The organism is Ignavibacterium sp. (genome assembly GCA_032027145.1).
Classification (GTDB): Bacteria; Bacteroidota; Ignavibacteria; order Ignavibacteriales; family Ignavibacteriaceae; genus IGN3.
Window position 1 is genome coordinate 288,358 of record JAVSMP010000001.1, and the last position, 57,671, is coordinate 346,028.

Annotated in this window: 39 protein-coding genes and 1 tRNA gene (2 of these 40 only partly in view); 23 read left to right on the forward strand and 17 right to left on the reverse strand. The window is 34.3% G+C overall.

Annotation, left to right across the window (positions count from 1 at the left end; all coding sequences use genetic code 11):
* Positions 1-884 carry the start of a S8 family serine peptidase gene (locus ROY99_01115; protein MDT3694958.1) on the reverse strand. 1,348 nt of this gene lie to the left of the window's left edge, so only the first 884 of its 2,232 coding nucleotides appear in the window; it begins with the start codon at positions 882-884; its stop codon lies beyond the left edge, outside the window.
* A gap of 544 nt (positions 885-1,428) precedes the next feature.
* Here ROY99_01115 and ROY99_01120 point away from each other — a divergent pair.
* The 13 genes from ROY99_01120 (at position 1,429) to ROY99_01180 (ending at position 18,374) form a co-directional block, all read left to right on the forward strand.
* The gene (locus tag ROY99_01120) at positions 1,429-2,952 is read left to right on the forward strand and encodes a T9SS type A sorting domain-containing protein (protein ID MDT3694959.1); all 1,524 of its coding nucleotides are present in this window, start codon (positions 1,429-1,431) and stop codon (positions 2,950-2,952) included.
* 519 nt (positions 2,953-3,471) lie between these two features.
* On the forward strand, positions 3,472-4,173 hold the full coding sequence (locus ROY99_01125; protein MDT3694960.1) for a YggS family pyridoxal phosphate-dependent enzyme: 702 nt from the start codon (positions 3,472-3,474) through the stop codon (positions 4,171-4,173).
* Positions 4,170-4,706: a DivIVA domain-containing protein gene (locus tag ROY99_01130; protein MDT3694961.1), complete on the forward strand. Its 537-nt coding sequence runs from the start codon at positions 4,170-4,172 to the stop codon at positions 4,704-4,706. Before ROY99_01125 ends, ROY99_01130 begins: the two co-directional genes overlap by 4 nt.
* The gene (locus ROY99_01135) at positions 4,703-5,524 is read left to right on the forward strand and encodes a purine-nucleoside phosphorylase (protein ID MDT3694962.1); all 822 of its coding nucleotides are present in this window, start codon (positions 4,703-4,705) and stop codon (positions 5,522-5,524) included. The genes ROY99_01130 and ROY99_01135 overlap by 4 nt, the downstream gene beginning before the upstream one ends.
* Positions 5,524-6,144, forward strand: coding sequence for a hypothetical protein (locus ROY99_01140; GenBank protein MDT3694963.1), 621 nt, complete (start codon positions 5,524-5,526; stop codon positions 6,142-6,144). The genes ROY99_01135 and ROY99_01140 overlap by 1 nt, the downstream gene beginning before the upstream one ends.
* Positions 6,145-6,169: 25 nt before the next feature.
* Positions 6,170-9,322, forward strand: a complete 3,153-nt coding sequence (gene ileS, locus ROY99_01145) for an isoleucine--tRNA ligase (GenBank protein MDT3694964.1) — start codon at positions 6,170-6,172, stop codon at positions 9,320-9,322.
* A gap of 17 nt (positions 9,323-9,339) precedes the next feature.
* The gene (locus ROY99_01150; protein MDT3694965.1) at positions 9,340-10,113 is read left to right on the forward strand and encodes a conjugal transfer protein TraR; all 774 of its coding nucleotides are present in this window, start codon (positions 9,340-9,342) and stop codon (positions 10,111-10,113) included.
* A 42-nt stretch (positions 10,114-10,155) separates the two neighbouring features.
* Positions 10,156-10,851 (forward strand): signal peptidase II, encoded by a 696-nt coding sequence (gene lspA / locus ROY99_01155; protein MDT3694966.1) that lies wholly within the window; start codon positions 10,156-10,158, stop codon positions 10,849-10,851.
* Positions 10,814-11,794: an RluA family pseudouridine synthase gene (locus ROY99_01160; GenBank protein ID MDT3694967.1), complete on the forward strand. Its 981-nt coding sequence runs from the start codon at positions 10,814-10,816 to the stop codon at positions 11,792-11,794. The genes lspA and ROY99_01160 overlap by 38 nt, the downstream gene beginning before the upstream one ends.
* Positions 11,795-12,007: 213 nt before the next feature.
* Positions 12,008-13,417: a cysteine--tRNA ligase gene (gene cysS / locus ROY99_01165; protein MDT3694968.1), complete on the forward strand. Its 1,410-nt coding sequence runs from the start codon at positions 12,008-12,010 to the stop codon at positions 13,415-13,417.
* 361 nt (positions 13,418-13,778) lie between these two features.
* Positions 13,779-14,756, forward strand: a complete 978-nt coding sequence (gene pta, locus ROY99_01170) for a phosphate acetyltransferase (protein MDT3694969.1) — start codon at positions 13,779-13,781, stop codon at positions 14,754-14,756.
* Between the two features lie 397 nt (positions 14,757-15,153).
* Positions 15,154-17,379: an NADP-dependent isocitrate dehydrogenase gene (locus ROY99_01175; protein ID MDT3694970.1), complete on the forward strand. Its 2,226-nt coding sequence runs from the start codon at positions 15,154-15,156 to the stop codon at positions 17,377-17,379.
* Between the two features lie 110 nt (positions 17,380-17,489).
* Positions 17,490-18,374: an urea transporter gene (locus tag ROY99_01180; GenBank protein ID MDT3694971.1), complete on the forward strand. Its 885-nt coding sequence runs from the start codon at positions 17,490-17,492 to the stop codon at positions 18,372-18,374.
* A 53-nt stretch (positions 18,375-18,427) separates the two neighbouring features.
* Here the strand turns inward: ROY99_01180 and ROY99_01185 are convergent, their stop codons facing one another.
* Together ROY99_01185 and mgtA are read right to left on the reverse strand one after the other, a co-directional pair.
* Complete coding sequence (locus tag ROY99_01185) at positions 18,428-19,651, reverse strand: MFS transporter (protein ID MDT3694972.1); 1,224 nt, start codon at positions 19,649-19,651, stop codon at positions 18,428-18,430.
* Between the two features lie 172 nt (positions 19,652-19,823).
* On the reverse strand, positions 19,824-22,340 hold the full coding sequence (gene mgtA, locus ROY99_01190; protein MDT3694973.1) for a magnesium-translocating P-type ATPase: 2,517 nt from the start codon (positions 22,338-22,340) through the stop codon (positions 19,824-19,826).
* Between the two features lie 188 nt (positions 22,341-22,528).
* Between mgtA and ROY99_01195 the strand changes: the two genes are divergently transcribed.
* From ROY99_01195 to ROY99_01210, 4 genes are all read left to right on the forward strand, one after another.
* Positions 22,529-23,224 (forward strand): VIT1/CCC1 transporter family protein, encoded by a 696-nt coding sequence (locus ROY99_01195; GenBank protein ID MDT3694974.1) that lies wholly within the window; start codon positions 22,529-22,531, stop codon positions 23,222-23,224.
* 616 nt (positions 23,225-23,840) lie between these two features.
* Positions 23,841-25,166 carry a TolC family protein gene (locus ROY99_01200; protein ID MDT3694975.1) on the forward strand — a complete coding sequence of 442 codons (1,326 nt, stop codon included), beginning with the start codon at positions 23,841-23,843 and terminating at the stop codon, positions 25,164-25,166.
* 1 nt (position 25,167) lies between these two features.
* A complete protein-coding gene (locus tag ROY99_01205; protein MDT3694976.1) occupies positions 25,168-26,283 on the forward strand; it encodes an efflux RND transporter periplasmic adaptor subunit in 1,116 nt (371 codons plus the stop codon).
* A 13-nt stretch (positions 26,284-26,296) separates the two neighbouring features.
* Positions 26,297-29,404: an efflux RND transporter permease subunit gene (locus ROY99_01210; protein MDT3694977.1), complete on the forward strand. Its 3,108-nt coding sequence runs from the start codon at positions 26,297-26,299 to the stop codon at positions 29,402-29,404.
* Positions 29,405-29,781: 377 nt separating this feature from the next.
* On the opposite strand, the gene ROY99_01215 is transcribed toward ROY99_01210, so the two are convergent.
* The 5 genes from ROY99_01215 to ROY99_01235 form a co-directional block, all read right to left on the reverse strand.
* Positions 29,782-33,477 carry an HsdR family type I site-specific deoxyribonuclease gene (locus ROY99_01215; GenBank protein ID MDT3694978.1) on the reverse strand — a complete coding sequence of 1,232 codons (3,696 nt, stop codon included), beginning with the start codon at positions 33,475-33,477 and terminating at the stop codon, positions 29,782-29,784.
* A 21-nt stretch (positions 33,478-33,498) separates the two neighbouring features.
* Positions 33,499-33,903 (reverse strand): GxxExxY protein, encoded by a 405-nt coding sequence (locus ROY99_01220; protein ID MDT3694979.1) that lies wholly within the window; start codon positions 33,901-33,903, stop codon positions 33,499-33,501.
* Between the two features lie 40 nt (positions 33,904-33,943).
* Positions 33,944-35,203: a restriction endonuclease subunit S gene (locus ROY99_01225; protein MDT3694980.1), complete on the reverse strand. Its 1,260-nt coding sequence runs from the start codon at positions 35,201-35,203 to the stop codon at positions 33,944-33,946.
* Between the two features lie 198 nt (positions 35,204-35,401).
* Positions 35,402-37,054, reverse strand: coding sequence for a PDDEXK nuclease domain-containing protein (locus ROY99_01230; protein MDT3694981.1), 1,653 nt, complete (start codon positions 37,052-37,054; stop codon positions 35,402-35,404).
* The gene (locus ROY99_01235) at positions 37,051-38,673 is read right to left on the reverse strand and encodes a class I SAM-dependent DNA methyltransferase (protein ID MDT3694982.1); all 1,623 of its coding nucleotides are present in this window, start codon (positions 38,671-38,673) and stop codon (positions 37,051-37,053) included. Before ROY99_01235 ends, ROY99_01230 begins: the two co-directional genes overlap by 4 nt.
* 273 nt (positions 38,674-38,946) lie before the next feature.
* Between ROY99_01235 and ROY99_01240 the strand changes: the two genes are divergently transcribed.
* Positions 38,947-39,216 (forward strand): hypothetical protein, encoded by a 270-nt coding sequence (locus ROY99_01240; GenBank protein MDT3694983.1) that lies wholly within the window; start codon positions 38,947-38,949, stop codon positions 39,214-39,216.
* Positions 39,217-39,342: 126 nt separating this feature from the next.
* Here ROY99_01240 and ROY99_01245 read toward each other — a convergent pair whose 3' ends face one another.
* The 3 genes from ROY99_01245 to ROY99_01255 all read right to left on the reverse strand — a co-directional run bounded on the left by ROY99_01245 (position 39,343) and on the right by ROY99_01255 (position 43,956).
* Positions 39,343-40,257 (reverse strand): DUF6569 family protein, encoded by a 915-nt coding sequence (locus ROY99_01245; protein MDT3694984.1) that lies wholly within the window; start codon positions 40,255-40,257, stop codon positions 39,343-39,345.
* Between the two features lie 644 nt (positions 40,258-40,901).
* Positions 40,902-40,973, reverse strand: a tRNA-Asn gene (locus ROY99_01250).
* 823 nt (positions 40,974-41,796) lie between these two features.
* Entirely contained in the window at positions 41,797-43,956 is a 2,160-nt protein-coding gene (locus ROY99_01255; protein MDT3694985.1) for a S46 family peptidase, read from the reverse strand.
* 485 nt (positions 43,957-44,441) lie between these two features.
* Between ROY99_01255 and ROY99_01260 the strand changes: the two genes are divergently transcribed.
* From ROY99_01260 to ROY99_01280, 5 genes are all read left to right on the forward strand, one after another.
* Positions 44,442-46,535 (forward strand): T9SS type A sorting domain-containing protein, encoded by a 2,094-nt coding sequence (locus ROY99_01260; GenBank protein ID MDT3694986.1) that lies wholly within the window; start codon positions 44,442-44,444, stop codon positions 46,533-46,535.
* A gap of 52 nt (positions 46,536-46,587) precedes the next feature.
* On the forward strand, positions 46,588-48,333 hold the full coding sequence (locus ROY99_01265) for a T9SS type A sorting domain-containing protein (GenBank protein MDT3694987.1): 1,746 nt from the start codon (positions 46,588-46,590) through the stop codon (positions 48,331-48,333).
* Between the two features lie 381 nt (positions 48,334-48,714).
* Positions 48,715-49,989: a T9SS type A sorting domain-containing protein gene (locus ROY99_01270; GenBank protein ID MDT3694988.1), complete on the forward strand. Its 1,275-nt coding sequence runs from the start codon at positions 48,715-48,717 to the stop codon at positions 49,987-49,989.
* 140 nt (positions 49,990-50,129) lie between these two features.
* On the forward strand, positions 50,130-50,429 hold the full coding sequence (locus tag ROY99_01275) for a hypothetical protein (GenBank protein ID MDT3694989.1): 300 nt from the start codon (positions 50,130-50,132) through the stop codon (positions 50,427-50,429).
* Positions 50,430-50,552: 123 nt separating this feature from the next.
* Complete coding sequence (locus ROY99_01280) at positions 50,553-51,041, forward strand: glutathione peroxidase (GenBank protein MDT3694990.1); 489 nt, start codon at positions 50,553-50,555, stop codon at positions 51,039-51,041.
* A 99-nt stretch (positions 51,042-51,140) separates the two neighbouring features.
* Here ROY99_01280 and ROY99_01285 read toward each other — a convergent pair whose 3' ends face one another.
* The 6 genes from ROY99_01285 to ppdK all read right to left on the reverse strand — a co-directional run.
* A complete protein-coding gene (locus tag ROY99_01285; protein MDT3694991.1) occupies positions 51,141-51,614 on the reverse strand; it encodes a TerB family tellurite resistance protein in 474 nt (157 codons plus the stop codon).
* 4 nt (positions 51,615-51,618) lie between these two features.
* The gene (locus ROY99_01290; GenBank protein ID MDT3694992.1) at positions 51,619-52,110 is read right to left on the reverse strand and encodes a VOC family protein; all 492 of its coding nucleotides are present in this window, start codon (positions 52,108-52,110) and stop codon (positions 51,619-51,621) included.
* Positions 52,111-52,124: 14 nt separating this feature from the next.
* Positions 52,125-54,614 (reverse strand): glycogen/starch/alpha-glucan phosphorylase, encoded by a 2,490-nt coding sequence (locus ROY99_01295; protein MDT3694993.1) that lies wholly within the window; start codon positions 54,612-54,614, stop codon positions 52,125-52,127.
* Positions 54,615-54,961: 347 nt separating this feature from the next.
* Entirely contained in the window at positions 54,962-55,642 is a 681-nt protein-coding gene (ispD, locus tag ROY99_01300) for a 2-C-methyl-D-erythritol 4-phosphate cytidylyltransferase (protein MDT3694994.1), read from the reverse strand.
* Entirely contained in the window at positions 55,639-56,673 is a 1,035-nt protein-coding gene (gene queA / locus ROY99_01305) for a tRNA preQ1(34) S-adenosylmethionine ribosyltransferase-isomerase QueA (protein ID MDT3694995.1), read from the reverse strand. Before queA ends, ispD begins: the two co-directional genes overlap by 4 nt.
* A 118-nt stretch (positions 56,674-56,791) precedes the next feature.
* Positions 56,792-57,671, reverse strand: the end of a protein-coding gene (ppdK, locus tag ROY99_01310) for a pyruvate, phosphate dikinase (protein MDT3694996.1). The gene runs 1,952 nt beyond the window's last position; the window shows 880 of its 2,832 coding nt (coding positions 1,953-2,832); its start codon lies off the right edge, out of view; the stop codon is at positions 56,792-56,794.

A 57,671-nucleotide genomic window follows, 5' to 3' on the forward strand; every position in this document is an offset into this window, starting at 1 on the left:
GGAGCAACACCAGTTTGTGTCCCATTTGTACCATCACCACAAACAATTCCGGATGTTGATGTACCGTGTGAACTGCTTGAGTAATACACATTGTTATCATTGTTCCAAAAATCCCATCCGATTACATCATCTATATAACCATTACCGTCATCATCAATTCCATTTAGATCACCGGGATCAAATACCCAGGAAGAGCCATTCCAAACTATAGTAACTCCGTTACCATTTGCATCCTCTCCTAAATTATTCCAGATATTATGCACCAGGTCCGGATGGCGCCAATCACAGCCGTCATCAAGATTTCCTACAAGAACACCCTGCCCGCTATCACCAGCAGCCCAAACAGCTGGTGCATTAATCAATGTCAGTCCTGGCTGAAGTGCAAGCACATCATCAGAAGACGATTCCTGCTGCTCATCAATTGGATCAATTAACTGATTTCCATCATAAATCGGATCAAATCTGATTTCAGCAATTTCATTGTAGTTTTTAGCAAGATTATAAATTACTGAAGGAACTGCTGAAAATACTATAGTGTTTGCTGCCCAAAGAATATCAATTTTACTAACCAGATTCTGCTGTTTAGCATTTTCAAGATAATCACGAACAGCTTGCTGGCGCTGATAAGAGAAATTTTTAAGAATCCTTACAACTTCTTTTTGTCTTTCTTTTTTAGAAAGAAATACTGTTTCTCGCTGTAATTCTTTTAATGAGTATTGATCCTTTAATGTAGCATAAACATTAATCATCTCGTTATCTGATGCACTGAGCAAAACCACCTGTAGATAAGGATGAATAATTGCATCTGACGATTGAGCAATAATGTTTCTTTGCAGAATTGTACAGAAAATTAAAAGAAAGAAAATAGTAAGTAGTTTTTTCATTTGATCACCTGTTTTTTTTTAGTGAATATCGGATTCTTTTTTCTTGTTTAAACTGCAAATATTTTTTATAAATACCAACTATTGATGCATAACAAATGATAAAATTTTGCAAAACAGATAAATCTTTTTCTTAACAAATTCCATTTTTTAACACAATAATAAATTACAGAGTCGCTAATGCTTTTATTGTCTGCTCTTATTCTGGACAAATATAGCTTCTAATAGCACATCTAATTTTTCAAGATTTGTTTATTCGTGGAGTATTAAATTCCCAAATAAATTATAGTTGAGTTGATAATATTTTACACCGAAAGTAATAGCAATCAAATATAATCTTACTTGAACGGATATAACATTAACCGAAGATTGGGCAATTATAAATTCATCCTAATTAAATTTTAAAACTTGGTTTTATTGATACAATTTTCTAAGTTGAAATAACAATAATCCGAATTCAACAGAATATTTTTGGAAAAAATTACTTGTAAGTTCATTTACTTCTTATAAATCATTTAATTTATTTTAAAAAGAAAGGATTATACTTATGAAACGTCTTGTGTTCAATATATCTAAATTGAATATTGTTTCAATCTTGGCATTTCTTTTCTGTGCATCTCAAATTAACTATTCACAAACGTGGGTTAAAAAAGTTGATGGCTTTTCTATGTGGTCAATTGCAAAAGATTACGCAGGTAACATTTATGCAGGCACTTCAGGCTCAGCAAGAGGAATATTTAAATCCACAGATGGCGGAGATACCTGGACAAATGTTTTTTCAACCGGAACTTCTAATTATCTGTACATTGCCTGTGATTCTCTTAACAATGTTTATGTTGCAAATGTTTCTAATGGTTTGATTTACTCTACTGATGGCGGACAGAATTTTACAACAATTCCAGCAAGCGTTTTTGGAGGACATAACATCAATTCCGTTGCCTGTGGAAAGAACGGACATATCTTTGCTGGAGCTACCAGTGGTGGAATCTGGCGGAGTACTGATTATGGCGCTACTTTTACCAATACAGGTCTGTTCACTTATAGTATCGTCGAGATTAAAGTAGATAAATTTAATTCTGATATTATTTATGCTGGTTCATCCTCCACTACCGCAAACGGATTTTTTATTTCTACTGATGGCGGTGCAACATTTGGCAATGAAACACTTACCACAAATGTTTGGGAAATCTTACAGACTTCAACCGACATAATCTATGCTGTAACAACTTCATCACCATATCCATTCAACAAATCAACTGATGGAGGATTGACCTGGACTGCAACCGGTAATCAGCCAGGAGCAATGCGGGGAGGGACTTTGGATTTAACAGATAATATTTACCTTGCAGGTAACGGCGGTGTGTTTAAATCCACTGATGGGGGAGCTTCATTTTTAAATCATAATTTAACTTTCAGCTCTAATGAAATGTTAACTTTTAATAATAAAATTTTGGTTTGTGTTTCAGGTTCAGCAAACGGAGGTGTGTGGATCTATACAGATTCAACTATAATTCCCGTTGAGCTGTCAGGTTTTACTGCAGTTTCAAATAATGGAAAGATTGAATTAAATTGGACAACTGTTACTGAGCTTAATAACTCTGGTTTTGAAGTACAGAGAAGTAATGATGGAATCGATTTTGAAAAGATTGGTTTTGTACCCGGTTTCGGAACCTCAGCAGAAAAACACTTCTACAGTTTTATTGATGATAAAGCGGTTGATATCAGATATTTCTACAGACTAAAACAAATCGACTTTGATGGCAGTTATAAATACTCAGATGTAATCGAAACAAAGAATATTCAGAAACTAAGCTATTCATTGGAACAAAATTACCCGAATCCATTTAACCCATCTACCAGTATTCAGTACGCAATAGGCAATAGACAGTTTGTGCAAATAAAAATTTACGATGTTCTGGGAAATGAAATTACAACTCTTGTTAATGAAGTAAAGCCGCAAGGAAGATATGAAGTAAACTTCAATGCAGGCTCGTTAGCAAACGGAGTGTATATTTACAAAATTCAAACTGGTGATTTTATTTCATCAAAGAAGATGATTCTGATCAAGTAATCCCAGCTAACTATTAGGCGGATTATTTGATCCGCCGTTTTCTAACTCATTTAAAATAAAAAAGAGCTCCGAAGAGCTCTTTTTATCTGTTTCTGAAAAATTTCAGTTCTTGAGGCTTAAGAACTGAATCAGGATATTCCCCAGTTAATTCAATTATCGGAATTACTATAAAAAAGTTTAATTAGATAATTAACCTTGAGTAATTCAATTATAAAATATAATTAATAACAACTGACCGCAAATCTTAAATACACCTTAATTTTTTCAAGCACTTAACTTAGTTAAAGATTATATTTGAATTAGAATTATTTTTTCTTGCCACGATTTTAAATTGTGTGCTGAAAAGCAGCCAGGAATTTATAAGTTTTAGCCAAAATAATGATTGAATTTAGACTAAAACCTGTTCTGTTCATCTTGTTTTTCACAACCTAATAATTGTGACTATTTGTGGAATAAAAAATCCTTGCTAATTCTTTGTTTTTAACTTTTATCAGGATAAATTCACGTCCTATTTTTAAAATGATTGCTGAAAATCTTGCCGTATTAAGGCAGAAAATCGAGAAAACTTGTAATAAAGCAGATAGAGATTCCGCTGATATAAAAATTATTGCAGTTTCTAAATATTTTGGAGTTGATTCAATTCTTGAGGCTAAAAAATGCGGACTCTCAAATTTTGGTGAAAACCGCTCTCAAGAGTTAACTCTTAAATTTGAAAAACTTGGCAATGAAGTTACCTGGCATTTTATAGGAACTCTGCAAAGAAATAAAGTAAAGTACGTTGTTAATTCTGCCGAGCTTATCCATTCGGTCGATTCAGTGGAACTTGTTGAAGAGATAAATAAACGTGCTGAAAAAATTGGGAAAATTCAAAAGATTTTACTCGAAGTAAAAACCTCCGAAGAGGAGACAAAGTCTGGTTTAGAAACTGAAAATGAAATTGTTAATCTTGTGCAAAAATGCTCAGAGCTGAAAAATATTAAGTTAATTGGATTGATGACAATGGCTCCATTAACTGATGAAACAAATATTATTAGGAAAAGTTTTAGAGATTTGCGTAACTTAAAAGATAAAATTAACGATAAAGGTTTTAATCTTACTGAGTTGTCGATGGGAATGACCAGCGACTTTGAAATTGCAATTGAAGAAGGAGCAACAATGATAAGAATTGGAAGTGCAATTTTTGGAGATAGAGATTACTCAAAAGACTGGAGACAAATATGAAAATTTCTCCCTTAGAGATTCGTCAGCAGGAATTCACAAAGAAAATGCGCGGATTCGATCCTGATGAAGTGCAGAGTTTTCTAGAATCTCTCGCTGATGAGATTCAAAGATTGAATGAGGAAAACGAAACATTAAAAATTGATGTTGAAACTTTAACTGAACAAATTAATGAGTATAAAAAGATTGAAAAAAATCTTCAGGATACACTTTTAAAAGCACAGGAAAATTCTACAAAATCTTTAGAAGCTGCAAAAAAACAAGCAAGCCTTATGTTAAAAGAAGCAGAATTGAAAGCTTCGCAGATAATTGAAAAAGCGCGCGAAAATACAAATGATATCCGTAATGCTGTAGTTAATCTGAGAGAGGAAAAAGATCTTATTATTGCAAAGCTGAAAGCAATTGTTAATTCGCAGGCAAACTTGCTTGAACTTAAAGTTGAACGTGCAGGAGAAGAAAAATCATCCGCAAAAAAAACTGAGGATTCAAATAAAATGGATATAGATCTGAATGATATCCTTAATAAAATTTTATGAGTGAGTTGATAAACAAAATAAATGAAACTTTAACGGTTATCAGAAAATTTACTGCTGATAATTATTCTGTTGGAATTGTACTCGGTACCGGTCTCGGCGGGCTTGTTAAAGAAATTAATATTGCACATCAGATTAATTACGCTGAGCTTCCACATTTTCCGCTTTCAACTGTTGAATCGCATCACGGTAAACTTATTTTTGGCACAATAAACGGAAAAAAAGTTGTTGCAATGCAAGGCAGATTTCATTTCTACGAAGGCTACACTATGCAGCAGATAACTTATCCTGTTCGTGTTATGAAATTTCTTGGAGTAAAAACTCTGATCGTTTCAAATGCCTGCGGAGGGATGAATCCCGATTACCGTAAAGGTGATTTAATGCTGATGATTGATCATATAAATTTGCTTGGTGATAATCCACTTATTGGAAAAAATGAAGATGAGCTTGGTCCGAGATTCCCTGATATGAGTGAACCATACTCACTTGAATTGATTAAACTTGCTGATGAGGTTGCCAAAGAAAACAATATAAAGGTTCATAAAGGTGTTTATGTTGCTGTTCCCGGTCCAAACTTAGAAACAAAAGCTGAGTATAAATTTTTGCGTGCTGCCGGTGCAGATGTTGTTGGTATGTCAACAATTCCTGAAAATATTGTAGCAAATCATATGGGAATGAAAGTGTTTGGAATGAGTATCATTACCGATGAGTGTTTTCCTGAAAATCTTAAACCGGTAAATGTTGAAGAGATAATTGCCGCAGCAATGAAGGCAGAACCAAAAATGACTTTAATTATGAAAGAAATAATAAAGAGATTATAATGGCATTTTCACCCAAAAGAGTGTTGGTTAATTACAGTGCAGCAGTGCTGCTTGCGTTTTTTTTATTCTTCTCAAATTTTTTAAATACAAATCTTTTTGATTTTGGTCAGCTTAATTTTGCAGTGTGGTTTGTTCTTTCAATTTTCTGTTTTAGCTGCGGATGGTTTATTAACCGTGTTTTGGGATGGCAGCACGGTGGAAAAATTGTTTTCGCAATTATTATTGCTATTACAGCGCTTAGTTTGTTTATAGTAATTTTCTTTGACGAATATTTTTCAGCCTCACAATTGATTACTGAAAATATAATCCTTTACAGCCTAAGAAACATTATGCTCGGTGCAATGGGTTTTTTCGGAATGGCTATACAGGAGGTGCTGGGCTCTGAAAGAGAAAGTGTTTTGTTAAAGGAAAAAATCAAAGTCTATGAGCAGACAATGCTCGATGCAAAAAAAGAAGCAGAATTAACTCTTAAGGAAGCTAAAGTTAAAGCTGAAAAACTTATTAATGATACCGAACTTCACGCTAAGAATACTATTCTTAAAAAAGAAAGAATTGAACGTGAGTTAAAAGAGTTTATTCATACAGAAAGAGAATTAATTAAAAAGTACGAAGAATTATAGTATTACACATCTATAGCGATTTAAAATGTTTAAACAGAATCTAGAAAAAATTGGTTACCCTCAGTTAGAACAAATAATACTCCAGTTCTGGCAGGAAAATAAAGTATTTGAAAAGAGCATTTCTACACGGGACGAAAATAAATCCTGGACATTTTATGAAGGTCCGCCTACAGCAAACGGAAAGCCCGGCATTCATCACGTAATGGCAAGAACTTTAAAAGATCTTGTCTGCCGTTATAAAACCTTGCAAGGTTATCGTGTTAACAGAAAAGCCGGATGGGATACACATGGCTTACCGGTTGAGATTGAAGTTGAAAAATCTCTTGGGATAAAACATAAAAGCGAAGTTCTTGAATACGGAGTTGAAAAGTATAATCAAAAATGCCGCGAATCAGTTTTTACCTATCTTGACCTTTGGGAAAAGATGACAACCAGAATGGGATATTGGATTGATCTTAAATCAGCATATATAACTCTTGACAATAATTATATTGAATCGGTTTGGTGGGCATTAAAAACTTTATTTGATAAAGGACTTATTTATAAAGATTATAAAATTGTTCCGCAGGACCCAAAATCTGAAACTGTTTTGTCTTCGCACGAGCTTGCACTTGGTTACCGTGAAACAAAAGACCCATCGGTTTATACTCTGTTTAAACTTGCTGAAACTGACGAGCATTTTCTTGTATGGACAACTACTCCCTGGACTTTGATTTCCAATGTTGCTTTGGCTGTGGGTTCTGATATTGATTATGTTAAAATTAAAACAGAGCGCAATATCATTATTCTGGCAAAAGAAAGATTATCAGTTGTTGAAGAAGAATATGAAATTCTTGCAGAGATGAAAGGTAAAGACCTTGCGGGAATTGAATATGAACAGTTGATGGATTATTGTGAAGTTGATAAAAAAGCCTTTTACGTGATTGAAGGTGATTTTGTAAGTACGGGAGATGGCTCGGGTATAGTACATATTGCCCCGGCATTTGGTGCAGACGATTATGAAATTTCTAAGAAATATGATCTGCCGATGCTTCAGCCGGTTACCCGTGCAGGAATTTTTACTGATGAAGTTACAGATTTTGCTGGCAAGTTTGTTAAAGATGCTGATCAGGATATTATTCTGAAATTGAAGAAAGAAGGAAAACTTTATAAGAAAGAAACCATTCTTCATACTTATCCTTTCTGCTGGCGTCATCCTGAAGTACCGGTAATTTATTATGCCCGTGAAAGCTGGTTTATCCGAACAACTTCTGTTGCAGACAGGATGGTTGAACTTAATAAACAAATCAATTGGCAGCCGCCTGAAGTTGGAAGCGGCAGATTTGGAAATTGGCTTGAAGAAAATAAAGACTGGGCTTTATCGAGGGACAGATTCTGGGCAACACCTTTACCAATCTGGGTAAGTGAAGATGGTGATGCTTTTGCAATCGGAAGTATTGATGAGGTTAAAAAAGGATTTATTGAAGAGAATGGAAAAAGAATTTCTCTAAAAGATATTAAAGAGATTGATCTTCATAAACCATTTGTTGATAAAATACTATTTGAAAAAAGCGGAAAGATTTATAAACGAACCCCCGAAGTAATAGATGTCTGGTTTGATTCCGGTGCAATGCCGTTTGCTCAATATCATTATCCGTTCGAAAATAAAGATGTTTTTGAAAAGAAATTATTCCCTTCACAATTTATCTGCGAAGGAATTGACCAGACACGCGGTTGGTTTTACACATTACATGCAATTGCAACAATGTTGTTTGATAATGTTGCATTCAAGAATGTAATTGTAAACGAGTTGATACTTGATAAAACCGGTAGAAAAATGTCTAAGTCGTTGGGCAATACAGTTGATCCGTTTGCTTTATTTGATAAATACGGCGCAGATGCAACAAGATGGTATCTGGTAACTAATTCCCCGCCCTGGCGTCCAACATTATTTGATGAAGAAGGGCTGGTTGAAGTTCAAAGAAAATTCTTTGGAACACTGATTAACACTTATTCTTTCTTTGCTCTTTATGCAAACATTGATGAGTTTAATTTTAAAGATGATCTGACTGCTTATGAAGAAAGACCTGAGATTGACCGCTGGATAGTTTCTAAATTAAATGCACTTGTTGAAGAATATGAACAGTTAATGGATGAATACGATGTAACAAAAGCAGCACGTGCAGTTTCAAATTTCACAATTGATCAGCTTTCCAACTGGTATGTCAGAAGAAGCAGAAGACGTTTTTGGAAATCTGAAATGAATAAGGAAAAACTTTCTGCATATCAGACATTATACGAATGTTTAATAACGATATGTAAACTAACATCACCATTTGCGCCGTTTATTTCAGAAACAATTTATCTTGAACTGAACAATGAAACAAAACTTGAAAACTATGGCTCTGTTCATCTTGCAGATTTTCCTAAAATAACATTTCGTGATAAAGCTCTTGAGGAAAAAATGGAAGTTGCTCAGAATGTTGTTTATTTAACAAGAGCAATGCGTGCAAAGAACAATCTTAAAGTGCGACAGCCTTTGCAAAAAATTATGGTGGCTTTAGATAAGAGCAAGCACGATGCTTTATCCAAGATGCAGGATGTTATCCTTGAAGAAGTAAATATCAAAGAACTGATAATCTTAACTGACGATTCAGAGATTGTAAATAAATCAGCAAAGGCTAATTTTAAATCAATAGGCCCAAAGTTCGGGAAAAAAGTAAAAATCATTTCCGAGCTGATTAAGAACTTTACCAAAGATCAAATAGAAATAATTGAAAAGAATGATTATCTGATATTAGATGTTGATGGCGAAAAAATATCTATTGGCAAAGACGATGTTGAAATTATAAGTTCTGAGATTACCGGCTGGGTTGTAGAAGCAGAAGCTGGGATTACTGTTGCAATAGATACAGAGCTGAATAATAACCTGATTGAAGAAGGACTTGCACGTGAATTTGTAAACAGAGTACAGAATATGAGAAAAGATGCCGGCTTTGATGTAACTGACAAAATTATTATTAACTTTGCAGGCTCTGAAAATTTAGTTAAAGCAATAAATAATTTTAATCAATATATTTCCACTGAAACTCTTGCAGAAAAATTATCTGATAAAGCTGGTTCAAACAACGGTTTTAAACAGGAATTTAAAATAGGCGAGTTTAATTGTTCAATTAGCATTGAAAAAGTTAAAGTCTAATTAGAGGAGAAGTAAACATGGCTAAAAAAAAACCAGTTAAAAAAGTAACAAAGAAGAACACTGCTAAAACAAGTAAGAAAGTTGTGAAGAAAGAAGAAAAAAAGAAGAAACCAGTTAAAGTTTCTACTCCAAAAAAATCGTTAAAAAAAGAATCACCGAAGAAAAAAGTAACAGCTAAGAAAAAAGAAGTTAAAAAAGCTGTAAAAGCAACTGCGCCTAAAGCAAAAACCACAACCAAAAAAACAGTATCGGTAAAAAAACAGATTGAAAAAAGATTAATTGTTAAACCGAGAACTAAACCGGCAGTTGTAAAACCTAAAGAAGAAGACATCATAACACCTGAAATGGTAGCTGCCAATCGTGCTGCTGCTTTAAAAAAGATTAAAGGCTACAGTAAAAAAGATCTGGAGTATTTTAAAGGAATAATCCTTGAGAAACGTGATGAAATTCTTGAACAGCTTCAGAATTTAAGAGAACAAATGCTTGATCCGACCACAGGTGAATATATAAACGAAAATTCTCCTTATTCACTTCATATGGCTGAACAAGGCACTGATGCAATGGAAAGAGAAAAAACTTTTCTTTATGCTCAAAGAGAAAATAAATTTTTAGGATATCTGGAAGATGCATTAAAGAGAATTGATAATGGAACCTATGGTATTTGTGTCGAGTGCATAGAAGAGCCTCAACATCTTTGCCCAACTTGTCCATTGATTCCAAAAGAAAGATTAGCAGCTGTACCACATAGCCAGCTTTGTTTACCAATGAAACAAAAACAAGAAAAAAGGTAACCTGGAATTTTTCAGAAAGATGACAAAAGGAGTTAAAGTTATTTGAAAGCATTATATCTCTCGTTGATTATTGTTATCGTTGATCAGGTAACGAAATTATTGGTAAAGGGATTTGCTATTTCATTCTTAGGATTAAATTTTGAAGGAATGTACCTCGGACAGATGATACCTGTTTGGGGCGATTTTTTCAGGTTAACTTTCGTTGAAAATCCAGGTATGGCTTTTGGTTACGATCCTGGAGAAGGATTCAAATTAATAATATCAATTTTCTCTTTAATTGCCAGCATCGGTCTTGTTATTTATCTGTATGCAATAAGAGATAAGAGTTTAAGCTTACGAATTGCTATTGCCTGCATTCTTGGCGGAGCTGTTGGAAATCTGATAGACAGAACATTCTACGGAGTATTTTTTGATTATGCTCCGTTGTTCTACGGAAAGGTTGTGGATTTTTTTGATTTTGATTTCTTTAACTTCACTTTATTCGGAAGAAGTTATGACAGATGGCCTGTTTTTAATATAGCAGATGCAGCAGTAACAATCGGTGTTTTGATCCTGATACTGTTTTACAAAAAGCATAATGAAAAAGAAGAGGAATCTGAAAATAAAGTTGAAGTGTCTGGTATATCAGGAATAAATATCTCAGAAGAAGTATCTAAGCTGAGCAGTGATAATCCGCAGATGATAAATAGAGATAAGATAGATGAGCAAACTGATATCCGAAAAGAAATTTCTGATTGATGTTCCTGAAGGGAAAAGAAAAGAAAGAATAGATACATTTCTTACCCATCATATCGAAAATACTACTCGCTCTAAAATCCAGAAAGCAATTGAAGCAGGACTTGTAAAAGTTAATTGTATTGTTGTAAAATCAAATTATTGTGTTAAGCCATTCGATAAGATTGAAGCAATTCAAATAATTTCGCCAAGACCAGAAGATATTGAACCTGAGCAAATCCCCTTAGATATAGTTTTTGAAGATGATTATTTGATCATTGTAAATAAACCAACCGGAATGGTTGCTCATCCGGCTTATGCCAATTATACTGGAACACTTGTTAACGCACTTCTTCATCATACCAAATCTTTAAGTACAGTTAATGAAACAGGAAGACCTGGAATTGTTCATCGCATTGATAAAGATACAAGCGGTTTGCTTGTTGTAGCTAAAGATGATTACACTCACGCAATGCTTGCAAAACAATTTTCAAAGCACACGATTGAAAGAGAATATCACGCAATTTGCTGGGGAAAGTTCAAAGATAAAGAAGGAGAAATTGCAACTAAGATCGCTCGCAGTAAGAGTGACAGGAAAAAATTTACCGTAAGCGATAAAGAAGGAAAGGAAGCTGTTACTCTTTACAAAGTAATCGAGCAGTTTGAATTTACATCTTACATAAAATTGAATCTTAAAACCGGAAGAACACATCAGATAAGAGTTCATCTTTCAGGATTGGGAAAACCAATTTTTGGTGATCCAACTTATGGTGGAAATAAAATTCACGCCGGGTTTGAATCCCCAAAACTTAAAAACAGAATTGCAAATCTTTTAGAGATAATGCCAAGACAAGCTTTGCACGCTAAAACATTGGGTTTTATTCATCCGCACACAAATAAACTTGTAAGATTTGATTCCGAATTGCCGGAAGACTTTAAACTTCTTTTAGAGAAACTACGCAGTTAAGAGTATCATTGCGAGTAAGTCTTCACGCTAAGCAATCTACTGATTACTTAGGAGACCGTGTGTCAGTCTGAGATTATCAAAGACTGACATTTTAAAGTTGTGTAACAATTCTAAATGCTAAGTGTGACAATTATATGCCTGCAATTAACTCTCGCAATGACTGAAAATCTTAATTATATTTGCAAACCAATTATCAAACAATCAGCAAATAAAATGTTAAAACTTTACAACACGCTTACAAAAAAAGTAGAAGAGTTTATCCCAATTGATCCGAATGAAGTTAAGATTTATATGTGCGGACCAACTGTTTACGATTATTTTCATATCGGTAATGCTCGCTCTTTTGTTATGGCAGATATGGTGCGAAGATATCTTGAGTACAAGGGCTACAATGTAAAATTTGTAATGAACCTGACTGATGTTGATGATAAGATCATTAAAAAAGCCAATGAAGAAAAGCGAAGCACAGAAGCAGTTACTGAAGATTATATACAGGCGTTTTTTGATGATATTACAAAACTAAAGATCAGGAAAGCGACTGTTTATCCCAAAGCAACTAAGCATATGAATGAAATTATTGCAATGATTAAGCAGCTTGAGGATAAAAATTTTGCTTACAACAAAAACGGTAACATTTTTTACGATGTAAAGCATTTTAATAATTACGGTAAGTTAAGCGGAAAAAATATAGAGGAGCTTGAAGCAGGTTCACGAATCGAGGTTAATGAAGAAAAGAAAGATCCTTTGGATTTTGCATTGTGGAAAAAAGCAAAAGATGGCGAGCCGTACTGGGAAAGTCCGTGGGGAAAAGGAAGACCGGGCTGGCATATTGAATGCTCTGCAATGAGCTGTAAACATCTTGGGGAAACATTTGATATTCACGCCGGTGGTAATGATCTGATTTTCCCACATCATGAAAATGAAATTGCACAAAGTGAAGCCGCAAACGGAAAACCATTTGTAAAGTACTGGCTTCATTTTGGTTTTCTGAATATCAACGACGAGAAAATGTCTAAATCACTTGGCAATTTCTTTACTGCCAGAGAAGTGTTAAAAAAATTTTCTGCTGAAGCAATAAGAATGTTTTTTGCTCAGGCATATTATCGCGGACCATTAAACTTTACTGATGATCTTTTAACTGCTGCTGAGCGCGGTTTGGAGAAGATCACTAATCTTGTGGATAAAGTTAATGCTGAAATAAAAAAGAATACGGCAGGAATAAAACCCGATTACGATTTTGCCCCTTATTACAAGCGGTTTGAAGAAGCGATGGATGAAGATCTTAATACTTCGCAAGCTGTTGCGGTAATTTTTGATTTTGTAAAAGAAGTAAACCGAATAATTGCTTCCTCAGAAAGTGTAGATGTTAATTTTTATAATGATGTAAAAACTTTCTTAACAAAAACTGCAGAAAATGTTCTGGGCATTGTAGATTTTAATAAAACCACAGCAGGCGATGATAAACTTGCAAATGATTTAATTGAATTACTTATTACTCTTAGAATTGAAGCAAAGCAAAATAAAAACTACCAACTTTCAGATACAATTCGGGATAGACTTAAAGAGCTTGGCGTTGTTTTGCAGGATAGCAAAGAAGGCACCAGTTATAAGATTGGGAGATAGTCGTTTGTAAAAATTTTCATTGTAGATATAAATCTCACTCGATAAATCAGAAACATTAACCACTATTTATAATTTCTGCTGGTTTATTTCTTTTCAAAGAATATCATAAAATTACAAATCTATCTGCCCTCCACAGCTAATCAATTTTAGCTTATTGCATATATATCTGTAAATCCATCCGGTATTTGGTTTTTATCCAAAAGATTTCAAAATATTAGTTCTCATCATAGTTTACAATAAATAGTTATGTGAAAGAATTTTTTTAATACTCAATTCTTAAATCCTCGTCAACATAGACGGAAAAATATTATTAAAGATTGCTTAGTTTTGTAGTGTTATTAATTAAACTTATGGAGAAACAATGGGTTACGAATTATTAGATAAAATTAAAGCTAATGCAAAATCAAAAAGCAAAACTATTATCCTGCCGGAATCTCACGATGATCGTGTTCTTAAAGCCGCAGAAATTTTAACCAGGGAAAAGATCTGTAAAGTAATTACACTTGGCAATACTGCAAAAGTTAATGAAGATGCAAAAAGACTAGGCGTTGATTTAACCGGGGTAGAAGTAATTGATCATTTATCTCATCCAAGGTTTGCTGAGTTTGCAAATATTTATTACGAGTTAAGAAAGAAAAAAGGGATGACTCCTGAGCAGGCAAATGAAGTAATGAAACGCGATTTATTTTTTGCTGCAATGATGCTGCGTGAAGGTTTGGTAGATGGAAGTGTTGCTGGCTCGTTTGCATCTACTGCTGATGTTATGAAAGCAGGAATACAAATTGTTGGAATGCCGCAGGGAATTTCAATCGTATCAAGTTTCTTTTTAATGTTGTTTAAAGATAAAGCTTTTAGTTTTGCAGATTGTGCAGTTGTCCCAAATCCTGATTCACATCAGCTTGCAGATATTGCAATATCAACAGCAGATAATCATAAAAAATTAACCGGTGAGGAACCACTTGTTGCAATGTTATCATTTTCAACAAAAGGCAGTGCAAAACACGAACTAGCAGATAAAGTTATTCAGGCTACAGAAATTGTAAAAACAAAAAGAGCAGATCTTAATGTTGATGGTGAAATTCAGTTTGATGCCGCAATTGTAGAATCAATCGGAAAGAAAAAAGCACCGGATAGTAAAGTTGCAGGTGTAGCAAATGTACTCGTCTTCCCTGATCTTAATGCAGGAAACATCGGATATAAAATTGCACAGCGCTGGGGCGGAGCTGAAGCAGTTGGTCCAATGGTTCAGGGTTTACAAAAACCATTTTTTGATTTAAGCCGCGGCTGCAGCGTTGATGATATTGTAAATACAGCTTCGATAAATGTGTTGATGGCTTAATTCCTTAAAATTCGTCTTTGATTTATAAATATTTCTCAGACTGTTAATAAGTAAGAACTTTTGAAGTGTAAGAGAAATTATAATCCTTCGACTATACACAGGATGACACCGCTTTAATTAGTCACACTTAGCTTGCCGAAGTGTGACTTTATTTTGTTTAAGTTAGATAAATCAAAAAAATTCCCGGCAGCTTCGATACAACTTCACTAAGATCCAGATTACAGGTAAAGCTGCAGCTGCTAAAACTAAAAGTTACTTTCCTAAGTATCCTTTTTATAAGAATTTTTCATTATTTATCTGAATATCAGGCTTAATACTTCTTTCGATAATTAAACAAGAATAACTATTTTTGAGCAGCTAATAGTAATTATAAAAAATAAACAAACGAGTAGTAAAAATGGGATCTAAAATTATCTGGACAAAAATTGATGAAGCACCTGCATTAGCAACTTATTGTCTTCTGCCAATTGTAAAATCTTTTACCAAAGGTACAGGAATCGAGATTGAAGAAAAAGATATTTCACTTGCTGGAAGAATCATTGCAAACTTTTCTGACTATTTAACTGAAGAACAAAAAATACCTGATTACTTAACAGAGCTTGGTGAAATTGCAAAAACTTCTGACGCAAATATTATTAAGCTTCCGAATATCAGCGCATCAATTCCGCAATTAAAAGGAGCTATTAAAGAATTACAAAGTAAAGGATATAAAATTCCAGATTATCCCGAAGAGCCAAAAACAGAGGAAGAGAAAAAATTAAAAGATAGATTTGCAAAAGTTCTTGGATCTGCAGTTAATCCTGTATTAAGAGAAGGTAATTCTGATAGAAGAGCTGCAGCATCAGTCAAGAGATTTGCACAAAAACACCCGCATAAAATGATGAAACCCTGGGCTGAATCAGGTTCAAAAGCCCGTGTTGCATTTATGAAGCAAGGTGATTTTTATGGTTCCGAAACGTCAATTACACTTGCTGAAGATGATGTCGTAAAAATTGAATTTACAGACACTGATGGAAGCAAAGCAGTATTAAAAGAAAATCTTAAACTTAAAAACGGAGAAGTAATTGACTCCGCCGTAATGAATGTAAGAGAGTTAAGAAAATTTTATGCTGATACAATTGAAGAAGCAAAAAAAGACAGTGTTCTTTTATCACTGCATCTTAAAGCAACAATGATGAAAATATCCGATCCGATTATGTTTGGTCATGCAGTTTCTGTTTATTACAAAGATGCTCTTGAAAAACACTCAGATACTCTTAAAGAAATTGGAGCCAATGTTAATAATGGTCTGATGGATGTCTTAGAAAAACTTAAAAAACTTCCTGATGCAAAGCGAATTGAAATTGAAACTGATATTAATAAAGTTTATGAATATCAACCGGAACTTGCAATGGTTGATTCCAGAATAGGCAAAACAAATCTCCATGTTCCAAATGATGTAATTGTTGATGCCTCGATGCCTAATGTTGTGCGCGACGGCGGAAAGATGTGGAATAGAAAAGATGAATTACAGGATTGTATTGCAATGATACCTGACCGCTGTTATGCGACTATATATCAGACTATTATTGAAGATGCAAAAACAAAGGGTCAGTTTGATCCTGCAACTATGGGAGCTGTTTCTAATGTCGGATTGATGGCTCAAAAAGCTGAAGAATATGGATCCCACGATAAAACATTCGAGGCTAAAAGTAATGGTGTTATTCGAGTTGTTAATTCTGAAGAAAAAGTTTTACTTCAACAAAAGGTTGAAGGGGGCGATATTTTCAGAATGTGCCAAACCAAAGATGCAGCAATAAAAGATTGGGTTAAACTTGCAGTTAACCGGGCTAGAATTTCTAAAACTCCGGCAGTTTTTTGGCTTGATGAAAACCGGAGCCATGATAAAGAGATAATTGCCAAAGTAAAAAAATATTTACCGGAGTATGACACAACAGGATTGGAAATAAATATTCTTAAACCTGTTGATGCAATGAAATACACACTCGATAGAACAAGAAAAAATCTTGATACAATTTCTGTAACAGGTAATGTGCTTCGTGATTATTTAACAGACCTGTTCCCTATACTTGAGCTTGGCACAAGTGCAAGGATGTTATCAATTGTACCATTATTAAACGGGGGCGGATTATTTGAAACCGGCGCAGGCGGTTCTGCTCCAAAACATATTGAGCAATTAGTTAAAGAAAATCATTTAAGATGGGACTCACTGGGTGAGTATTGTGCATTAGTGCCTTCGCTTGAAATGATTGCTGATAAAACCAAGAATCAAAAAGCTGCTTTGCTTGCTGAAACACTTGACAATGCAATAGAAAAATATCTTGAAAATGGAAAAATGCCTGTAAGAAAAACCGGAGGAATTGATAACCGGGGAAGTTCATTTTATCTTGCATTCTATTGGGCAGAAGCATTGGCAGAACAAAACAAAGATATAGAATTGAAAAATCGATTTGCTAAGATTTACAAAGAAATAAAAACAAACGAAGAAAAAATTGCAAGTGATATGATTTCTGTTCAGGGGAAACAAGTTGATACCGGCGGTTATTATTTGTTAGATGATGAAAAAACATCCAAAATAATGAGACCTAGTGAAACATTTAACAGAATAATTGATGAAATGTAATCAGGATACTCTTGAAACAATTTCCTATTAAAAGATAAAATATTCAGCTCGTATTATTTTATGTAATCTAAAATAAATTCTATTATTTAAAATATATCAATCAAATTTAGATGGATAAATTCTTTTCAAAGCTTCCTTTTATTGATCAGTTACTAAAAGGAATCGGTCAGATAATGCTGCAGGAAAACCGATGGACCGGATTACTTTTTATTATTGGTTTGTTTATCGGAAGCTGGCAATATGCCGTTGCTGCTATTTTAGCTGCTGCCGCTGGAACGGCTGCTGCAAAATTATTAAAATACAATCAACAGGAAATTAATGCCGGGCTGTATGGTTTTAGTCCTGCATTAGTTGGTGTAGTGTTAGTTTTTCTATTTGATGATTTACTGATTATCTGGTCTTTAGTAATTATCGGTGGAATTTTGGCAGCAATGATCCAGCATTTCTTTTTCACCAAAAAAATTCCGGCTTACACTTTTCCATTTATATTGGTTGCCTGGGCATTCATATTTATTATTCGCCAATACACGGATATATCACCATCTGAGTTACTCCAAATAAAATTTGCACCTGCTCAACTTGATGTTTTCCTGGCACCAACAAATGGCTTCGGCGAAGTAATTTTTCAGGCAGGTGCATTATCAGGAATTATATTTTTCATTGCAGTCTTTATAAACAGTCCGGTTGCAGCATTATATAGTTTAGCGGCATCTCTTTTAGGAGCAATATTATCTCTTACAAATGGTCAACCGATAGAACAAATTAATCTGGGACTGTTTGGTTTTAATGCTGTATTAACTGCCATTGTTTTTGCTGGAACAAAAAAGGTTGATGGACTTTGGGTATTAGCTGGAGCAGTCATTACAATAGTTATTCATAATCTTTTGATTGATTACCATGTTTTGGATGTAGTGGGCGGAGTATTAACATTCCCGTTTGTTGCAGGAACCTGGATAACTCTGTTAATACAAAAAATATTTACGAAGAATAAATAATAGTTTAGAATTTCAGAGCTGCTGTAAAAGCTTATTAAGTCAATAATATTTATTCAATTTTTTATCTGCCTTTTTCTTGTCGTACTTATATTTGGTAAGAATGCTGTCAACAAACCAATTAAAGGCAGATAAGAACATAGGTAAAAAACAAAATATATATTGGTATGATCAATCAGGTTACCGATCAGAGCTGAACCCAATCCGCCCATTCCAAATGCAAATCCAAAAAACAATCCGGCAACCAATCCAAGTTTACCCGGTATAAGTTCCTGTGCATATACAAGTATAGCAGAAAAAGCGGAAGCCAGAATCACCCCGATTGGTATTATTAAAGCTGTAGTCCAGAATAGATTTGCATAAGGTAGTGCAATTGCAAAAGGTGCAGTACCCAAAATGGAGACCCAGATTACATATTTTCTGCCGATCCGATCTCCAATTGGTCCTCCTAACAGGGTACCGATAGCGATAGAAAATAAAAATATAAAAAGATAAACCTGAGATGTCTGAACAGATACATTAAATTTTTCCATTAGATAAAAAGTAAAGTAACTGGTAATGCTTGCCATATAAAAATATTTAGAAAAAATCAGGATTAACAAAACAGCCACAGCTATTATAACTTTACGCTTTGGCAGTTTATTATCAAAAGACTCCCAGGTTTTTTTTTCTGAAAGATGAAGCTTTAAAAGATAATTTTTATACCATTTGCCCACACGCCGTAAAACTACAATTGCAACTAAAGCAATTAATGTAAACCATAAAATACTCCGCTGACCATAAGGCACAATAATCCAGGCAGCAAGCAAAGGTCCGAAAGAACTTCCGGCATTTCCACCAACCTGAAAAACTGATTGTGCTAACCCTCTTCTGCCTCCCGATGCTGCATTAGCCATCCGTGATGATTCCGGGTGAAAGATAGAAGAACCTGTACCGATTAACGCAACAGATATTAAAATGAAATAAAAGTGATTTGCAAAGGATAGTAAAGTTAATCCAGTAAGTGTTATAGTCATACCAATTGCCAATGAGTACGGCTGAGGCTTTTTATCAGTGTAAAATCCAACCAATGGCTGAAACAATGAAGCGGCAAACTGAAAGGTAAGAGTTATTAATCCGATTTGCGAAAAAGTTAAATTGTAATTAGTCTTTATAATCGGATAGATAGAGGGAATTAAAGACTGCAAAGTATCGTTTAATAAATGAGAAAAGCTTAGCGCAAATAAAACCGAGAATACGGTAGCACTGTCTTTATTGAATTCTGAAAAGTGTTTACTCATAAAGTAAAAATTTTTTTACCGGCAAAAGTAATAAAAAGAATACTATAATTAATTTGTCAGCCGTTAATTATCTTTCAGAATATTTTCATAATACGTTTTATTGTTTAACAGTCTCTCCTCTTGCAAGAAATAGATAAGAGTGAGTCTTTTTAGTTTGGACAGATATGACAACTCAATGTTTATAAAATATTTTCTTCGCTATCTCTGCACTTAAAATATATCCGGCGATAATGATACCGATTAACAAAAGAAACATTGGGGGCAGCGAAATGAATCCAAACAATTCAATCAGCGGAGAAACGGGGATAAAAAGTGTAAACACAATTATCGCAAAGGTTGTAATGATAAGATATTTACCTGGTTTGCTTTTAAAGAATGGTTTTCTTGTCCGTACCACAAGCACAATAAGAACTGCAGAAACAACTGACTCAAGAAACCAGCCGGTGCGGAATTGAATCTCATCAGCATTCAACAGTAAAATTAAAACAGCAAAAGTCAAATAATCAAACACTGAGCTGATCACACCAAAAGTCATCATAAATTTCCGGATGAATTTTATGTCCCACCTTCTTGGCTTCTCAATCCAATCTGAATCAACATTGTCAGTTGCAATTGTCATTTCCGGCAGGTCAGTTAATAAATTGATCAGCAATATTTGTTTGGGAAGAAGCGGCAGAAAAGGAAGAAACAAAGAAGCACCGGCAACACTGAACATATTTCCAAAATTTGCACTGGTAGCCATAAAAACATATTTAATAGTATTGGCAAAAGTTGTACGCCCTTCCAGAATTCCGCTCAACAAAACTTCTAAATCAGTTTCAAGTAAAACAATGTCAGCAGCTTCTTTTGCAACGTCCACAGCTTTATCAACTGAAATACCTACATCAGCAGCATGCAATGCTGAGGCATCATTTATTCCATCGCCCATATAACCAACCACATTACCGGCTTTCTTTAAAGCAAGGATTATTCTTTCCTTTTGATTCGGCTCAACTTCAGCGAAGATTTTTATATTATTAACACTGCGGTATAAAGCTTCATCACTTAACTTACGAATTTCTGTTCCGGTTATAATTTTTGTGTCCTTCAGCCCGATTTTTTTGCTAATGCTTTCAGCCACCAGTTTATTATCACCGGTAATGATCTTAAGAGAAACACCTGTTTTACTTAAGCCGGATATAGTTTCAATTATATTTTTCTTCGGCGGATCATAAAGTAAAATGAAACCGAGAAATGTCATCGCCTTTTCAGAATCTATTTTGATGGTAGAATTCTCAGTTACTTTTTTATAACCAATTCCCAAAACCCTGTATCCATTACCACTCATTTCGGAATAGTAATTATTTATTTTCTCCAGACTGCTTTCTATTTTTTCTATTTTTCCATTTTCTTTTTCTATAAAATCACAGATTTCAACTACATTACTCAATGCACCTTTGGTTATAATAATATTTTCATTTTTAACTGCCACAAGAATGCTTAATCTCTTTCTCAAAAAATCATACGGTATTTCATCAAGTTTTTTGTAATCAGAGAGATTAACTTCCTTGTAATTAATTATCGCTTCATCAATTGGATTGACAAATCCAGTCTGAAAATTGGCATTTAGCTGAGCATAAAGCATAACTTTGTCATTGGTTTTGCCGTCTGCATCCGCAAAAGAATAGATGTTTACTTTTCCTTCGGTTAACGTACCGGTTTTATCTGAACATAAAACATTCATACTGCCAAAGTTTTCGATTGAATTAAGTTTTTTTACAATCACTTTTTTCTCTGCCATTCGTTTTGCGCCATGCGAAAGATTTATACTTATAATTGCCGGCAGTAATTGAGGTGTAAGCCCAACAGCTATTGCGAGTGAAAAGAGAAATGAATCTACAATTGGCTTTTGCAAATAAACATTAAGAGCAAAAATCAGAAAGATCATAACAAGAGTAACTTCCATCAAAAGAAATCCAAATTTCTTTATTCCAAGTTCAAACTCAGTTTCTGTCAGTCTTAATTTCAATCTTTCTGAAACTTTTCCAAATTCAGTGTTGATTCCGGTTTTAACAACTACAGCTTTGCCGTTACCGCTAACAACATGAGTACCCATAAAAAGAGAATTAGTTCGCTGGCTTAATGCAGTTTCATTGCTTAATACCGAAACGCTTTTTTCAACCGGATAAGTCTCTCCTGTCAGAGTTGATTCGTCAACAAAAAGATCTTTGGAAGAAATGATAAGAGAATCCCCCGGCACAACTGAGCCTGCAGAAAGAATTATTATATCACCAGGTACAATCTTTTCAACAGCAATTTCTTTTTCCTGAGCATTACGAACTACTCTTGTTTTTATTTGAACTATTTCCAGAAGCTTTTGAACGGCACTTGCGGCTCCTTTTTCCTGCCAGAAGCCGAGCACTCCGCTAATAAAAATTATTGTTAAAATAATAATCGCATCTACAGTATCATCGAGAAATATTGAAAGTACAGCAGCAAAAATTAAAATAATAATAATAGGACTTTTAAATTGAGCTGTTAAAAGTGTAAACGTATCAATTTTTTTCTTTGGCTTTAATCTGTTTAATCCTGATTGCTCTAATCTTTTATCAGCTTCAGAATCAGAAAGACCATTTACATTGGTTTCAAGCTCCCTTAGTATTCCATCGGTTGAAATACTCCAGAAACCGGAGAGATTTATTTTTTCCAATTAGTTACCTGCCGCAAAATAAAACTTAGGAATAAAACTGTGATATTATTAATTAAAAAAAGTATTTTGTTATTTTACTTTACTTAAACTAAGAATCCTGACTATTATATAAAAAGGATTAATTATTTGATTCTGATTTATAATTAAATCTAAAAATGATGTCTGAATAAACAAGCAACGGAGTATTTATGCCAAGTTTAATTCATGTTGAAAAACATTTTAATGCTAACTACACTGTAAGAGATATTGTAATTGGCATGTCTGATGGATTGACAGTTCCATTTGCATTAGCCGCAGGTTTAACCGGTGCAATAGCTGCAAGCTCATTGGTAATAACTGCTGGTCTTGCCGAGATTGCTGCAGGCTCAATTGCAATGGGGCTTGGAGGCTACCTTGCAGCAAAGAGTGATTATGAACATTACTTCAGCGAAAAGAAGCGCGAAGAATATGAGGTTAAAGAATTACCTGATGCAGAAAAAGAAGAAGTATCAGAAGTCTTTAGAAAATATGGACTTTCAGAAAAAGAAATACAGCCAATTCTTGACAAGTTTGAAAAAAATCCTAAAAACTGGGTGGAGTTTATGATGATGTATGAATTAGGATTAGAAGAGCCCGATAAAAAAAGAGGACTTATAAGTGCATTAACAATTGCTTTATCTTATATCGTTGGCGGTATGATTCCGCTTTCACCTTACTTCTTTGTTGAGCAGGCAAGTGAAGGATTAACAATCTCAGTAATAATGACTTTAACTGCATTATTAATTTTTGGATTTGTTAAAGGAAAATTCACCGGTGCAAAACCAATTATCAGTGCAATTCAAACCGTGGTGATTGGCGGTATAGCTGCAACTGCTGCATTTCTTTTGGCAAAATTTATCGGTTGATAAAATGCTTATTGATTATTTGATTGGACAAATAGTATATGGATAAACTTACATTATATAGTTATCTGCGTTTATCACTTGCAAAAAAATATCTTTCACTCAGTGCTGTCGCAGATTGTCTTTTAGACTCAAAATTAAGTTAGTAGAAATAAAATATTCCACCATCCATAGTTTATTTTGAGTTCATCTCAACTTTACCTTATAAGGGAATGGCTGATTGATACATACAAGCTGATGTTGATTTTCTCTCTGAATATTTTCATAAATCGTTTTATTATTTACGAGTCTCTCCCTCTATTGCAAGAAATAGATTAGAGTGAGTTCTTATTATTTTGGACAGATATGATAAAATAACAACACTTGTTAAACCACAAATTTCAACTCATTAATCCCGCCTATTTAAACAAAACGTTGACCGTTTAAATACTCCGCTTATCATTTATGCTTTGATAGTTAGAACACGAGGCGATAATTTTACAACCGCTATATTTGCAGCTATCTTTTGTATTTAAACTAACTGTAATTATCAAACATATAATTAGTGGAAAATGTTTAAGCATTAGTTAGTTTAAATTTTTATTTTCTTAATAATGGAAAAATTGCCGGAGATATTTTTATGATCAGAATTGTGCTGATATTTTTAACTGTTACGCTTACCATTCTGCCGCAGCAAAAGGATATCATCTATCTTTCGTGGAATGAAGTAATTGATAAGGCACTTACCGATAATCTAAGTATCAAATCTAAACGATTGGATTATGACGCTCAGAATCTGGAAGTCTGGCGGGCATATTCTAATTTTTTGCCAACTGTAAATTATCAAGGTATCGGCACTTATAATATTGAGCTGCCAACTATTGTTTTTATGGGACAGAAATTTACAATGGGTACAAAATATGTTTTTCAACACTCGATTGATGCTACCCTGCCGATCTTTACAGGCGGTTCCAGATTTTTTAATGTTAAAGTTCAGACTTTATTAAAAAAATCTTTGAGTGAAGAGCTTAAAGGAAAAGAAGAAGATGCGGTATTGCAAACATTGCAGGCTTATTACGGAATTATCCTTGCAAATGAATTAAGCAAATCATCGAAAGAAGCTGTAGAGGTTGCTGAATCAAACTTAAAGCAGGTAAAATTTTTCTACGAAGAAGGATCTGCTACTCAGCTTGATCTTCAACGGGCGCAGGCGCAATACTATTCAACTTTACCATTATTTGAAAGTGCAGAATCAAACAGAATCTTATCATATCAGACTCTGAAAATGCTTTTGGATATTGATCTTAGTGATTCACTTGTTGTATCAGATTCCTTATCAGCAAAAGATTTTTTAAGCGAATTCAGAAATGAAGGACTTGGTGAATTAAAAATGCTGTCATTTGAAAACAGCAGCCAGCTTAAAGCAATTAACTATAAATTTGATGCAACTGATCAAAGCGAATATCTTTCAATCTCAGCATTCTTACCCACAATTGCACTTTCAGCTAACATCCAGCATCAGGCATTTTCTGATGAAGATAACATAAAGTGGAAAGATTTTATCCGCTCAAAGACAATCACTCTTATTGCATCCTGGCCTCTGTTTGAAGGCGGAAGAAGATTTATTGATTATCAGCTTGCAAGTATTAGAACCGATCAGATGCGGCTGCTTAAACATCAGACTGAGGTTCAGTTAAATGTAGAAGTAGAACAAAATTATTTTAAATATTCGGAAGCAGTTAAAAATATTAAAAGCCTTAAAGAAGCAATGGAGCAGTCAAAAGAAAGTTTAAGATTATCAAATCTTCTTTATGCCGAAGGAATGAGTACACAGCTTGATGTTTTAAATGCACAGCTTTTGTATAATAACAGCAGAGTTCAATATCTGCAGGGAATTTATAATTACAACATAATACAACTTCAATTACTTAAATCAATTGGAAAACTAAATACTATCTGGAACTAATATGAAGATTAAATATAAATACATAAGTCTTGGTTTATCGGTTTTATTATTAACACTTACCGGATGCGAAGGTAACAAGGAAGAGCAAAAAGAAAATTTAATTCCGGTTAAGGTTTATCAGGTTCAGCCTGAATCGCTTAAAGAGTATTTAAACATCACCGGAACAATCTCAGCTGCTAATGACCAAATTGTTTATAGTAAAATTTCAGAACGGATTGATCAGATATTTGTAAAGCCGGGTGATTTTGTAAAATCCAATCAAGTAATTGCCCGCCAATACAACGCACTTTTATCCCAATCAGTTGATGTTGCTAAAGCTAATCTTAAAAATACTGAAGCTCAGTTTGAACTTGCTCAACAAAACTTTAACAGGATTCAACGATTATTTGAGCAGAGAGCAGTAAGCCAGCAGCAATTTGATCAAGCAACATCTCAGTTTAAAGTAGCAAATTCTGCTCTTGACGCAGCACAGGCTCAATTAGAACAAGCCATAGAACAATTTGATAATAGTTTAATCAAGGCTCCGTTTAGCGGAGTGGCAGCAGCAGTTTTTGTTGAACTGAATCAGATGGTTACTGCAGGACAGCAAATTGCTCAGATAGTTGATCCCTCGTCAATGAAATCAAAACTGAAGGTAATCAGTAAAGACATTAAATATGTTAAGAAAGGACTTCCGGTTGAGATTGTAATTCCATCAGTACCCGATAAAAAATATAAAGGTAAAATAATTTCAGTTGATCAGGCAGTTGACCCGATTTCTAAGTCGTTAGAGATTGAAGTAGTGATTACAAATACGGATAATAATCTGAAGTCTGGTTTGTATGGTGAGTTTATGATTCCGATTAACGAAACTGATAATGTAGTTGTTGTTCCTGAAACAGCATTGTTGAGCCAGACAGAAGTTAAAATTAACAAAGGAACCGGAATGCAGGAGACTTTAAAGAAATATTTCTTATTTGTTGTCGAAGATAATAAAGCAAAGATTAAGGAAGTAACTGTCGGATTAATTAGTAATTCACGCGCTCAGATAACTTCAGGTATCAATTTTAACGATAAGGTGATAATAGTTGGGAATAACATCGTAAGGGACGATCAAGAAGTTCAAATCATTGATTAAGGATTTTTAAATTATGCTGTTAACAAAATTTTCTATAAACCGTAAAGTTACATTGCTGATGTTCTATGCTATCATATTAGCATTTAGCTTTTTTGCCTTCACTCAATTAAAGATAGACTTTTTTCCGGAGATTCAATTTCCTATCGCCGGAGTAATTACCAATTATCCGGGTGTTGGACCAAAAGATATCGAAACAACAATCAGCCGCCAGCTTGAAGAAGCAATTTCATCAGTTAAAAACATCAAGAAGGTAAGCTCACAGTCATTTACAGGAGCATCAATAATTATACTTGAGTTTAAGTATGGAACTGATATGAATCAGGCAGAAGTTGATATCAGGAAAAACATTGACTTTGTAAGAGACTTTTTACCCAAAGAAGCATCCGATCCGCTTGTCTTTGTGTTCGATCCTTCAATGAGCCCGATTATATTTCTGAGTCTGAGTTCGCAATATCTTGGTCAATCAGAATTGAGAAAACTTTCAGAAGACAGAATCGAGCCGATGCTTGAAAGAATTTCCGGAGTAGCATCCGTTGCCACAATCGGAGGTCTTCAAAGACAGATTAATGTAAATATAAACCCGACTCTTTTATCATCTTATAATTTATCGCCTTCTGAAGTTACAATTGCTCTGCAAACCGGCAGAGGTATTCAACCGGGCGGATCGCTTAAAACTGATGAAAAAACTTATCAGCTCACTTTATTGAGTGAATACACAACTATTGATCAAATAAAAAAAACTACTGTAGCCATCAGAAACGGAAGACCTGTTTATGTAGAAAATATCGCTGAGGTTGTTGATGGGTTTAAAGAGAATTCCACCGAAGCAAGAGCAGATTTTGGCGAAGGTTTAATGATAATTATTAATAAGCAATCTGATGCAAATACTGTTCAGACTTCTGAGCTTGTTAAAAATGAAATCCCGAATATTCTTAAACGGCTTCCACAGGGCACAAAATTAAATGTGGTATGGGCACAGTCAGAGTTTATAACCCGCTCAATTAATAATCTGCGCGATTCGGCATTAATAGCATTTGTTCTCGCATTTATAATTATTTACATCTTCCTGCTGAATATACGCGGCAGTATTATAATGGGTATATCAATGCCTATTTCTGTTTTAGCTACTTTTGCAGTTTTGTATGCAAGTGATATTACATTGAATATTATTTCAATGGCTGGATTAGCACTTGCTATCGGAATGCTGGTAGATAATTCTATCGTGGTTCTTGAAAATATATTCAGACACAGAGAGATGGGAAAAAGCAGAATTGAATCAGCAGATATCGGAGCTTCTGAAGTTGGCATGGCTATTACTGCTTCAACACTTACTACAGTTGCAGTTTTCCTACCGGTTCTGTTTGTTCCCAATATAACTGGGCAATTGTTTAAGGATATGGTGCTAACTATTACTTTTAGTTTGCTCGTTTCTTTGGTAGTTGCACTAACATTGGTTCCAATGATGGCTTCCAATATTCTTGAAATAGAAAAAATAAAATCAAACGGATGGCTGAACAAGATTAAGACAACGATTGGTAATACAATTGACAGTCTTTCAAAGTACTATCATAAAATTTTATTGTGGGCACTCAGAAAAAAGAAAACTGTGTTGGGCTCAGTTGGAATAGCCTTTATTATTTCAATTGTTCTTGCAGTATTAGCCGGAGCTGAGTTTTTACCTAAAACTGACCAAGGCTTTATTAATTTGATTGTAGAAGCTCCCGCAGGCAACCCGATTGAAAAATCAAGAGTAATTGTTTATAATCTTGAAGAAATAGTTAAGAAAGTAATTAAGCCGGAAGAACTTGAAAATGTATCGTTTATGTTCGGTACCCGTGAAGGTATTGGAGCATTCGGAAATACAGAAAGTACTATTGAAGCATTTATAAAACTCAAGCCTGTTAATCAAAGAAGCAGAAGCCAGTTTGAAATAAGCGATCTGATGAGAGAAAAATTAAATAAAATACCGGGCATAACTTATACTTTTCAGGAAACCGGAGGGTTCTCTACCGAAAAAGCAATCGAAGTAAAAGTTATTGGTTTTGATATTGACGGCGGAATCAAAATAGCAGAGCAAATTAAATCCCGTATGCAAAAGATAAAGGGATTTGTGGATATCGGATTAAATGTAAAACAAACCACTCCCGAACTTCAGGTAAATCTTAACTACAATATGTTAAATTCATTTCATCTTTCAACTCTGCAGGTTGCATCAAATATCTCCACTGCAATACAGGGAACAGTTGTATCAAGACTAAGAGAAGAAGGTGATGAGTACGATATACGTGTTCAGTTTGCAAAAGAATTCAGGAATAAAAAAGAAGCACTCAGTAATATTCAAATCCCACTGCCAACAGGCGGCTTTACAACTTTAAGTGAAATTGCACAGATAAATGAACTTGAATCAGCACCAACAATCTTCAGAGAAAATCAGAACAGATTTGTTTCTGTAGGTGCAGACTTATCAGGTCTTGAACTTTCAAAGGCAATAAGTGAAGTAGAAAAGATAATTAATTCAACTCCTGTTCCGTCAGAGTATCAGGTAATAATCGGCGGCTCAGCCGAAGATCAGCAGGAGGCATTCTTTTATCTTGGCTTAGCTTTTATTGCTGCTATACTTTTAGTTTATATGATAATGGCAGCCCAATTTGAATCTCTGGTTGACCCTTTGATAATTATGTTTACTGTTCCTCTTTCAGTAATTGGAGTATTTCCATTTCTATTTATTACAGGTACAACATTGAGTGTAATGGCATTAGTAGGCTTAATTATGCTTGTTGGTATAGCAGTTAACAATGGTATCGTACTTGTTGATTACATCAACCAGATTAAAAGAGGCGGGTTATCCTTGTATGACGCAGTTGAGAAAGGAAGTCTGGCAAGGATGCGTCCGGTTCTAATGACTGCTTTAACCACAATACTTGGAATGGTGCCACTTGCAATTGAACTTGGAGAAGGTGCAGAAACCTGGTCACCGCTTGCAAGAGCAGTAATAGGCGGATTAACTGCAACTACTGTTTTAACCTTAGTTGTGATACCAATATTGTATATTGTTTTTGAACGCGCAGGTGAAAAAGTAAAAGCATACTTTAAGAAAAGAAGAGTAGCTAAAGCAAGCTGATCTTATGAAACAATTCAATTGTTAAAGGATGTTTGACTATCAGAAGTTTATAAAAAACTGCAGCTGATTGAAATGATGTAAAAATAAAAAAGCTCTTAAAATCAGGGCAGTTTTAAAAGCACGGCAAACTCAAATTGCTTAGAACTTTCTTTTACAATAATAAAGAGCTTTTTACTTATCAGTACTGTGTTAAGATGTTGGCTGGGGAATAGATTCTCAGCCAATAACCGACAAACCAATTTAGTCGCTATTCCCTGCTTTGATGAGCTTCATTTTTATTGCAACACAACTTGGGCAGGCGATTTTGTATCCTAGTTTGAGTAAATCAGATTCATAAACCGAACCGATTATATCGCCTGTTATAGAGCCGAACATTTTTACCCCACTAACTCATCCGCAATCAATTCAGCTTGCTTCAAAACTGTATCAATTGCTTTCTGCTGCTTGTCCGGTGGATAACCATATTTTGTAAGTGTTCGCTTTACTAACACCATTAGTTTTGCTCTTGCACTTTCTCGGATTGTCCAGTCTATCGTTGCATTCTTTTTTACTTTGTCAGCAATATCTCTTGCAATTGTTTTTAACACTTCATCACCCAAAACTTTTACTGCACTATCATTAGTTTCAAGTGCATCGTAAAAGGCTAATTCAGCTTCAGACAACCCAAGTTTCTTTGCATCTTCATCTGACGACTTAACTTCTTTTGCAATCCTTATCAGCTCTTCAATAATCTGTACAGTGGTCAGTAAGTTGTTCTGGTATCTCTTAATTGCAGTTTCCAGCATCTCTAAAAACTTTTTGCTCTTTACGATATTAGTTCTTAATCTCGATTTAATTTCATCATTCAAAATTTTCTTCAACAGTTCGAGAGCAAGGTTTTTATGAGTCATCCCCTGAACTTCCTGCAAAAACTCATCTGATAAAATTGATAGATCAGGTTTTTCAATTCCTGCTGCAGCAAATATGTCAACAACTTTATCAGAGCTTATCGCCTGATCAACTATCATCTTAATAGCTGTGTCAAATTCTTTTGCAGTTTTTCCCTTGCCTTCAATTTCAAACTTAACCAATCTTGCTTTCACTGCCTGGAAGAATGCAACTTCTTCTTTTATCTCCATCGCTTGCGGATGCGGCATTGATAAAGAAAATGCCTGACTTAACAATGTTACTTCCCTGATAAATCTCTCTTTTCCTTTTTCCAATCCAAGAATATGTTCTTCTGCTTGAAGAATTATCGAAAGTTTTTCATTCGGCGTACCTGTGAAGAAACGATTGTAATTAAACTTGAATTGTCCTTTGTAATAAGCCTCCGGCTCTTCAACCAAAATATCTTTTTGTGTTTTACTCTCTTCATTAAACATCTGTTGGACTATCTCCAGTTTTTCCATCATCACTTCAACAGCTTGTTCAATATCTTCTGTCGGATCACCTTTGCCGCCCGAATCAGAATAGAATGACAATGCCTTTTTCAAATCAGTTGCAATGCCGAGATAGTCAACTACCAATCCACCCGGTTTATCTTTGAATACACGGTTCACTCTTGCAATAGCCTGCATTAACGAATGTCCACGCATTGGCTTATCAATATACATTGTGTGAAGACAAGGAACATCAAATCCTGTTAGCCACATATCAATCACTATTACAATCTTCAGAGGGTCATTCGGGTCTTTCATTCTGTCTGCTAAATCTCTTCGCTGCTGTTTTGTTGTATGATGTTTTGCAAGAACAGGACCATCTGAACTCGCAGCAGTCATTACTACTTTTATTTTTCCCTTTGCCAGATCTTCATTACACCATTCCGGTCTTAATGCAACAATCTCATTAAATAACTCAACTGCAATCCTTCGACTCATAGCAACAATCATTGCTTTACCATCAAAAACATTCTGACGTTTTTCAAAATGATCAACAATATCCCTTGCTAAATTTTTTATTCGCTTCTCATTTCCAACTATTGCTTCAAGCTTTGACCATTTTGCTTTTGCTTTCTCCTTTTCTGTAATCTCTTCATCACGTTCAAGCTCTTTGTCAAATTCTTCTATTAAATGTTTTCCTTCTTCATCAAGATTTACTTTTGCCAACCTGCTTTCATAATAAATTTTAACCGTTGAGCCGTCTTCAACAGATTTAGCTATATCATAAATATCAACATAATTGCCAAACACCTGTGGAGTGTTAATATCCGTTCCTTCAATCGGAGTTCCGGTAAATCCAATGTAAGTTGCATTCGGTAATGCATCACGCATATACTTCGCAAATCCATAAGCTATTCGCTGACCAACCACCTCTTTACTTTCTTTATTAACTATATCTTTTAACGATGCCTGAAATCCGTATTGTGTTCTGTGAGCTTCATCTGCAATTACAATTATGTTGCGTCTGTCTGAGAGCTGATCATAAACTTCTTGCCCTGTGTCGGGTAAAAACTTTTGAATGGTAGTAAAAACTATTCCTCCGCTTGCAACTTTTAGCAGTTGTTTTAGATGATCTCTGTTTTCTGCTTGAACGGGTTCTTGTCTTAACAATTGTATTGAAGAAGCGAATGTATCAAACAACTGATCATCAAGATCATTCCGGTCAGTGATTACAACAATTGTTGGATTTTCCATTTCAGGTGATGTTATAAGTTTACCAGCATAGAAAACCATACTTAAACTTTTTCCTGATCCTTGTGTATGCCATATAACTCCTGCTCGTTTATCGCCAGAGTTACCCTCACCTCTGTCCTCTCCCATAGGGAGAGGAAGTGCGGATGATATAGTTTCTAGAACAGACTTTGTATTGTTTAGTAGTTCTTCATTCTTAAATCTTAATACACGATTACCAAGTGACGATAAGTATTTGTCTCTTTTGCTATCGTGTTTTTGTTGTTCCTTTGAATTATGAATCTCACCATCGAATTCAATAATGAGTTTATGTTCATTACAGTAGAAGTCAGCCACGTAAGGACCAATTTGATGCTGCCGTCTGAATTTCAGATTTAAAAATTTTCTATTTCGGATTAACTCCCAAAATATTTCTTCAGCTTTCGTCTGATTCTTCCTGAGTTCTCTCGCCTGTTCTATTAGTCCACTAAATTTAAAACCACCACGATAATTTCTCTTGCTTTCTGTCCTATTTCCCTCCCTTTGGTAGGGATTATGGGAGGGTTGATAGCCAATTGCCCTGATAGTGCTATCAATAGCTTTGTTGACTGCATAGTACTGATGATATGCTGCTAATATTTTTTCTGTATGTATCTGTAATACACCCTCACCTTGTCCTCTCCCAGTGGGAGAGGATTTAGGAGTGGGTTTCATATACTTCTGAAAGACGATAAAGTTTCTTGTTATATCAAGGAGAGTTTTTGGATTTAACATTCCGCTGATGAGTGTTTCTAACTGTGGTTTGAAACGCGATGCCTCTTTCTCTCCTTCAGCACTTTTCCAGGCAGTGAAACGATTAATTCCTGCAGATACACTACCTGCTTTACATTCCAGTCCATCCGATATTACACAAACAGCATTATATGTAAACAGTCCTGGTATTATTGCTTTGTAAGTTTGTATCTGGTTGTAAGCGGATTCTATTGTTGCGCTTTCATCTGCAGGATTTTTTAACTCGATAACAACTAAAGGAATACCATTAACAAAAAGTAAAATATCCGGACGTTTGTTCTGGTTGTTTTCAACGATTGTGTATTGGTTAACAACAAGAAACTGATTGTTTTCAATATTTTCAAAATCTATTAATGCAATTTCGTAGCTTCTCTCGTAGCCATTCTGCTGATAAGGTATTTTTACTTTCTCAATTAGCTCTTTATGAAATGTTTCGTTGTTGTGAAGAATGTCCGTTGAATAAATGCGTAGTATTTTTTGTATTGCCTGTTCCTGTGCTTCTTTTGGAATGTGGGAATTGATTACTGAAACTGCTTTGCGTAAACGATCTGTTAAAATTATCTGTTCGTAGTTCTCGCGTTCGGCTTTTTCTCCTTCCGGTGAAATTACCGAGCCGTGAATATATTCCCAGCCGAGTGATTGAAGCTGTTCAATTGCTGCTTGTTCTACTTTATCTTCGGTGATGGGTTTCATATTAATTGTCAGAATCAGAATTCACTGAATTTTAGAATTTTCAGAATTTTTATCTGAATATTTTGGATTAAATATCAATTTGTACTGTAAACTTTGTGAACCGAAATTAATCAACAATCCTAATGGAAAATCATAAGCTACTACATAATTCTTTGCTTGTGCAATATGAACATCCTCAAGATTTACTAATGCTTTTAATTCAATAATAACTTTATTTTCAGCTACAAAATCTGCTCGTCTTGTTCCAACCTCTATTCCTTCATAATATATCTTTTGTTCTTGTTCTCTTGCAAATTCAATATTAGCTCTTTCAAGTTCGATTGCCAAACATCTTTGATAAATTACTTCCTGAAAACCTGGTCCCAAAGTATTATGAACCTTCATTGAGCAGCCAATTATTTTATATGTTAGATCATCTTTTTCCATTAAAATATCCTGTTAATCCTTTAATCCTGCAAATTCTGATTCAGACATTTTTCACTCTTATTTCTCCACTCATCAACTTGGGTAATAGTGTATCCCGTAGTTGTGTGAGTGTGCGGATTTGGTTTTGATTAAATTCTATTTTATTAAGTATTGATTCAAATTCATTTTTATAAATTTCTAATTTATCTCTTGGTGGAACTTTGAATGAAATACTTTTAAGACCAACTATTGTAAGAGCTTCTTGTGTACTTCCAATAGTTATTGATGCGAGTTGTTCTTTTCCAATTATTGAATTTAACCAGAGATATATTATTGAGCTTGGGAGTAATTTGAAATCTTTAAACCAAGTTAAGTTCCCATCTTTGAAATAAAATTTGTCATCCTTTCTTACTCTGTATGTGACACCCAGAGTACCAACCGAAGTCATTAATATATCGCCTTCTCGTGGAGCTCCAAATTTTTCTTGTATTTCATTAAACCTTTCTTCCGAAATGAATAATTCGCTATCTGTACTTCCTGCATTATGCAATTCAATAATTTCCTTGCTTCTATAAAATGGTACACCAAAAGAAACATATTCAGAATAGTAAATTCGTTTACTTGAAGTAATAGTAAGTATTTCTCCGAGTGTCTTTTCCTCCCAACTCTCATCTGCTTTAATATTTCCCTCCCTTTGGGAGGGATTATGGGAGGGTTGAGGTCTCTCCTCAATAAACCACTGCCTGAAAAGTGTTTCTGCAAGTGCTTCAAGTGTTTTGTTTTGGCGGTGGAGGAAATCTATTTTGTCATCTAAACTGCTGAGGATTGAGGTGATAGATTGTTGTTCAGGCAAAGTTGGTAACAGCAAGGGAATACTTTCTACAACTTTCCTTTCAGCAATATTTATCTGCACGGAGCCGTGAGAGACTTGCGATATCAATTCCAATCCCATTTTTGAAGAAAGAAAATAGTATAAATAATCTAAAAATACTTTTTTTACATCTGGTCTTAATATGAGTAAGGCTTGACTTATAATTCCTTTCGGATCTTCTTCCTTAATTACTGAAATTTTTCCAAAAGTACCTGAACAACTAATAATCAAATCATTCGTTCTTACTTGAAATCTTTTAAGTTGTTCAAATTTTTCTTCGTCAATAAAGAAACGAAATTCTCTAGAATTGTAAATTGCATTTTTCTGTTCATAAACTGGGATACCATTTGTTTTCATTTCTCCTCGCAGTAGTGAGGAGCCAAACGGTCCACGAATATATCCTTTTGGTTCTAACAATTCACCTAACGAAGTTTTTTTCCACTCACCCATTATTCACCAACCAATTAAAAGTCTGAACTGTGATTTTTATGATTAAAGAATTTGCCAGATTATTATTATATAAATCACAGAAATCATTTAATCCCATAAATCCCGGTTCAGACAATTTACAGGAAGTGTTACCGGCAAATTGATACACAAATAATGAGCCGGGGATTTTGAGAGTGTTGTAGAGCATTTTATTATTCACTACTGACTATTATTTAATTGTTCTATTCTCTGATAGATATCTTCTACAATCCATTCAGCAAATACTTCAGCAAGTTTAGAAACCTCAACACCTTCGGGGATTTGATGATACAACTTTTCAATAAATACACCTGCAACTCCTTCAACCTCACAAGTATAACTATAGTTACCAAGTTGAATGGCTAATCGTTTATTTATATCAAAAGCCCGGATTCCCGCCTTCTTAAAACCGTGTAACTGAACTTCAATTTTCATCGTGTGACACCGAAACCGGAGGCTGTTTTGAAGGTGACTCGCTGCGTCTTCATCGGTTTGATGCCCCTGACTATCAGTCCAGATAAAAAAATCAAAGCTTTCGAACAAAGGGATAACATCTTTCTTAAGTGACTCATAAATATTTTGCTTTAGGGGTAGAACAAACTCTTTGAATACTTTCGAAGTATTTTCCGGAGAAAGTTTTTCTTTCACCTCTTCACTTTTTAATCCACTGAGCAGCTGTTTTAGCTTATTTAACTTTTTATCAATTGGTTTTACCAATTTCTTAACTTCAATTTCCATTGCTTCTTCTAATTCTTCAACAGTAGGCAATTCCCTTATTATCTCTTTTGGTAGTTTGTTACTAATCGTATATTCAGCAATGCCCATAGGTTTTGAACTATTACGCAACGCATATTCTACAACCATTCCATCTTTTGTTTTACATAAAATTAATCCTATGCTTTGCTCGTCATCCTTGTTTTTCAGTTGTTCATCAGCTAGACTGAGATAGAACTCCATCTTACCTTTATATTCAGGTTTAAACTCATCAATCTTAAGATCAATCACGATATATCTTTTTAATCTGGTATGATAGAACAATAGATCGAAATAATATTCCTTTTCACCAAGCATAATTTTGTATTGCCTGCCCATGAACGCAAACCACTCACCTAGTTCCAGCAAAAACTTTGTCATCTGATTAGTCAGGGCATCTTCAAGATCCCGTTCAGTTGCTTCTTTCCCGAGATAAACAAACTCAAACTTATATGGATCTTTAAAAACTTGCTGAACCAATTCAGAATTTGAAGGTGCAATAGTTGTTACAAAATTGGTTTGAATTTTCCCTTGCCTTTTGTGCAGCTCAGATTCAATCTGGTGAATCATTACATTTCTACTCCAACCGTTTTCTATAGTTTTCTCTATGTAGAAAAGACGAATCTCCGGATCTTTAACTTTATCAAGCAGTGTTGTGTGATGATACCAGCTTAATTGTGCAAGTGTGCCCTGCACAAATTTACTTTTATCTGCTTTTTCCAATTGTGCAGGCGACACCTGCACAATTTCAGAAGCTTTGATTTCTCCCTGATTTAGCTGTTTTTCTGATAGGTTTTTGAAGTTTGGGTAAGCATCAGCAAATGCCCTCATATATTTTAGATTTCTGACAGACAATCCTTTCATATCTGGAAATTCTATCCTTAAATCGCTGGACAATCTATCAATAACTTTAGTGCCCCAACCTTCAGTTGCCTGCTGTTCAATGATAGTTTTACCAACTTCCCAATAAATTTCCAACAGTTGAGTATTGACTGAATAGACAGCCTTCGTTCTGGCTGATAGAATTTTCTCCTTTAGCTGTTTTAAAATTTCTTGATAATTTCTGGGAAGGTTTGTCATATTTTAATCTTATTAAGATTATCAATTATAGTTTTATTCAATTGATCTTCTTCAGCAAGCTGTTTTTCTAATTCAGCTTTTAGTGATGTGAAGCGTTCAACGAAGTTAAAATCATCTTCATCATCAGGTAAACCGACATATCTTCCAGGAGTTAAAACATAGTTAAGCTCTCTAACTCTTTCTACAGATTCACTCTTACAGAATCCTGCAATGTCTTCATACCCTTCGACTCCGCTCAGGGTGCCGCTTTCTTTACTTCTCCAAGCGTGATAGGTGTTTGCAATTTTACTTATATCATCAGGACTTAAATCACGGTTACGTCTGTTAACAAGAAATCCAAGATTACGAGCATCAATGAATAAGATTTCATTCACCCTCACCCTGCCTATCCCATTGGGAGAGGAGATATTTCGAGCACGGGATAAGAACCATAGGCAGGCAGGAATTTGTGTATTTAAGAATAGCTTCGTTGGCAGATTGACTATGCAATCAACCAAGCCTTTTTCAATCAGTGCTTTTCTTATTTCACCTTCATTATTTGTCTGAGAAGTAAGAGAGCCTTTGGATAGAACAAATCCAGCTTGTCCAGTTGGTGAAAGATGATAAATGAAGTGCATTATCCAGGCATAGTTAGCATTGCCCGGCGGAGGAATTATCTTCTGACCCAACACGCTCCAGCGTGCATCATTTTGTAAAAGTTCGCCGCTCCAATCACTGTCATTAAACGGAGGATTAGCCAAAACAAAATCTGCTTTAAGATCTTTATGTGCATCGTTTAAGAAACTTCCTTCATTATTCCACAAAACATTACTGCTGTCAATTCCACGGATTGCAAGATTCATTTTACACAAACGCCAGGTAGTCTGGTTGCTTTCCTGTCCGAAAATAGAAATTCTATCTTTTGGATTAAGCTTTAATCCGTTTCCGTTTTTCTTTTTATAATGATCTGAATGAGCTTCGATAAATTTTTCACTTTGCACAAACATTCCACCACTGCCGCAGCACGGATCAAATACTCTTCCTTCATAAGGTTCAAGCATTTGAACAAGTAATTTTACAACACTGGTTGGAGTGTAGAACTGTCCGCCTTTCTTTCCTTCAGCAAGAGCAAACTGTCCAAGGAAATATTCGAATACTTTCCCTAGGATGTCTTTACTTTGTGCTTCCTTTGTTCCAAGAGTTGCACTGCTGAACATATCAACCAGTCCACCAAGACTTTGCTTATCAAGTTTTTCTTGAGCATATACTTTAGGCAGAACACCTCTAAGAGATTTAGGATTATCCTTCTCGATAGCATCCATTGCATCGTCAATATCTTTTCCGATAGTTGGAAGCTTTGCACGACCTTGAAGCCATTTCCATCGAGCAATTGGCGGAACATAAAAAACATTTTCTGCAGTGTATTCATTTTTATCTTCGGGATCAGCACCTTCGCTTTTCTGAGCAACTAGTTTCTCATACTGTTCTTCAAAAGCATCGGATATGTATTTAAGAAAGATAAGTCCAAGAACTACATGCTTATACTCTGCTGCATCCATATTCTTGCGGAGTTTATCGGCAGCTTTCCATAGTTTTATTTCGAGAGGTTCTTCTTGAGTGGAATTGTTTTTCTTGGCCATAGTCGTATCTAATAAATTCAGAATTCTTAATTTTTATTTTTGAATTATATTCAGTCATACCCACCAACTCAGCACCCCCGTTAAAGAAAAGTATTATGAAGGGAGTGTAATTTCTTACAATTAACATAGCCATTATACCGAGCCAATGATTATCAAAAATTACAGTCCAAATTAAAAAAATGTTTCAATTAAGTCTAACATTTTTTGTTTTATAATTAACGGACATTCCTTGGTATAAGAAAGATATACTAACAACTAATCAGGAGTGTTACTATGTCTTTCACCATTGGCTGCGATCCAGAGTTGATCTGTCATCGCAACGGTCAGTTTATTCATGCTCATAATTTTTTCAAAAGCAATTCTTCATTCGGTTCAGACAGTGCTGAGAATGTGGCTGAATTGCGCCCCGGCTTTTCTGATTCCCCGGTTGATCTGACATCAAAGATTTATCAGATATTAGAATACTGTCTTGATAAAGCACCAAACCTTGAGTTCTACTCAGGACATTTTGTTGAAACTAAGAAGATGATTCTACTCAGATAAAAATTGGGGGCTACGGCTACTTTTTATTTCCCATAGCCAGGAGTAAAATCAGTTCGAGCGGTTTTAACTAAATGGAGTTAGCTATGTAAATAAAGGCAGGTCCTCACCTGCCTTATTAAAATGACTTTAGAAATTTTTAATTAAACTCAACATTGCTAAATGAATCAAATGCCCTTCATATTCTAAACCAAATCCGGAAAAATCAGTTGATTCATATCTTTTTTCTTCACCAACACCAGCACCCGGAAAGATTTTAAATTTTCTGTTTTCTAACTCATCAAAAAAATCATTAGTCTTGTAGACAGCCTCAACTTTATCAAGTTTTTTCTCTTTTGGTTTTAAATGCAATGCTTCGCCGCTTACTCCTTTTAAGATCTTCGGGAAATATTCACAATAAATATCCTGTCTATTAAATACTTCAACATCCAGTATATTTTCATTTATAAAAACTGCTAAACCATTGGCTTTATCAGAATAAGAAAATTGATTGGTTACAGACTCAAATTCTTTTTTCTTATTATCAAACACATCTGAAAGATTTGAAGTAAATGACGCGACTGATTGTTTTAAACAACAGTTTTCAACTTCGTGCCAGATTTCACTTTGATTTGCATAATGACCTGCCTCTGTCTCCAGACTATTTTTAACTTTATCGGATTTCATTGCTCTGAGAAAAACGGGAGCAGTGTAATCCGTGGATGAAAATTTAGGTGAGATGTAATTCCATCTTCCCTTCTCAACACAACTGACAGGGATTTGTTTTGTACTATTTGGTGCTAAGAATAGTGAAGTGTTTAATATTCTGTTTTGTTTTGCGCCGGCTAAAATATCACCGTCTGAGAGAAAAATATATTTTTCAGAGTTATTATTTACTACAAGATTGTTCACTGATCCTGTCTGACTGATTTCTAATACTTCAATAAGGTTCTGCTTTATTGCTTCAGATCCGGAAATATATTCAATTGTATTTACTCTTTTCGTTGAAAACTCAACTATTGAAACAACTCCGCGATTCTGAAAAGAAATGATTTCTGATATCATAATAATGTCCATTCAATTATAGTTAATGATATTGTTTATTATATATTTATTGTGCGGTTTACATAATTGAACTCCTTTCTGATTTAATTGGTTGAAGAAATAATTAAAACTTCTGCTTCATAGGCTTACCTTTCCTAATAATTTATAATAGTAATTGATTCTGATTATTAAATGGAGAAACTTGGATTGTTAAGGTTGGAGAAAATAAATGAAGAGGATCAGCTAGTTATATGCATCTCTCCTTTCTTAAACAATTTTCAGTTTCACTAAAAATCGATTTAATATTTAAATATGGCTTGATCATTTTCCTTTTCAATAACTTTGTAAAAATATTATTAATATAGTTAAACGACAATATAAGATTGTCTATAGCTGATTAGCTTTTTTGTGCGTTGCAGATGTTTTGAGCGAGGCTGAATAATATTTATAATAATCCTGTCAAAGCTGGTCTTGTAAGCAGAGCAGAAGATTACAAATATTCAAGTGCAAGAAATTATATGAATGGAGATCACTCAGTTCTTGAAGTGGGTATTGAGTATGCAGAAATAAGGATGTTGTAGAGGTTTTTAAATCACCTTAAGATCATGACGGCTTAAGAAAAATGCGAACCTGTTAAGTGAGGTTCGCATTATTGGAGGGGTCAGCTCCGCGAGCAAGACTCGAACTTGCAACCCTTCGGTTAACAGCCGAATGCTCCACCATTGAGCTATCGCGGAATATAATTTCGTAAAGAACAATCGCATTTTTAACAGCCGTCCCGATACATCGGGAGAGCTATCGCGGAATATAATTTTGTAAAGAACAATCGCATTTTAACAGCCGTCCCGATACATCGGGAGAGCTATCGCGGAATATAATTTCGTAAAGAGCAACCGCATTTTAACAGCCGTCCCGATACATCGGGAGAGCTATCGCAGAATACAATTTCGTAAAGAACAACCGCATTTTAACAGCCGTCCCGATACATCGGGAGAGCTATCGCGGAATAAAATTTCGTAAAGAGCAATCGCATTTTTAACAGCCGTCCCGATACATCGGGAGAGCTATCGCGGAATATAATTTTGTAAAGAACAATCGCATTTTAACAGCCGTCCCGATACATCGGGAGAGCTATCGCGGAATATAATTTTGTAAAGAACAATCGCATTTTAACAGCCGTCCCGATACATCGGGAGAGCTATCGCGGAATATAATTTCGTAAAGAGCAACCGCATTTTAACAGCCGTCCCGATACATCGGGAGAGCTATCGCAGAATACAATTTCGTAAAGAACAACCGCATTTTAACAGCCGTCCCGATACATCGGGAGAGCTATCGCGGAATAAAATTTCGTAAAGAGCAATCGCATTTTTAACAGCCGTCCCGATACATCGGGAGAGCTATCGCGGAATATAATTTTGTAAAGAACAATCGCATTTTAACAGCCGTCCCGATTCATCGGGAGAGCTATCGCGGAATAAATAATATTTATCCTAAAATCGAAGCCAAAGATAACATTGACCTCATTGTTTGTCAAGCCTCAACACAGCTAAAATAGGACTAAATTCCCATCTCTTTAAGCAAAAAATCAGCTTGTCCTGCTTTCTGAACAACCCACAAAATATAACGGATATCAACTCCAATAGAACGGCTGTATTGTTCACTCCAGGTATAATCGTTTACAGTTGCTTCAAAAGCCCGGTCAAAGTTTACTCCAACTATTCTTCCATATGCATCCATAATTGGGCTGCCCGAATTTCCGCCGCTTGTATCCATATTGTAAATAAAATTTACCGGCACATCATTTAATTTTGGATAGATAAACTGACCAAAGTCTTTTTTATCGTAAAGTTCCTTTATCTTGGAATTTAATTTGTACTCGCCAGAGTTTTTTCCCTTTTCAATTACGCCGGTTAATGTTGAGATGGGAGAATAATATGTTGCATCTCTTGGCGAATAACCGCGCACATAACCATAAGTTAATCTTAATGTACTGTTTGCATCAGGAACAAAAGATTTTTGCAGCCATTGTCTTTTTGCATCGTTTAGCTTAGCAATAAGTATGTTCAGTTTTCCATCACGAACCAAAGTTTCTTTTCTTTCACTATCACCTAAATCAATTGCAGCTTTAACCAGATTTAAATACGGGTCATCAATATCATCCAGTGTTTCATCAGTATCTTCTAAAAGATCAAAATATTTTTTACTGTTCTTTATAAATGTATCATCATAAAGTTCGGCAATATATTCTTCTTTGTTCTTTACCTTCCTAAAAGATTTGAACGGTTCAATATCTTTTAATTCATCAAACGAGCTTGCATCATTGAATACTTTGTAAAATATCTTTGGTTCAAGATCAGACATATAATCATTATATAATTTTGTAATTAAGTTATAAAAGTCCTCTCTTTTATCATCTTTATACAATGCTTTGCGTTCAGTTTCCGGCTTCAGCATCTCTTTTTTATAATCAATAAAAAGCTCGGCGAGGCGATAATATTTTACATTACGGCTAAGCATTAAAAGTACAAGATTTCTTCTGCCGCTTTCAAAAATATCTTTATAAACATCATCAATCTCATTTAAAATGGTTCCATATTTCTCCTTTAAGGATAAATCGGAATCTATAAATGATTGTAACTGTTTTTCCTCTTCTTGTTTTTTCTGTACCAGATTTAGTCTATCCAATCCTTGCATTTTACCCCGATAATTTTTTTCGGTATTGGCAAGTCCTTGTATTTCACTGACAATATTTAATGCAAACTCAGGATCATCTTTGCCGCGCTCTTCATAAAGCCTTATCAGCCAGGAAAAAATATCCTGCACATAAGGAAGCTGAAATTTTTCCTGCATTATTAAAAACTGCGACGGCTGATGTTTAAATGTTCTGCCCGGATAACCAAGAACAAACACAAAATCTTCTTCGTTAACTCCGTTTGGATTAACCAATAAAAATTTTTTGGGTTTATAAGGGACATTACTTTCCGAATACTTTGCAGATGAGCCATCTGGAGCAACATAAGCACGGACAAAAGAAAAATCGCCATTATGTCTTGGCCAAATCCAATTATCAGCTTCACCTCCAAACTCACCGATTGTTCTTGGCGGCACATAAACCAATCGAATATCATTAATAGTTTTATATCTGAAGAGAACATACTGCTCGCCAACAAACATTTCAGAAACTTCTGCAGTTATTGTGCTGTCTTTTGCCTGTTCACGTTTTACTATCTCTTTAATTCTATTTGATATCATTGTTGTTCTTTGGGAAATATCTTCACTTGCATTTGCCGCTTCCAAAATTTCTTCACTTACATCTTCATACGATTCGGTTATTCTGCAGCTTACATCCTTTGCCGGAATTTCTTCTTCTCTGGTTCTGGCAATAAATCCGTTTTCAAGATAATTATTTTCCACAGTGCTAACATTAGACACAATTCCAAATACACAATGATGATTTGTGATAATCAGTCCTTCTTCCGAAACGAATGAGCCTGTACATCCTCCGATCTTTACAAGCGCATCTACCAAACTTACTCCGTTTGGATTATAAACTTCATCCACGCCTATTTTTAATCCTTTCTCATTAAGATTTATACTTTTTATATCGCTTAACGGAAACATACCCTCATCAGGTTTGGAAGGAATAAAAGCGAAAGAGATTGTAATCAAAAGAAAGAGTAAAAATGATAACGAATTATTATTTATTTTTTTTATCATAGTAATTCAGCCTTAGTGTTTTTGATATGTGCAAATATAAAAAAACAGGTTCTGTTTAGCGAGCATTAAAATAAAACAGCAGGATTTAGCCAAATAAAGTTTTCTCATTTTATTCAAAATGACATATTATTCTTAATAGCTATCAATCCTTATCCAGGAGTGATGAATGATGGAAAAATATTTTTCTTTTATTTACCGGATAAAGGGGCGCTGATAAATCTGATCTGGAAAATCAGTCATCTGCTTTATATTCTTTATCTCTAATCTTTTAATTTGAATCTTCTTTTTAATTATGCAAAAGAACATTGTTATTTTTAAGATTATTTTAAGTTGGGTAGAAAATTCATCAGCTTTTATTTCATAAATTATTTACAAAAATTTTTTATACCCCGTTTGGTTGCATCTTAAAGCAAATATTTCTAAATTCCTTGCGAGTCAAATCAATTAACCTGTTCTTATTACATTTCAAACATTTAGGAGGAGCTATGAAAACACTATTTATTACATTTTCTTTCTTCATCCTGTCAATCTCAACTCTTTCTCAAACAAACTCTGTCGAGTTAAAAGATGGTGGTGGTGGTCTTTTAAGTACCCATGCTTCAATTGCAGAAGCGTACAATGCTATTCCAATGACAATCACACAAGCGTATTTAATAGAAATCCTTTCTCCTTATGATCAAAGTTCTGAAACTATACCAATTACACTTGGAGCAAAAAGCGGAGGAAGTTTAACAAATACCATTACCATTAGACCAACCGCAGGAAATACTGGCGAAACAATTTCAGCTAGTTCAACATCTGGAATATTAGTTTTCAATGATGCTGATTTTATTATTCTTGATGGAAGACCAGGAGGAGTTGGCAATACAGCAGATTTAAAGATAGAGAATCTTTCAACTACTGGAACAAACTCAAATACTATCTCGCTGTTAAACGGTGCTTCAAACAACATTCTACAATATGTTCACGTAGTTAATAATACTCAAAATACGGCTGGTCCCCGAACAATTGTTTTAGGAACTACCACCACTACAGGTAACAACGATAACTTAATAACCAACTGCAAAATTGAAGGAGGAAGAAGCGGTATCGGTATTGCCGGCAGTGCTAGTGTTCCTAATCAAAATACAACGATAACTAATTGTGAAATCTTTAATTGGGGATATGCAGGCATCTGGCTGCTTTCAGGAGCTTTGGATGTTACAATAGAGTCGAATACAATATATCAAACTGTTGGAGTTAACAATACAATCGTTTCTGGAATTATAATGAGCACCTTTGCAGGTGGAACATATAACATACGTAAGAATTGGATTTATGACTTAAGAACAACTTCCACATCAACTTCTGCAAATATAAGAGGAATATATGCCTCTGCACCGGCAGCAGGTACTGTTTTTAATGTTGAAAATAATATGGTTTCAAACGCACTTGACAATATAAATTCACAGACAATTACCGGCATAGAGTTACTTGGATCTAATGCCTATACTGCAAATATCTACTATAATACTTTTTTGATTGGAGGGAATCATTCTGGTGGAACTGTAAATGCAACAACATCAGCAGGTATAAGAATTTCAGCCGCATCAATAACATTAAATATGAAGAATAATATTTCTATCAATAAGAGGACCGGCGGAAATGTAAATCATATTGGTTTTGCTTTAATTAATAATACAGGGACTTATGACCTTGATTATAATTGTTATTATGCTAACGGTACTAATAGTTTTCAGGCTTTTATAGGAACAACAGGATATAATGATCTGAATATTTATAAATCAGCTTCCACCCCCAACGAACAAAATACAATTTTCAAAGATGTTTCGTTTGCTTCTATAACTGATTTACACCTTGTACCTCCTTCTGACGGAGACCCTGAGTTAGCTGGAACTCCGATTGCCGGTATTTTAGATGACTTTGATGGCAATATACGCAGTACTACATTTCCTTACCGCGGTGCTGATGAAGCAACAATTATTCCTGTTGAATTAATATCATTCAATGCATCTGTATCTGAAAATTCTGTTAAACTTAACTGGTCAACTGCAACAGAATTAAACAACCTGGGATTTGAAATTCAAAGACAATTGCTGGAAGATAGAAATCTGAACTCAGAATGGTTTAAGATTGGGTTTGTACCTGGATTTGGAACTACTGCCGAAGCTAAGTCCTATTCTTTCACTGATTCTAAACTTGAAACAGGTAATTATTCTTACAGACTCAAACAAATTGACCTTGATGGAAGTTTTGTTTATTCAAATACAATTAATATCAAAGTTGAACAACCGATTGTATTTGCACTGGATCAGAATTATCCAAATCCATTTAATCCAATTACAAAAATAAAATATACTATTCCCGATGCCTCTAAGGTAATGGGCGAAGGACTGTTAGTTAAATTGCAAGTTTATGATGTTCTTGGAAATGAAATAGTTACATTGGTTAATGAAGAAAAGCCAGCAGGCAAATACGAAGTTATCTTTAATGCAGCCGGTTTACCAAGCGGTGTATATCTTTATCAGCTTAAAGCTGGCGAATTTAAATCTGTAAGAAAGCTTGTATTAATTAAGTAGTAATAAATATTACTCCTTCTACATAGTATTTAGATAAACTGGAAGAATTGTTATGAAGATTTTTTTATTATTAATTACCGCTTGTGGATTTACGCTGGCGCAAATACCATTTACACAAGACACTATAGCATATAATAACAGATTTAATAACAGGCAATTTGCTCAATACAATTCACAAGGATTACTTAGATTAACTTATACCGGCGGATTAGGAACAGTCAGCAGCTTTAATGAATTATTTTTCGTTGAAGAGGATACCCTTGGAAACTTCTCGACTTTTAACATTACAAATAACGCTGTTGATGATAACTATTCAACACTATCAATTGATCAACTTGATAATATTCATATCAGTTATGAATCGCGTGACCCTTCGATTTTTCAGGTAATGTATATGCACAATACCTCAGGGTCTTTTTCAGCACCGATTGCTATAACACAAGGCGGATTAAATAAGGGAACTCCTTACGGAAAAATCGGACCTGATAGTGTAATGCACTTTGTCTATTATACTTATACATCAGGTACAGACAATTTTTATTATAGAGGATATGATCTAAAAACAGCCACTTTAACTCCCGAAGTGTTATTATCAAATGGTGAAGCAGGTGGTGATTTTGAAGCAACACTCGATATTGATTCAAATGGCAAAGTTCATATTGCAGGAAGAAGCGGTTCAGGATTATGGGCAGGACCCTTGAAATATTTTAACAACACTTCAGGTTCTTTTCAGGAATATCCAACTAATGTTATTACTGATGTGAATTATCCAAGAATAAGAACCGACTCGAATAATAAAGTACATATTGTTTATAGTTCTAATTCAAGATTGTACTATATAAATAATATTAGCGGCGCTTTCTCCGCTCCTGTTGTATTTACTCCATCAGGTCAAATGCCTGCAGGGATTCAGTCTTTGGAAGTTGATTCTCAAAACAGACTTTATACTACATATCAATCAAGTCAAGCTGCATCCGGAAAAGGGTTTTATCTTCTTCTTGCTGAAAACTTCGTTTTTAATGACACTATTTTTATTGCTGATCTTTCACCCGGACATATATTAAGAAATTCTTCACAGGTTGTTACAAGCAGCAGCGGTGATATTGCAATGTTATATGCTGAGTCCGGAATAAGAAATGATACTGTTATCTGTGATATATTTATGAAGCGTGGAAGTATTTATGAAATTATACCGGTTGAATTATCTTCTTTTACGGCTATAGTAAAAGAAAATGATATTCAATTATTTTGGACTACTGTTACTGAAATAAACAATCGGGGATTTGAGATTGAAAAAATAAATGATTCCAAATCCAAAATTATACAAGACTGGGAAATGATAGGTTTTGTACCTGGCTATGGCACTTCGACAGAGCCTAAATCATATTCATTTGTTGATAAAGACGTTACAACAGGAAAACACAAGTATAGATTAAAACAAATTGACTTTGATGGCAGCTTTGAATATTCAGAAATAATTGAAACTGAAGTCATACAGAAATTAAATTATTTACTAGAGCAGAATTACCCCAACCCATTCAATCCGGTAACTTCGATTAGTTACACAATTCCTGATTTCTCTCTGAGCAAATCTGAAGGGTGTTTTGTAACATTAAAAGTTTTTGATGTTTTGGGTAATGAAATAGTAACATTGGTTAACGAAGAAAAAGCACCCGGCACTTACGAAGTTAATTTCCAATCATTAGTCAACAATAATCAGCTGGCAAGCGGAATATATTATTACCAATTAAAAGCTGGTGAATTTATCCAAACTAAAAAAATGATTCTGCTCAGATAATTTCCAAGTCGTTCACAGGCAGGCAGCTTTTAGCTTTCTGCCTGGTTTATCTAAATCCTGAGTGATAAATGTTTGGAAAAAATTCGTCTTTAGAGAATGTTTTCATCTGCTGTTTAATGTTCAATGTTACATTACTGCTTAAATGTTAAAAATTTCCTTTTATGCAAATAAACTCATCAAATTATAACTTAGTGAAAAAAACCCTTAAAAAGCGCGTATTAAGTTCAATTTTATGAAAATTCTGGCTTTCCCTCCTGTTTATCTCGTAAAAAACTAAAGTTTTTCACCTTTTCTTCGATAATCAAGTACAAAAAATAATACAGAAGACTTTACACGGATTAAATCTAAAAAGTCTTAAAAACAATTAAATTAGGAAGAATTATGAAAATAAATTTTTACTTATTTGTTTTGCTTACATTTCTATTAACAAATCTAACTTTTTCACAGGAGATATGGATAAATGAATTCAGCTATAACTGTGCTGATAGTTTAATAGGAGTTCCTGAAGGTGATGAATTTGTTGAGATTGTTGCACCTGTTGGAACAGATATGAGCCAATATGGTTTGATTCTCTATTATTACGAAAATAATGATGCTTATTATACATACTCTTTCAGTCGTTTATCTGGAATAGTAACTTCAGTTAATCAAAGCGCTGGTAAAGGATATTATGTAGTGTTGACTGAAAACAGTTATAGACTTGAAAAGTTTACACCTATTCCAGAAGGTGTTTCTTTTATAACAATTGACACTCGTAATGCTGGATTTGTAAATACTGAAGGCGGAATACTTTTAGTTCACGCTGAATCTGGTGAAGTTATTCATGGAGTTTCTTATGAGATGCCTAAGGATATTGATTTACCAATTTCTTTAATGCTTAAACTTGAGGAGGTCGATTTTGAATGGGCAACTTTACCTGAGCTTGAAATTACCTCTTCCACTGTTGATGCAATAAAGCCGCCCTTAAAAGATGATGGAAACTCTCCTCCATATAATAGTATTAAAATGATCGGTTCAGGGTTTTCCAGAATGTGGACAACAACTACCGGAAAAGAAATATCAACACCTGGATCGTTAAACTATAATCAGAGTGCATTGCCAGTTGAATTGTCTTCTTTCTTCTTAACCGCTGTTTCAAACGGTGTTAAGCTAAAGTGGATAACCGAAACTGAAACCAATAATTTTGGATTTGAAGTGGAAAGAAAAACCAGTAATACCGATTGGTCAACTTTAGGTTTTGTAAATGGAAACGGAAATAGCAATTCACCGAAAGAATACAGCTATATTGATAATGTTAAGAAAAATGACAAATATTCTTATAGATTAAAACAAATTGATAACACCGGACAATTTGCTTATTCAAAAATTGAAGTAATAGATTTTACAAAACAACCGCAGTATAATCTTACACAGAATTATCCGAATCCATTTAATCCATCAACCTCAATTAGTTTTACATTGCCCCGTTCCGAAGTGGTTAGATTAACAGTTTATAATCTGCTGGGTCAGAAGATTAAAACCTTGATAGATGAGTTCAAAGAAGCCGGTGTACATTATGTTAACTTCGAAGCAAAGGATTTAAATAGCGGAATATATATCTATACGATTGAAACAGTCAGTTTTACACAAACAAGAAAGATGACCTTAATCAAATAGCTTTTGCTAAGACCGATAATTTAGAATGCTGCCTTCAAAATTTTTTGGAGGCAGCTTTTTTATTTTAAACAAGAAGTGATTTTTAGCATTTATCTGAAAACAATAATTTTTTAAGTTCGTTAAGCAAAAACTAATCTATAATGAATTTATTACTTGTAACAATCTTTGTGTTTTTTTTTAATCTCCCTTTTGGTTATTGGAGAGCAAGTGAAAAATTATTTTCACTTAAATGGATGCTCGCCATTCATTTACCTGTTCCATTTGTAATTCTTGCAAGAATATTTTCAAATATTGGATTTGAAGTGTACACTTATCCTGTTTTAATTGCTGCTTTTTTTATTGGACAATTATCAGGCAGTAAACTTTATTTGAGAAGAAAAAATCTTGGCTGTGTACCGTTAACATCTTGTTTAATAATGGATATTCTAAAACAAAATTAATTAAAAAGTTTATGGGAAATATTTATGAAGAAATTTTTTTCAAATTTTATTTATGTTTCTATTCTAATAACACTACTTTTACATCATCAAACTCATGCTGTTAAAAATCAGACACACGATAAAATGAATAATAATATCAGCAAAATAACAGTTAAAGATATTAATGGTCAGGAAGTGAACATCTCTGATTATAATGGAAAAGTTTTATTAATTGTAAATGTTGCAAGTTACTGCGGATTTACTAAACAGTATTCAGGACTTGAAGAAATTTACAGGGAATATAAAGACCAAGGATTTGAGATATTAGCTTTTCCTTGTAACCAATTCGGAAACCAGGAGCCAGGGACAAATGAAGAAATAAAAAACTTCTGCTCATCAAAGTTTGATATAACATTTAAACTGTTTGATAAGATTGATGTCAACGGAAAAGACCAATCACCCCTCTACTCAATCTTAACAAATAATGAAGTTACAGGTAATTCAGAAATAAAGTGGAATTTTGAAAAGTTTCTGATTGATAAGAATGGAAATGTTATTGCGCGCTACTTAAGTAAAGTTGATCCAAAGAGTGAGGAGTTAATATCTATGATTGAAAAGGAATTAAACAAATAGCGGTTATAAAATTATTTTATTAACCGCTTAAGAGTTAATTTTCTATTAAAGTCTTCTACAACAATCTTGAACCAGCATTATATCAAACAGCATATCAGTTTAATTTATTCCCAATTGTTGTTTTACCCATAACTTTGAATTGATTAGCTGTTTATGTTCTATATTCATCGTTGCACTGATAATTTTAATAAGACGATCTTCATAAGCACTTAACTTTTGGTCTGCATAAATCAGTCTCCACAAACTTTCTATCAATTCAATTTTTTCCTGCTGTGTAAATTTGTTGTTAATTATTGTTGTAAATTCATAAAGGCTAACACTCTCTTTAATTTTTTGTTCAGCTAGTGTTATTAAATCTTTTGTACAATCATCATCAAGACTGAAAGTTTTTTTCATTTCAGAAATAATCAATTTTTTTTCTTCTTCAGAAAACTCACCGTCTGCTTTTGCCAATTCAATAAAAAGAGCACAAGCAGCTATTTCAGTTTTGCACTTATTTATTTCTGAAGTCTTTTGTTCTGTTGAACCAATATTTTTCTCTTCATTGAATATTTTTTTCAGGTAATCAAACATAATTTTAAATCTTATCCAATTCACTTAACAGATCAGGCACATCCAATGGTTTGGTAATCATTACTAAATTACCATCCTCATCTTTTGGCCATTTTTCAACAAGTTTATCGTAATAAAGTTCAATCATATTTCCATCGGGATCTTTAATATAAACTGATTCAGAAACACCGTGATCAGAAGCTCCTTCAATCGGATAATTTGCTTCCCATACTCTTTTAAATGCTTTTGCCAGATCTTCTCTTGAAGGATACAGAATCGCATAATGATAAAGTCCGGTATGTCCATGTGGTGCAGGAGTTGCATTCTCGCCAGACCAGGTATTCAAGCCTATATGATGATGATAATTACCCGATGAAAGAAAAACTGCATCTTTACCAAATCTTGCAGTTACCTGAAATCCCATTAGATCCCGGTAAAACTTTAAGGCTCGTTCAAGATTAGCAACTGTTAAATGAACATGTCCAATTCGTGTTCGGGGATTTAATTCGTATTCCATTACGCTCCAAAAATTTATTTGTGATTTACTTTTACTGGTCTTACTTTCCAGATTTTTTCTGCATATTCTTTTACTGATCTATCAGAAGAAAATTTTGCCATCCTTGCAACATTCAATATCGATTTTCTCGTCCACTCATTTTTATCTGTATAAAGCTCAGCAACTTTATCCTGAGTATCAATATATGACTGATAATCTGCAAACAGAAGATAATAATCCACATTCATCAGCCCTCTTATCATGTCATCAAAGATTCCAAATTCTTTCGGATTGAAAAAGTTTGTTGCAATCATATCAACAATATGTTTTAATTCTTTATTCTTTTCATAATACTCGCGCGGGTTGTAGCCTTTGGATTTGAGTTTAACAACTTCATCAGCCAGAAGCCCGAAGATAAAAATATTTTCGTCACCCACTTCTTCTCTTATCTCTACATTAGCTCCATCCATTGTACCGATAGTTAAGGCGCCGTTTAAAGCAAACTTCATATTGCCTGTTCCGGATGCTTCCAACCCTGCCATTGATATCTGTTCAGAAAGATCAGAAGCCGGTATAATCTTTTCAGCTAATGAAACAGAATAATTTTTCAGAAAGACGACTTTTAGTTTATCACCAACATCAGGATCATTATTAACAACATCTGCGACCGAATTAATAAGTTTTATCACCATCTTAGCTGCATAATATGCCGGTGCAGCTTTTCCGCTAAAAATAATGGTGCGCGGAACCATTTTAGCCTTGGGGTTACGCTTGATCCGGTTATAAAGTGTAATAATATGAAATACATTTAATAGCTGTCTCTTATACTCATGAAATCGCTTTATCTGAACATCAAATATAGACTCAGGATTAATCTTAATATTATGTTCTTTCTCAATCAGTTCAATCAACACCATTTTATTATTTAATTTTATTTTCTGCCATTGCTCTGAAAAGTCTTTATCATTAACAAACTTTTCAATTTTTTTAATCTGAGATAAATCCTTAGCCCAATCAAATCCTATTCTTTCAATCAGCAATTGTGATAACAATGGATTAGCTGTTATAAGCCATCGCCTTGGTGTTATACCATTAGTAACATTAATAAATTTCTTAGGATAGATTTTATTAAAATCGGGGAAAATTCTTTTTTTCAAAATATTAGTATGCAATGCAGCCACACCGTTAACAGCAAAACTTCCAACAATAGCAAGGTTTGCCATTCTTACTCTTTTATCTTTTCCTGTTGAAATGATTGAAAGCTTTTCAATCAACGCCTCATCCTTTGTGTACTCCTGTTTTACTTTTTCAATAAATCTTCTGTTAATTTCATAGATGATCTGCAGATGTCTTGGGAGAAGATTGCTAAATATTTGTTCGGACCATTCTTCCAAAGCTTCAGGAACAACAGTGTGATTTGTGTAAGCAAAAGTTTTTGAAGTTATTTCCCACGCCTTATCCCAGCTTAAGTTTTCATCATCAATCAAAATCCTCATCAATTCTGGTATTGCAACAACGGGATGTGTATCATTAAGCTGAATGCAGGTTTTGTCTGCAAATTGATCAAATGCAGAGTGTTTGATTTTATACTTTCGTATAATATCCTGAAGTGTAGCTGATACGAAAAAATATTGCTGCTTTAATCTTAAAAATTTTCCTTCAACATAAGTATCGTTCGGATAAAGAACTTTAGATATTGTTTCCGAATCATCCTTCTTTGCGACTGATTCGATATAGTTGCCTTTGTTAAAATCAGCAAACTCAAAATCAACAGTTGCTTTTGCACGCCACAATCTTAAATTATTTACAACCTGACTTTTATATCCGGGGATAGGAACATCGTATGCAACAGCCAGAACATTTTCAGTGTCAACCCATTTAAAACCAAGTTCTCCGTTTCCTTTATTATAAGTTTCTGTTTTTCCATAAAACTGTACTTTATATGTCAGTGATCTTCTCATCAAGTCCCAAGGGTTTCCATTTCGCAGCCAATTATCGGCTCTTTCAACCTGATAACCATTTTCAATATCCTGCTCAAATATTCCATATTCATATCTAATTCCATATCCAAATGCAGGCAATTGAAGTGTAGCCATTGAATCAAGATAACAGGAAGCTAATCTGCCCAAGCCGCCGTTACCCAATCCCATATCAAGTTCCTGTTCCATTATTTCATTCAGATCATAACCATCACGATTTAAAATAACACCGCATTCATTGTAATAATCCAGATTGATCAGCGCATTGCCAAGAATTCTTCCCATCAGATATTCCAGTGAAAGGTAATAAACTCTTTTAACATCTTTATCGTGATATACTTTTTGAGTGCGGAGCCAGTTTCTTACCATTCTATCTCTAACTGCAAGTGATAATGCAAAATAGGCATCTGCACCGCTTGCTGTATTTTTATCTTTTACAAGAGTAAACTCCAGATGTTCGGCAAACTGATTTGAAAGCGAAAAACTTGCAGGGTCTTCTTTATCTGTAAAGAATATAGAATCAGTGTTTTCAATCTTTATCTTCAACTTTTTCCTCTGTTTTATTTCACAAATAGCAGTAACAAATTTACTTTCATCTGTATTTAATACAAAATTTTACATTGTCTGTTATCAATGTCATTTTCAACAAAATAGTAATTAATTCAGGATTAAAGAAACCGGCATCTGATAATTTTTTGTTTTGTTATTCAGAACCGGTTCGGAATTAAAACAATGAGTCTTTGAAAATAATCCTGTTTGGATTACAGAAGAGAATTAAGATTGGAGTTTTCAACTCCCGATTGGGAAAAATATTTCAGAAGTTTCACTACTTTAACTCATATTCAAAAAAATCACAGAGGATTAAATATCAGAAATTGGTTAAGTACTTCTGTTTATCTTTCAGATATAATTTTTCTAAAAAGTTCTAAGTCATCTTTGGTCGTTATCTTAAAGTTAAGAACTGATCCCTCTACAATATTTACTCTTTTGCCGGATCTCCTAACAAGCATTGATTCATCAGTACCCACAAAATTTTCTTTTTCTGCTTTCAGCAAAGCTTTAAGTAAGACCTTATATTTAAATATCTGAGGAGTTTGAACATAATAAACACCATCACGGTTAAGATATTCATTAACAAACTTTCTACCTTTAATTAAGGTATCTTTAGCTTTTATACATACTAAAGCATTGCCATTTTTTTTAGCAGATAAGATTGATTTTGTAAGTACACTACGGGGCAAAAGTGCTCTTGCAGCATCGTGGACTATTAATAAATCATTCTCTTGAGCTTCAGAAGAGTAAACTGCATTAAAGACAGATTGCTGTCTTGTGATTCCGCCTTCAACAATAAGTTTTACTTTAGTGAGTTTATACTTTTTTATAAGATTTAATAGTTTATCAAAGTAAGCGGCTTCAGCAGAAACAATAATTTTATTTACAAGTTTGTTTTTTTGAAATGTCTGAAGTGTATAGACAATTATTTCCTTGCCATTAATTTTTAAGTATTGTTTAGGAGTGGAAAAACCACTCCTAAAACCTTTACCGCCTGCTGGTATAATTGCTATACAATTCATTTTATAAACATTGCATCGCCATAGCTTAAAAAGCGATACTTATCTTTAAGTGCCTTTTTGTAAGCTTTCATAACATGATCAGTCTCACCTAATGCACTAACCAGCATTAAGAGAGTTGATTCTGGTGCATGAAAATTAGTAATCAATTTTTGTGTTACCTTAAACATATACGGCGGATAGATAAATTTATCAGTCCATCCCTTTCCAGGCTTCACAAATCCATCAGCAGTAGTACTTGTTTCTAAAACACGGCAGGTACTTGTTCCCACAACTATTATATTATGTTTTGCCTGCATAGCTTTATTGATAACATCTGCCGAGTGCGGAGAAATTTCATAATACTCTGAATCCATTTTATGCTTTGTAAGGTCTTCAACTTCAACTGATCTGAATGTACCAAGACCAATATGAAGAATAACCGGTACAATATGAATTCCCTTCTTGCTGATTTTCTCCAGAAGTTTAGTAGTAAAATGCAGTCCAGCAGTTGGTGCGGCAACAGCTCCATCAACTTTTGCATAAACGGTTTGATAAGTCTCTTTATCTTTTGGCTCTGGTTCTCTCTTAATGTAAGGCGGAAGAGGAGTAAGTCCAATTTTTTCAACCGCCTGAAATACATTGCCTGGTTGATTAAACCTTACTGTTCTTCCTCTGGAAGTTGTATTATCAATTACCTCACACCAAAGATTGTTATCAAAGTAAATCTTATTGCCAATTCTAACTTTACGCGCAGGATCAACGATAACATCCCAGATACAATCTTCTTTGTTCAACTCTCTTAAAAGAAATACTTCTATCTTAGCCTGTGTCTTTTCTTTTTTCCCATATAATCTTGCCTGAAACACTCTTGTTTCATTAACAACAAGTACATCACCCTTTTCCATATAATCAACAATATCCGAAAACTTTTTATCTTCCATTTCACCAGTTTCTTTATCAAGCACGAGCAGCCTCGATTTATCTCTTGGTGAAACGGGATATTTTGCAATTGCTGGTTTGGGCAAATTGTACTTGAAATCTGATAGTTTCATTAATTTAACCTTTAACTTATTATTTTAATTTTCACTTAATCATTATGAGCGACTGAAAAGTCTATCTGAACAACAGATTCCTCTTCACATCGCTCAACAAAATGATCTATGAAATTATTTATTTCTTTTTAGATACTTTTTTCTTTGCAACAACTTTCTTTTTAGGTGCAGTTTTTTTAGTTGATTTTTTTGCGGCTGATTTTTTTACAGCTTTAGCCGGTTTACCTTTCTTAGCTTCTTTAATAACTGCTTGTGCAGCGGCTAATCTGGCAATCGGTACTCTGTAAGGCGAACAGCTTACATAATTCAATCCTATTTTATGGCAGAACTCAACTGATCTTGCTTCGCCTCCGTGTTCACCGCAAATTCCAATTTTAAGATCTGGTCTGGTACTTCTTCCGCCTTCAACAGCAATTTCCATCAATTTACCAATTGCTACCTGATCAATTGACTGAAAAGGATCTTCGGATAGAATTTTCTTATCGAGATAATCAGGTAAAAATCCGCCTATATCATCACGTGAAAATCCAAAACCCATCTGTGTTAAATCATTTGTACCAAAAGAGAAGAACTGTGCTGTTTCTGCAATCTTATCAGCAGTTAATGCTGCACGGGGAATCTCAATCATAGTACCGGTTAAGTGATTAATTTTCTTTAATCCGAATTTTTCACATACTTCTGAATGAACTCTTACAACAATTTCACTCTGATGATTAATTTCATTAACGTCACAAGTAACTGGAATCATTATTTCCGGAAAAGGTTTCTTTCCTTCTTTTAATAATTCAGCCGATGCTTCAAAGATAGCGCGCACCTGCATCTCTGTAATTTCAGGATAAGTAATTCCTAATCTTACTCCGCGATGCCCCATCATCGGATTACTTTCGTGTAACGAATCAGCTCTTTGGTTTAATTCTTCTAAAGTGATTCCTAAGCTTGCAGCAAGTTTTTCTTTTTCATCACGTCTGTGCGGAACAAATTCATGTAATGGTGGATCA

What these genes read in the sequence shown, in the direction of transcription:
- ROY99_01200 (MDT3694975.1), top strand. Translation starts at nt 23,841, where the DNA reads ATGATCAGAATTGTGCTGATATTTTTAACTGTTACGCTTACCATTCTG.
- ROY99_01260 (MDT3694986.1), top strand. Translation starts at nt 44,442, where the DNA reads ATGAAAACACTATTTATTACATTTTCTTTCTTCATCCTGTCAATCTCA.
- ROY99_01235 (MDT3694982.1), bottom strand. Translation starts at nt 38,673, where the DNA reads ATGGCCAAGAAAAACAATTCCACTCAAGAAGAACCTCTCGAAATAAAA.
- ROY99_01240 (MDT3694983.1), top strand. Translation starts at nt 38,947, where the DNA reads ATGTCTTTCACCATTGGCTGCGATCCAGAGTTGATCTGTCATCGCAAC.
- ispD (MDT3694994.1), bottom strand. Translation starts at nt 55,642, where the DNA reads ATGAATTGTATAGCAATTATACCAGCAGGCGGTAAAGGTTTTAGGAGT.
- ROY99_01125 (MDT3694960.1), top strand. Translation starts at nt 3,472, where the DNA reads ATGATTGCTGAAAATCTTGCCGTATTAAGGCAGAAAATCGAGAAAACT.
- ROY99_01230 (MDT3694981.1), bottom strand. Translation starts at nt 37,054, where the DNA reads ATGACAAACCTTCCCAGAAATTATCAAGAAATTTTAAAACAGCTAAAG.
- ROY99_01120 (MDT3694959.1), top strand. Translation starts at nt 1,429, where the DNA reads ATGAAACGTCTTGTGTTCAATATATCTAAATTGAATATTGTTTCAATC.
- ROY99_01265 (MDT3694987.1), top strand. Translation starts at nt 46,588, where the DNA reads ATGAAGATTTTTTTATTATTAATTACCGCTTGTGGATTTACGCTGGCG.
- ROY99_01285 (MDT3694991.1), bottom strand. Translation starts at nt 51,614, where the DNA reads ATGTTTGATTACCTGAAAAAAATATTCAATGAAGAGAAAAATATTGGT.
- ROY99_01185 (MDT3694972.1), bottom strand. Translation starts at nt 19,651, where the DNA reads ATGAGTAAACACTTTTCAGAATTCAATAAAGACAGTGCTACCGTATTC.
- ROY99_01280 (MDT3694990.1), top strand. Translation starts at nt 50,553, where the DNA reads ATGAATAATAATATCAGCAAAATAACAGTTAAAGATATTAATGGTCAG.
- ileS (MDT3694964.1), top strand. Translation starts at nt 6,170, where the DNA reads ATGTTTAAACAGAATCTAGAAAAAATTGGTTACCCTCAGTTAGAACAA.
- ROY99_01225 (MDT3694980.1), bottom strand. Translation starts at nt 35,203, where the DNA reads ATGGGTGAGTGGAAAAAAACTTCGTTAGGTGAATTGTTAGAACCAAAA.
- ROY99_01270 (MDT3694988.1), top strand. Translation starts at nt 48,715, where the DNA reads ATGAAAATAAATTTTTACTTATTTGTTTTGCTTACATTTCTATTAACA.
- ROY99_01205 (MDT3694976.1), top strand. Translation starts at nt 25,168, where the DNA reads ATGAAGATTAAATATAAATACATAAGTCTTGGTTTATCGGTTTTATTA.
- ROY99_01245 (MDT3694984.1), bottom strand. Translation starts at nt 40,257, where the DNA reads ATGATATCAGAAATCATTTCTTTTCAGAATCGCGGAGTTGTTTCAATA.
- ROY99_01140 (MDT3694963.1), top strand. Translation starts at nt 5,524, where the DNA reads ATGGCATTTTCACCCAAAAGAGTGTTGGTTAATTACAGTGCAGCAGTG.
- ROY99_01130 (MDT3694961.1), top strand. Translation starts at nt 4,170, where the DNA reads ATGAAAATTTCTCCCTTAGAGATTCGTCAGCAGGAATTCACAAAGAAA.
- pta (MDT3694969.1), top strand. Translation starts at nt 13,779, where the DNA reads ATGGGTTACGAATTATTAGATAAAATTAAAGCTAATGCAAAATCAAAA.
- ROY99_01135 (MDT3694962.1), top strand. Translation starts at nt 4,703, where the DNA reads ATGAGTGAGTTGATAAACAAAATAAATGAAACTTTAACGGTTATCAGA.
- ROY99_01290 (MDT3694992.1), bottom strand. Translation starts at nt 52,110, where the DNA reads ATGGAATACGAATTAAATCCCCGAACACGAATTGGACATGTTCATTTA.
- ROY99_01150 (MDT3694965.1), top strand. Translation starts at nt 9,340, where the DNA reads ATGGCTAAAAAAAAACCAGTTAAAAAAGTAACAAAGAAGAACACTGCT.
- ROY99_01180 (MDT3694971.1), top strand. Translation starts at nt 17,490, where the DNA reads ATGGATAAATTCTTTTCAAAGCTTCCTTTTATTGATCAGTTACTAAAA.
- ROY99_01255 (MDT3694985.1), bottom strand. Translation starts at nt 43,956, where the DNA reads ATGATAAAAAAAATAAATAATAATTCGTTATCATTTTTACTCTTTCTT.
- ROY99_01160 (MDT3694967.1), top strand. Translation starts at nt 10,814, where the DNA reads ATGAGCAAACTGATATCCGAAAAGAAATTTCTGATTGATGTTCCTGAA.
- ROY99_01195 (MDT3694974.1), top strand. Translation starts at nt 22,529, where the DNA reads ATGCCAAGTTTAATTCATGTTGAAAAACATTTTAATGCTAACTACACT.
- cysS (MDT3694968.1), top strand. Translation starts at nt 12,008, where the DNA reads ATGTTAAAACTTTACAACACGCTTACAAAAAAAGTAGAAGAGTTTATC.
- ROY99_01175 (MDT3694970.1), top strand. Translation starts at nt 15,154, where the DNA reads ATGGGATCTAAAATTATCTGGACAAAAATTGATGAAGCACCTGCATTA.
- ROY99_01215 (MDT3694978.1), bottom strand. Translation starts at nt 33,477, where the DNA reads ATGAAACCCATCACCGAAGATAAAGTAGAACAAGCAGCAATTGAACAG.
- ROY99_01220 (MDT3694979.1), bottom strand. Translation starts at nt 33,903, where the DNA reads ATGGAAAAAGATGATCTAACATATAAAATAATTGGCTGCTCAATGAAG.
- ROY99_01210 (MDT3694977.1), top strand. Translation starts at nt 26,297, where the DNA reads ATGCTGTTAACAAAATTTTCTATAAACCGTAAAGTTACATTGCTGATG.
- ROY99_01275 (MDT3694989.1), top strand. Translation starts at nt 50,130, where the DNA reads ATGAATTTATTACTTGTAACAATCTTTGTGTTTTTTTTTAATCTCCCT.
- queA (MDT3694995.1), bottom strand. Translation starts at nt 56,673, where the DNA reads ATGAAACTATCAGATTTCAAGTACAATTTGCCCAAACCAGCAATTGCA.